Source organism: Paenibacillus sp. 1781tsa1 (genome assembly GCF_024159265.1).
Lineage (GTDB): Bacteria > Bacillota > Bacilli > Paenibacillales > Paenibacillaceae > Paenibacillus.
This window is the reverse complement of record NZ_JAMYWY010000001.1, coordinates 4,613,716-4,671,386: the sequence shown is the minus strand read 5'-3', so window position 1 is coordinate 4,671,386 and position 57,671 is coordinate 4,613,716. Positions and strand designations below refer to the sequence as shown.

Sequence of the window (57,671 nt, the reverse complement as noted above, 5' to 3'; positions counted from 1 at the left end):
GGGTGGTAAAGGACCTTTTCGCTTGCCTTCTTCTCATCCAGCTGTGGCGAAGATTAAAAAGAATTTGGAAGCGGCTGAAGCGAGGAAAACGAATGAGCAGAAGAAGGGTTCTGAGGGCAAGGGACAAGTAACTAAGACAGTAATAAGTGAACATGTAAGTGATGCTGAGAAATTGCAAAGGCCATATGCTCACCTAGTAAACGTTGATGGATTTAAGAGAGGTAGTAGACCTGGAGTATCAGGTGGTCATAATATGGACAAATTTAATGAGGCCTTACAAGAAGACGCAAATAAGTATGGGCTGAGTGTTAAAAAGGATTATTTTATAGGTGAGCCCAAGAAGCACAATGTCGAGGGGATCTACGAGGTGGAGTATCAAATTCCGTCCTTGAAACGAAGTGAATCAGATAAAAGTATTTTTGAACCGATAACGGACTCAAATGGAAATGTGCTTGGGAAGAGAGTGAATGATCCCAAAACAGTATATGATCCTAATATAATTTCTAATGAAAAAATGTATAATTGGGGAAAAGCAGCATTAGAGCCACAGATACAGACTGGAAACGTGAAAAACGGGATAGTTAAAGGAGAACTAAATGGGCTGAAATTTGTGGGGTTCGTAGATGAAAAAGGGAACATAAAGAACTTTTATCCTGCTTTTTAATTAATATCGGAGGAGAGATATGATGTACAAAATTTTGACAACAAAAGCTGAAATAGATAGATTAGTCGAATCTTATTTCTGGATTATTGATTTTCCAAGAGCATTAACATACTTCGGAGATCATGAGAGACATGGTTATGGTTCAGGTCCACTGGAGGTACAATTTTCATCCTATCATATGCCAGAAGAGGAAGAGTATATCGGTGATCAGAAAGTGTGTTTTATTGGAGAGCCGCCAGCATATGATGAAGATGTAATGGCAGTGATGGAGCATGATGAATTTTATAACTATTTGATGATTTACAGTGAGAAGTACGTGAAGGAGCACCCAGAAGCTAAACTGGAGATTTATAATTTATTAGATATGGTAAAAAAAAGATTGGGTTTACATTCTTAACTCACTGATTGTGAATCATAAATCATTTGGAGGAACAACGAAAGTTCGTTTATCTTATGCGTCCATAGTATTCATAGTCCAAGTACTGGCTGTACAGTTGGGAAGATATGCAAGCACTAAAAACGTTAACGTATGACCCCGATTGGTGTTGTAAAAAATCCGAAAGCTCTTCCCACCTGAATGTTGTGAGGAACGAGCTTTTTTGTATGCAGAAAATAATCAAAGAAGGTGACAGGACAGCAAATAAAGATGCTGAATAAATTATTGATGGTTATATTGATATGATTACATCCGCCTGTCCATTGTAATAAAAAGATTGGAGATACAAACATGATTAAATACAAGTATACCATTGAATATAAAGAAGATTTCAACGAAGTTATCGTGGACTTAGGCATTGATTCATCGTTAAAGAATGGTTATCTGATTAGTAATTCTTTGGGATCGGATATATTTGGAGACTTCGCCACGATCCAGGAAGAGATCGGAAACTTAATCGAATTACAGAAAGGGGAAATAACGTTATACGAAGGTGGAGGGAATGTGAACTTAATAAGATCTGACCAGTCTTTTACAACTTTTGAAGATATCTTTGCAGAAGAAGATGAAGAGGACAGCACATGTGAAATTGAGACGTTAGAATATGTAAAGATACTATTGTTATGGGCAAAAGAGAACTTTCAGTATAAAAGCCAGCGAGGCGTTATCTTGAAAGAAGAAGGGCAAGTAGCATTAGAGTGGTTAAACAAAAAATATAGTGAGATCAGTGAGATTTAGAGTTAGTATGAAATAATTTTATGTTCCAACTTGTAACAGCTTGTTCCTATCTCAAGATGAGTAGGAATGAGCTTTTATTTATATACGTGAAGTATTGAGCTGATATACTGAAGGAATTTGGTCTTATCGTCTCATTTAAAAGATCTCTTAACATGAGTTTGAGTTTGCAAGTATAATTGAAAATACTTAACAGTGGTGGCTCAGAAATGGAAATCTTTACGAAAAAGGATTCTTTGAATTAAAATATATAAAGACAGCATTAAATATTCTGGATTTTCTTCATTCGAGTGGAGGTTATTTTCAAGTAGATAAAAAAATAGAAGCTAATCTCATTTCATGACTATACATAATGACAATATGAAATATGTTTAAGGAGGAGAAAGATCATGGAAGCTTCACGTCAATTTGACTTAAATATTGAAAAAGTGCTTGAACATTGGACCCCTGCCTATGCTTTACGAGAACTAATTGCTAATGCTTTTGATGAGCATCTATTATCGCAAACATCTGTCCCGGAGATTTATAAAGATGAACAAGGAGCGTGGCACATTCGAGATTATGGCCGTGGTTTACGATATGAGCACTTTACACAAAATGAAAATAAGGAAAAGTTAGATAATCCAGAGATGGTAATTGGGAAATTTGGTGTAGGATTGAAAGATGCAATGGCTACTTTTGACCGTCAGAATATCCGAATCTTAATTCGTTCTCGTCATGCAGATATATCTATGGATAAAAGTAATAAGCATGGATTTGAAGATATCCTTACTCTGCATGCGGTGATTCAGCCACCATCTGATAATACTCTTGTGGGGACAGATGTGACTTTATATGGAGTCAAAGATGAGGATATGGAACAAGCCAAAGATTTTTTTCTTTATTTTTCTGGGGATGAAATATTAGAAAAGACCACATATGGATCTGTCTTAAATCCAAATAAGCAGAATAAAGCAAGAATTTATGTGAACGGATTGTGTGTAGCTGAAGAAGAGAATTTCCTGTTTAGCTATAATATTACCTCTTTAAATGCAGCTTTACGCAAAGCGCTTAATCGAGAACGGACGAACGTTGGGCGGAGTGCTTACACAGACAGAGTAAAATCTATACTACTTGCGTGTACCGATTCAGAAGTTGCTAATGAAATGGCAGCGGATCTGAAAAATTTTGAAACCGGTTATATTCATGACGAGCTGCAATGGACTGATGTGCAACTCCATGCCTGTAAAATCTTGAACGCTAGCGAAAATGTAATTTTCCTCACGCCTGATCAAATGAGGAATGGCGGTTCTTTAGTCACTCATGCACAAGATGATGGTTACCGAGTTGTGGTTGTTCCAGAGTCCATTGCCTTTAGACTTACAAAAATCCAAGATATTGAAGGAAAGCCAATTCGAGATTTAGATGGTTATCGAGAAGAATTTAACACAAGTTTTCAGTTTAATTACATAACTGTTTCTTCTTTATCGAAAGATGAACAAAAGGTTTTTGCTGTAAAAGAGTTAATCTTAAATTGGCTACCAAGTAGCCAAACAAAGAACATAAAAGAGATCTGTATTTCGGAGACGATGAGGGTAGATTATTCTGGTTTTGAAGCACTTGGATTATGGGAACCTTTAGAACAAAGGATTACTATAAAAAGGAGTCAATTACAGAACGTAGTTGATTTTTCGGGTACTTTGTTACATGAAATTACTCATGCGTTTACTGGAGCAGATGATGAATCTTTAGAATTTGAGAACGGATTAACTCAAATGCTTGGGCAACTATCGTCCTATGCTATTAAAAATGAATCACCAAGGAAATTTTTAGGTTTATTTAAGATGTAAAACGGATATCGTTTAGGGGAATGATTGAACTTTGAACTGAAGATATTTGAGTTTTTACGTAAAATACTAACTTGCGCAGATACAAATACCACCATCGGGCTCAGCTTATGCTGGGTCTAGTTTTATGTAACTTGACGGGTTTGGTCTCAATTTTCAATGTTGCTGTCAGTGTTGTATTATGAATATACGTAGATTTTTTGTTATATTTGCTGATTTTTCAGTTTTCTAATGTAATAATACCATACCGATATAATTTCTGTTTTGAGGACGTGAAAGCATTGAAAGATCAGTTACTGCACATGAGAGATAAGCTAAACAATATCAATAAACGTAATCGCTCCATTCGATTATTAAAGATTTATCAGAAATGGAGCTTCGACCTTTCTGCAATAGATATTATGGAAACAAGGCAAGATTCTGAATCAATTCTAAAGGCGATTTTAGAACAGAGAATCAAAGAGAAGATCACTTTACTGAAGCCGTCAATCGATAGTGAAAAGTCAATGAGTTTATCCAAAAAACTTACAGATCTTTATCGTCAAATTAAAGCGACAGAAGATGAGTCAGGTGTCCATGATTTATACTTAGGCTATCCATTCTTATCAGGAACTCTTGTAGATGGTACCTTCATTCAAGCTCCTCTTTTTTTGTTCCCAATCCGACTAGAGAAAGATAATACCAAGCTACAAAAGTGGGTAATTCAACTCGAGGAGGGTGGCCCACAGCTTAATAGAACTCTTTTTCTGGCCTTGAAGAAGTTAAATCAACTTAATTTTTCAGAAGAGATTTTCGAAGAGGCTGCCTCAGTTGCAGGTTCTATGGATTTTAATGAAGTTATCAATTTCTTGGCAAAGCAACAGCTAAAGGTGGAATATACAAAAACGGGACTAAGTCGCTTAAAAGAGTACATGTCTAATGACATTCCACAAGTATCAAATATGAGACTGTTGGAAAATGCAGTGATAGGAGATTTTCCGCAAGGCGGATCAGCCATCGTTCGCGATTTCGATGAATTAATTCATTTAAATGATTCCAGTTCCCTTGCATTAGTGGGAGAAATGATTGATTTTAATATTAATCAATCAAGGGATGAAGGATTATTGTCTAATCCAGTAAAACTTGATGAACGAGTTGATATTAAAGGTGATATTTTAAATGTATTGCAAAGTGATGGTTCACAAGAAGAAATTATTCGAGAAGCTCGTTTCCAAAAAGGTCTTGTTGTCCATGGACCTCCAGGAACAGGTAAATCCCAAGTTATCGTAAATCTAATTACGGATGCTCTACATAGAAAGAAAAAAATTCTGGTTGTATGTCAAAAACGAGCTGCATTAGATGTGGTTTATCAACGGATGAATACATTAGGTCTAAGTGATCATATTGCTCTGGTACACGATGAAAATGTTGATCGAAAATTACTTTATCAAAAGATAACGACAATATTAGAGCATAACGATTTGCAATTTGCTGAAGCTTTAGAACAATTAATAAACGTTACCTCCAGGCTGAATGAGCAAGAAGAATTACTTAATACAATTGCAAGAGCACTTTACGAAAAGCAACCGTTTGGTTACAGATTGTATGAACTTTATGGTCTATCCAATCCTATTATTGATTCAAACAAGATCATTTCGCTACAAAACGTTTCTGGTCAGTTGTCGAAGGAGTCTTTTCCTAAAATGACGGAGGCTTTATTCACGTATGGAGAATGGTATGAGTTGTATGGAAAAGAGCAATATCCGCTTCGTGATCGTAATAGTTTTGCTGACTTTGATATAAAAGAGAAACTGGATACGATTAAGAAATTGGAAGATTTAATTGATAAAGCAAAAAAAGCCATAGATATTATCGAAAAGTTAGGTCTGATAAAGTTCACTCCTGCTTACGCTTGGGAAGTTCAACAAAAGATAAACAAAATATATCCAGAACTTGATGGTAATCAAAAGCGTTTTTTTCCAGGGCTACGCTTATTCTGGTGGACCAAACTTACAGGCAAATCCATCATTGGTCAGATTACGAATGGAGAGGTATTTAAAGGAACAAATTCAACCGAGTGGGTAAAAATTAAAAAGATTTTAAAGTACACGTACGACTTAGGCAAAATAACCATGACACTAAATGAAGATTTGAATGCATTACGTTCACTAGTCAAGGGAGAAGATGTAGTAAGGTTACAGGAGCGAGTAGCAGACGGGGAAATTCCTTTACAAGAATTAATCTTGTTTTTAGAATATTTCCAGCAAGATTTTGATGATTTGAAATCAATGGATACGTTCTGGAAGCAGTCCAGCATTGAAATAAAAAGCATTATAACAGCCTTGCAGGAAAAAAAAGTTGATTATGAGAAGTCCCTCAATAAGTCTTGGGTCGACATTTTTAAGAATTCTGCATATGTACACTGGATTGATCAAATTGAAGCGAAGTACCCTGATGTTCAGAAGATTTCTACAAACGAATTTAGGAGAATACGCCAATCATTTGCAAAATTATTAGAAGAAAAACGGGAAGTATCAGCAAAATATTTAATTCACGAATTAAGGAATCATGTTAATCTTCTGCAACTTAATAAAGGACAATTTACAAAAGAGTTAAAGCATCAAACGAGTAAAAAGAGAATGATTTGGCCTCTTCGAAAGTTAGTAAACCAATTCAGCGATAACGTATTAGCAGATATTTTACCCGTTTGGCTGGCTTCGCCAGATGTGGTCTCTTCAATTTTTCCTCTTCAAGAGGGAATGTTTGATATTGTTATCTTTGATGAGGCTTCACAATTAACGGTTGAAAGCAGCATGCCTTCTGTATATCGTGGAAAACAAATTATTGTAGCTGGGGATGAAAAGCAACTTCAACCATCTAACTTGTTTAGATCCGGCTATGCAGATGACGAAGACGATGACGAAGCGAAGTATGATGTGGACGAGTCTTTAAGCCTACTGAATTTAGCGAAAAGACGCTTTCCAGAAAAGATTTTACAGTGGCATTATCGGTCAAAATTTGAAGAGCTAATTAATTTCTCAAACCATGCTTTTTATAATGGTTATGTCCAAATTGCACCCAATGTTACTCCGTTTAAAATCCCGCCTGCAATTGTCTGGAAAAAGGTAAACGGAAGATGGTTGAATCAGTCTAACGAAGTTGAAGCTTTGGAAGTTGTGATGCAGTTGAAAAAGATATTAATCGAACAAGATCAAAAATCGGTTGGTATCATTACATTCAACGCGAAACAACAGTCTAAAATTCTTGACGTGATTGATAAGACAGTTTTAGAAGACGAAGAGTTCAGAGTACTTTACACGGAACAAATGGCTCGTGACTTAGATGAGAGGCTCTTTGTAAAAAATATTGAGAATGTTCAGGGTGACGAGCGAGATATTATTATATTTTCTATCGGATACGCTAAAAATGAAGAAGGAAAAGTGTATAACCGTTTTGGAACACTCAATCAAAAGAATGGTGAAAATCGACTTAATGTTGCGATTACACGTGCTAAGGAAAGCATAACAGTAGTTTCCAGCATTGAGCCCGAGGATTTAAATGTAGCCAATGCGTCAGAACCAGGTCCTAGATTATTCAAAAGTTACCTGAAATATGCTAGAGCCGTTTCTGGAAATAAAAATGAAGATATCAAATCGGTGATTCAAGAGATCAATGAAACAATAAGCACGCATACAGCTCAGCAATCCTTACAATTTGATTCTCCATTTGAAGAACAAGTGTATCAGCAACTCCGTAACTTGGGATATGAACTGACTACTCAGGTAGGTATGTCAGGTTATCGAATTGATATGGCAGTTGTCCATCCGAATGATTCTTCCAGATATATTCTAGGTATAGAATGTGATGGAGCTATGTATCACAGTTCGCCAAGTGCTAGAGAACGTGATGTCTACAGACAAAGATATCTGGAATCAAGAGGATGGATCATTGAGCGAATTTGGAGTAGAAACTGGTGGAAGAATCCTGCCTATGAAATTGAGAAAATAGATCAACGAATCAAAGAATTAATTGAAAAAGGAGAAAGAAATTTCTATTAAGAGTTTAAATTTTAAAATTTCCATATGAATGAACTAAAGACAAAACTAGCGGATTTCCCGCTAAATCCCCATCTCGCCACATTCCTTGAATTACAATCTTCCTGAGGTGACTATAGCATGAAGAATAACATGTCAAACCTGATCGAGGATTTGTTTCACGGGAACCTGCGGTTGGACGAGTCGATTCATCCGGAGCAAGAAGAGTATCAGGAGATCAATCGTCAAATATCGGACATGATGCATAACTACAAAACAAATCTCACAGATACAGAATACGATGCTTTGGAGCAATTAGTAGACCTTATCGGACAGTCCACATCTATGTATGTGGAAGCAGCTTTTGAGAAAGGTTTTCGTACAGGCGGTAGACTCATCATTGAGGTTTTAGCCAAACCGTGAGTATTTACCTACTTCATAAGCCAGCGGCAGACAATACAAAGCAATTCAAAAATCCCCTTCTCCATTACCACCGATCAGGTTGGCATGGGGAGGGGACTTTGCTTTTGAATTATTCCTTTATCTCACTGACCAACAACCTACCGCGCCCCGATATTTGTACCCGCTGGCGTACCCGATCCAATCAGATCACTACCACCCGCAAGCTTGAGGAAATTATCCAAGATAGGTGTTCCGTCCGCGCTACGTGTTACCGAAGGTACGAGGGAGACAAAGTCGGCTGCGCTGGCGAGCAGGCCTTTGGCGTTCTCGCTTTTTTTGTTCTTCCACCAGACGTTGGTGCTGCTGACGTCGGTTCCGCTTGTTTTGTCACTGGCTCCGCCTTGGAAGGACAGGTTGTTGGTGAAGATGTGGGTGCCTACATCAAAGGCAAAGTTGCTTTGTCCATTGTTCCAGGAGGTGTTATTTTTCATCTGGATCGAACCTGGATTGCTGTTATAGGTGAAGCCATGCTTTTTATTATTAAACGCAATGTTGTTCTCCACAATATGATTCACTGCAATTTTCTCGCCTCCGAGCTTGAAGCCGTTGCCATCACTGTTGGAGGTAGAAGTACCGTCTGATGTTGCACCGTTAGCGTAGGCGATGCTGTTGCGGATCGTGACCGCGCCGATGGCGCCTGTGTCCGTTTTGCTATACAGATCCCAGCCATCGTCCACGTTATAGGCCGCAATGCAGCCGTCGAAGACGTTGCCCGGGCCAACGGTCAGTTTGGCGGCAAAACCGTCTGCATCCTCGCCGTCATCCGGGTCGTAGTTGTTGTGGGAGTAGGAACGAATGACTTCATTATATGCAGGCCATTCACTCTTGGCGGCGGTGGAAGCATAACGTCCCATTTGAATCCCCGTATCCCGATTGTGATGGGCTTCGATCTGCTCCAGGCGGTTGTAGCTGCCTCCGATGAAGATTCCGTTGTCACCCGCACCTTTCACCTCAAGACCTTTGACGAACCAGTAGTCTCCGAACATTTGCAGTCCACGATTAGTGGAAGCGAAGGTTTGGGCTGAGAAATCAAAGACCGGTTTCTCCGATCCATACGCCACCAGATTTTTACGTTGTGAGGAGGTGCCACTGTTACCACGTTCAATGGTAATGGTCTGCGAGAAGCTGTAGGTGCCGCCGCGCAGATAGATCGTTTTGCCCGGAGCGATCTGGGTCAATGCGTTAGCCAGAGACGTTGGACTGTTGATGGTTCCTGGATTACTGGCTGAGCCGTTAGGGGAGACATAGAGATCACCCGCAGCAAGTGCCACACTTGAGGTAGCCACGGCTTCTGATGGATTATTTTGCAAGTTGCTCTCAATTACATCCGCCGCGCTAACCGATCCACCACCAATCAATAAAAGAGGGAAAGCGGCACTCAGACAGATCTGGGCCATTTTTGATTTGAGGGAGCGCTCCTTCAGGGAATGTACAGATCGTACAGACACATGAGTAGATGTGGATGGGAATAATTTCATTAATAGACCTCCTTGGTTAATGGAAAATGGAATGCGTGAGCTGTTACGGTATGCCGGACAGATGCATCGATGAAGTAGATCATTGCGATGGAATGAATACTATCTGTACAGCATAGTTTTATGGTGAATGTTGTAAACGTCATCTTCAATAATCATTTGATCACATGGGTCAAGATACAGGCAGGTTAGGCGTAGTCGCTCCCAGTGCATGGAGTTTTACAGGTTACATGTAATCCTGACATTGGCTGGTAGCCCTGATTTAACGATGAATCATCTGAAATGAACTTCGAGATGCACGCTTTTACAACGCTCAAGGCACGAGACTCACCCTCAATCCACCCAAATGAACTTCGCATTTTCAAATAAAGAGCCGTACGCATCCAATAGGAGATCGTAAGCATAATCCGTGCCCTCTATCGAAATGATGGGGCAATCAACGTATAACAAAAAGCCCCATAGCGGCTGCCAGAGGCAACGAGACTATTGGGGCGATGTTCGAAGTGGCATTATATGATCCTTGTAAGCACTGTCCTTCATGGCAAGACTCATCGAATCAAGCGATGTGCTCCATTAAACCAACGCTGGGACTTATCGATCCGAACAATCTCATTGCATTATAAGCGATGCATAGACGAGAGTTCTACAACGCTGCCCACTTTAATATCCGTCCGTCTCACGACTGCGCTTCTTCGCTTGCTCGACACTTGGTTCATGTTTCGGCTGGACAGTTGCACTATCATCGGTAGGCACTGACGCCAGTCCTTCCGCCACACGACGACCGTAATCGGCATCCGCTTGGGTAAAATGAGAGATCATGCGCTCCCGGATATCCGGTTTGCATTGGGCCAGAGCATCGACCATGTTGCTGATTAGCTCATCCCGCTCCCAATCCTCGAATGCCCGGTAGGTATCCCCGGCTTGTCCAAAATCATTCGTGCGTTCGATCTTCTCACGCACTAGCCTGCCTTCCACCAACGGTTCATGTTCCGGGCCGCGCGGTGTAGCTTCTTTTAACCCACCAAGAGAGGAAGGCTCGTAGTTCACATGCGGATTCTGCCCCGGTGCACGATCCACCTGATATTGCATCTGCCCGCCGCTCTGATTGGTCGCAACACGGTTCTTCGGCGCATTCACAGGCAGTTGCAGGTAGTTCGCACCGACCCGGTGACGCTGGGTATCCGAATAGGAGAAGGTGCGTCCTTGCAGCAGCTTGTCATCCGAGAAATCCAGTCCGTCCACCAATACACCTGTACCAAATGCCGCTTGCTCCACTTCATTGAAATAATCCTCGGGATTACGGTTCAACGTCATTTTGCCAACGGGTAGAAAAGGAAACTGCTCCTGCGGCCAAAGCTTGGTTGGATCCAACGGGTCAAAGTCCAGCTCCGGGTGCTCGCCATCTTCCATCACCTGAACGCACAGCTCCCATTCGGGATAGTCGCCTTGTTCAATGGCATGATACAGATCCAGTGTGGCATGGTTGAAATTCTGCCCCTGAATCTCGCTCGCATCTTTTTGCAGCAGGTTACGTATGCCCTGATTCAGCGGTTCCCAGTGGTATTTGATGAGTACACCCGTGCCTTCCTGATTGACCCATTTGTATGTATTGACACCTGACCCTTGCATCTGACGGTAATTGGCCGGAATACCCCAAGGGGAGAAGAGGAACGTCACCATATGGGTTGCTTCGGGACTGAGTGAGACAAAATCGAAAAACCGCTCCATATCCTGTGCGTTGGTCAACGGGTCGGGTTTGAAGGCGTGTACCATATCCGGGAACTTGAGCGGATCACGAATGAAAAAGATTTTCAGGTTGTTACCGACGAGATCCCAGTTGCCATCTTCGGTATAAAATTTCACGGCAAAGCCACGCGGGTCCCGTAGCGTCTCGGGAGAGTGTCCACCGTGAATAACCGTTGAGAATCGAACGAATACGGGGGTTTCTTTTCCTTTTTCCTGAAACAGACGTGCCCGTGTATACTTCGATACTGGTTCATTCCCGGCCGTGCCATATGCTTCAAATACGCCATGAGCACCAGCACCCCGGGCATGCACAACCCGTTCCGGAATGCGTTCGCGGTCGAAGTGAGTGATCTTTTCGAGAAAATGATAGTTCTCCAGTGTTGTCGGTCCACGGCTGCCAACGGTTCGTACGTTCTGATTGTCCGTGATGGGATGTCCCTGTCGGTCCGTTAAAGTCTCGCTTGATTGGTCTGAGGAATGCTCGGATTGTGAAGAATGGTTATCCATGGAGTGGAACGCCACCTTTCCTTAAGTTGGATTCCTGTATATATTTTCCCTGTGGGCAGGTTCTATACATTATGGCAACCAACGAACATCTAAACGACCTTTTGAAAAAACTAACCAACCGCCCTGCGAGCTCCCTCGTAAAAAAAATCTTGTCACCCGCCTCATGGCGTGGGATAATTAACTTTTGCCCAGCGGCCTTTTTTGAACGGAAAATGAAATTTGGACCGCTTGTCTAAGAATGGAGGCTGACCTAGGATTGTCTACACAACGTTATCCTTTTGCATATGATCCGGCAGAGCCCTTTGTATCCCGTCTAGGGGAATGGGTTGCCGATGTTTTTTACGATATTTTGCCAGAGTCCGGTTTCGAGGTACGGGATGAACAGATTTTTATGGCGTACCAGCTCGAACGGGCCTATGGAGATAAAAAGACCATTATGGCGGAGGCCGGTGTCGGAACAGGCAAGACGTTAGTCTATCTGCTCTACGCGGTCTGTTATGCACGTTATACGGGCAAACCGGCCGTGATCGCCTGTGCCGATGAGTCCTTGATTGAACAACTGGTGAAGCCCGGCGGAGATATTGCGAAGCTGGCTGCACATCTGGATCTGGAAGTGGACGCACGTCTCGGCAAGTCCCCGGACCAATACGTCTGTCTGAACAAATTAAGTGCGGTGCGATTCGCCGATGAGGATGCGCCTGTTATTGAAGAAGTGCATGAGAGCCTGCCGGATTTTGTGAACACGCCGGGTACGCTTCAGGCTTTCCATCCATACGGTGACCGCAAACAGTATCCACATCTGAATGATCGTCAATGGAACAAAATCAACTGGGACCCGTTCCAGGATTGTTTTGTTTGTCCAAAAAGACAACGCTGCGGCCTGACGCTGTCGCGTGACCATTACCGTCGTTCCAAAGACATCATCATCTGTTCCCATGATTACTACATGGAGCATGTCTGGACCTATGATGCGCGCAAACGCGAGGGACAACTGCCCCTGCTACCTGACCACAGCTCGGTTGTATTTGATGAAGGACATTTGCTGGAAGAAGCAGCTCTGAACGCACTGAGTTACAAGCTGAAACACCGCATCTTCGAGGAACTCGTGACTCGCCTGCTTGAAGGAGAGATTCGTGAATCCCTCGCGGAGCGTGTGGATGAAGCCATTGAGAGCAGTGAACGCCTGTTTGCGTTACTAGATACGTATACGGTGGCGATTCCGGGATCGGAACGGAAAGAAGTTCGGGTAGAAGCTCCGCTTCTGCGTGAGATTGAACGGCTGACCAACGTATTGGATGCCATTGGCGAAGAATTGGTATTTGAAAGTGGATTGTTCTCGCTGGATGGGTACCAGATGCGTGTTGTCGAAGAGCATTTGGACATGATTCAGTCTGCACTTGCGCTATTCCGTAAGGAAGATGGCTATATCTGCTGGGCGGAAGAGAGTGAAGACGAGACGACATTATCGATCATGCCGCGTACGGTGAAGGAAATGCTGAACGAGCGTGTGTTCAACACAGGTATTCCAATCGTGTTCTCCTCTGCAACGTTATCTGTGGATAGTTCATTCCGTTATGTGGCGGACAGCCTGGGCATTGATGATTTTGTATCGTTCTCGGTGGCCTCCCCGTATGATTATGCGGACAAAATGAAGATGAAAATTACCGATGAAGCTATACCGGGTCATCCCGAAAATGAAAATCGCATGCGCGACGCGGTGTCCATGCTTCAGGAAAGTGGAGGACGTGCACTCATCCTGTTCCGTACGATGGAGGAATTGCGTGCGTTCAAGCAGGACATTGTTCATGTGCCTGAAGCAGAAGGATTGCGCTTTATGTATGAGGGCGACCGGGAGATCAGTGATCTGATTGCGGCATTCCAACAGGATGAGGAGAGTGTGCTGTGCTCCGTGAATCTGTGGGAAGGACTGGACGTTCCAGGACCGTCATTATCCAACGTGATGATCTGGTCGCTCCCGTATCCGCCACAGGACCCTGTGTTCAATGCAAAACGCAGTGCGTCGGCTGCACCTTATGAAGAGATCGATCTTCCGTATATGCTCCTGCGTGTGAAGCAAGGTCTTGGACGTCTGATCCGGACAAGCACGGATTCCGGTTCTGCGGTCATTCTCGATGAATCGCTGTATACCAAAAAGGAAGCCAAAGACCGCATTGCGGCCCTGCTTCCCGAAGGTGTGGAATGGACAACCCTGACACATTAATGACTGAATTCTAAATCATACAAAATCGTACTAAATCCTACATGTACATTGGATTATACGTTCTAACCGGGCCGAAATGGCTCCCATCAGAAAAAAGCTCTTGTTCTCTGCGGATGCACCATCCGTATGTGAGCAAGAGCTTATTTTTTTATTATGATGGTTCCTTCAATGTACTTCTCTTCCCTTTTTTTCGAGGGATTTCACCTCGCTCCCAATCGCTCCAACATTCTAACGAACCTACCACACCTTATTAGGGTGATAATGAAGTGATGTAAATTCTAACGAATCTCAGTAACGTTATCCCGGCGAAAGTAGCTTTTAAGCCTGTAAATCAACCCAATTCGGGGAAATAACGCCGCTGTGATTCGTTACACTTCAAACTTGCATAAATAGGAGCGAATAGCGTGTCTCAGGTTCATTAGAAGCAATGAGCGCTAAATGAACAATACATGTGTGAGTACTAAATGAATGCTCATAAGGGAGGGCCTCTGTCAAGCTTATAACTTATGGGCTCATGGCTTGTGGGACATGGAAGCCCCTTTTTGACGTGTAAAGATGTTAGCTGTGTTAAAAAATATCCATGCTCAGATACCGTTCCCCGGTATCCGGCGCAATGCAGAGCACCCGGTGTCCCGGCCCCAGTTCCTTCGCGATGCGAAGGGAGGCCCACACCGAAGCACCAGAGGAAGGGCCGAGCAACAGCCCTTCCCGGGCAGCAAGCTGCCGCATCGTATCCAGTGCGTCCTCATCGGACACCTGGATGATGGCATCCCACACGTCGGTATTCAGGATGTCCGGAATGAACCCCGGACTTGTACCGACGAGCTTGTGTGGTCCGGGCTCGCCACCGGACAACACCGGAGAACCTTTTGGCTCCACCGCATAAATGCGAATACCGGGTAACTGCTTGCGCAGTTCTTCCCCGGTTCCCGTAATCGTTCCGCCAGTTCCCGCCGTAGCGATGAAGGCGTCCAGCCTGCCATCCATCTGCTGCATAATCTCGGGCGCTGTGGTGATCCGGTGAATATCTGGGTTAGCCGGATTCTCGAATTGCTGAGGAATGAAACTTCCTGGAATGTCTGCCTGAAGTTCTTTCGCTTTACGGATCGCACCTGGCATCCGCTCCGCAGCAGGGGTGAGCACCACATCTGCGCCGTAAGCTTTCAGGATGTTGATGCGTTCCTTGGACATGTTGTCCGGCATGATCAGAATGGCTTTATATCCTTTGGCGGCGGCATTCATCGCGAGACCAATCCCGGTATTGCCGCTCGTCGGTTCAATAATGGTAGCACCAGGGAGCAAGTGTCCCGCAAGTTCAGCCTGAACGATCAGGTTGTAGGCGGCACGGTCTTTGACGCTGCCACTTGGGTTGAAGTATTCCAGTTTCACGTATACGTCAGCAGAGTCGCTGCCTGTGAGTCGGTTCAGTCTAACAGCAGGTGTCTGGCCGATCAGTTCGGTTACGTCTGCGGCAATACCTGTATGTGCGGGTGTTTGTTTAATCGAATGTGTATTCAAATCCATAAAGTACAGCTCCTTGATTGATAAGACGTTGAGAGATATCCAGTTGAAATCAAAACCCACGGTACAAGTCTATCTGCCATGGATGGCACAATGCTTGTTCTGTATGATAGGAATTGAATTTAGATCATGCCTTATTGGAATGGTTGGGTATCTCTGTTCCATCTTAATGAACATAACCTTCCGTGGTCAACTTGTTTTGAATTAAGCGGAGGACTCGGTGTCATAGGAGCAGCGATTAGGACGAAGCAAGTAGAAGTTGGATTCAAACGTAATGACGGATACATCGTCGCAGATCCATATGTGTTTAGATAACAACAGGGCGTATGCTCCAGTTCATTAGGGTCAGAGTTGCATCAGCTCTGCGCCAAGTCCATCTGCAGATGCCGACTGAGTTCTTTTTTGACTTCATTGCGTGCGAATGTCCATAACATATAGAACCGTTGCCAATACCCCCTGCACATATACAGAGTTTCGATACCATCAGCTTCACGATTCTCTTCCAGAACTTTGACACCGCGAATTCTCATCTGCTTGCGAAGACCCAACATCTCCTTGAGCACATTGTTCTGAATACGGGTCAGCGACAGAATGTAGACTTCAGGCATCTTAAGCATAAGTGTATCTAACGTTCGAATATCTCGCTCAAGTACATCCAGCAATAGTGTCCGTACAACCAAACCTTTAATTAGACGATGGTCTTCATCCGCAGGGGATGGGGCGGAAGTTGAGGATGTCATATGTGCACTTCCTTAACCTTTAATTGGAATTTTTTATTTACAGAACATGTGTTCCTGTATTATAATCAATATATGTAATGGAGATACACAATACAACCGAGAAATATTGGAAGCAAGCATTAACGTATTTTCCTGAGGATACAGATCGTGAATGAGGCTAAGGGTTTGAGGACAAGCCCGCTCCAAAATTAGGTATAATTTATGGGTTTTGCAGGAAACCTAAGGCCATAAACCAAATAAGCCTTATGCAGTGCAGTCTGCTACAGAAGTAATAACAAGCAATGAAATAAAGCAATCAATTGCAATAATCCTCTAAGGCTCGCTTGCCTTAATACTCTGATGCTATGACAACAAGTGAAAGTAGTTCACTCTACTAAAAATGTGCAACAAAAAAGCCCCTGCCTTGGGCGGCGGGGCCTATGGAATACTGCCGATTCAGCGGCAGGTTTGATGATGTGTTTAGAAATTAAGCAAGATATTGAGGCTTTTCATAGAACGCCTCTTTTTCAAGGATGACCTTATAAGGTCTTTCCTTGCCCTTCAGGGAGGGCCCAATGGTCGTTAGCGGTACGGCCGGCTTGTGGAAACGATCTTCTTCCTTGGGTTCCGGAACCGGTCGTGATGATTCGGGCGCAGAACTGAGGCGTACCTTTTTTTCGTTGCCCCAGCGCTTGCTTATTTTTTTCGTTTCCGGTTTCATTCCGGTTCGCCTCCTAACAAATCGTTGATGGCGTTGAACAGTTGACGATTCTGTAGGTCAATCTGCTGAAATACCGCCTCATCCGCTTCAATATGTCCAATAATGTGAACGGTGATTACATACCTCTTGGCTACAGGATAGCATAGCAGATACTCTTTCTCAAGGTAATCATCATACAGGTTGATCTTGATCTTGTTCTCTCGGTAAGAATCAATCACCAGGATGCGCTTGGGATCATCCGGTTGTTTGTCGTCATTAGCGGACAAGTCATACTTTCTCCCCGGTTCTCCAACATTACCACATAATTGCTCAATATAACCACTGTCATCTGTACGGTATATGGCTGTGCCACGTACAGCGAATGGAGGATGAGAGACAAAGGCAGTACGCAGGGCATCACTCATTCGTTCCAGCATTTTGGCATCTGCTTTGCGGGTGCGTAGCAATTCCCTAAAGAACCGCAGCAACTTAAGCAGTTGTAACCTTGCTTCTCCCTCGGTGCGTTTATGCTTCTCAATGATATTCTCCAATTCTGGATCACTCCAGCGTCCTTGTTCCTCAATACTGTCTGCAATCTTGGAACATGCCACAGACACGGCTGGTGCCCACTTTCCGTCAGAACGGATTTCATATACGAGTGGATTTAGTCCCAGCAGATCTGTGGGCATACGCAATCCTTCGACCTTGGTCGTGTCCTTGATGTCTGTAATATCCTCAGGAAGAATGAAAAAAATACGCTTTCGTCCCAGACGGCCCATAAACAGACCCATTTCAAGCATTGTATTATCCCGGACCGACGCGTAGTACTTCCCGCGAATTTTGGATATATCATCCGGATGAAAAATAAAAATCGCGAAGTCAGTCGTACGGACCTCTACTTCCAGATCGTCCATGGTATAACTACTTGGATTAAAAACCCCGGAGTACCAAGGGGTAACTTCGGCTGAAAAACGTAAGTTTTCGTGTACTGCGGCTGCAATCGGCTTCGCTTCCAGCGAGCAGCCAATAAAGACTCTTGGCTTTAACGTTTTCATCAATCCGCCTCGCTTAAACGGTAGTGGGATTCAATTGTTATATTATACCATAAACAGCAGAGTAAGTCTGGAAACGTCTGAACTGGACAAATCATAAGCCGATTACGTTTGCTATAGTGTATGTGTAAAAGGAAAATGATTCCTTTAAAAAGCACAAGAAAATAAAAAAAGGCCCCAATTTGTCACAGTTGGGTGACTGACAGTTATTTTTGGAAGCTTCGGTCATAGAATAAAGGAGCAGGTTGCACCATTAGCAAGCATTGCTACTCCTGGTGTGCCCGTATGACTGCTGGAGCAGCCCAGATGCTGCTTTATGCGCATATTTGACGGGTCCGCTGTTTAGACCCGGTCACGTTGGTGTTATATAATAGAAGAACAAGCAAGTTAGCTTTGGTGTTTAAATTGATTTAATTGCAACTGCTGTAAGTTGGAGATAGAATTTACACAAGAACGTAGAGTGCAGAACCCATCTGTAGAAGCGAAGCGCTCGCTAAAAGCTTTCTGAAAGAAAGCTGCTTCGGAAGCATAAGCTATCAACGGATTTTTCCTTTAAAAAAAGGGAATCGAAAAATCCGGGGATAACAGCGATCGAAAGAGGGTACTGGAATCGAAGTGATAAGTGTAAAGTTAAATATTCAAGCTTCTACATTGTTGTTATTTTTCAGTTTAATCAAGCACAGCTAACCACAACAGAACAGAAAGGATCAGGATACCATGAGTCCCCGAAGGACAATCTCCCCAAGGACAATCTGGAAACGTTACGATCTCTCATACACATAGCGCCCCTTGTAGAGTACACCAACCGGTTTCAAAAAAACGGCTGACTCTGCGAAAGAGGGGATTGGAATGAATATTCGAAGGACGTACACGATGATTTCTTCCAGGCTTGCCTTTTGCAGGGTACGGTCGGTCTAAAAAACCAACCTACAAACTGCGAGGGAACCTGAATGAAGAGAACATCGTTAACCTTACAACACGTTAAAACAGAGGCGATCAAATTCGCCATTATGCTGCTCGGTACATTTATTTTAGCTTTTGCTTATTATCACATTAACTTTCAGAATCATTTATCGGAGGGCGGATTTGTTGGTCTGGCCCTGCTCGGAAAATACGCAACAGGCTTATCGCCTGCCATCGGTATGTTGTTGCTCGACATTCCGGTCATGATCCTGGCCTGGTTCCTCAAAGGCTGGAAATTCATGATTCAGGCATTGCTTGGCGTCGCTGCATTTTCCCTATTCTATGACGGCTTTGAACGATACTCCACACTGGTGTTGTCGTTTAACGGAAATCTGTGGATTCCGGCAGTTCTATCCGGTGTATTGACTGGAGTAGGCGCTGGGATTGTGCTTCGATTCGGCGGAGCGACAGGCGGAGACGATATTCTCGCCGTGCTGGTTAGCCGCTGGAAGGGATGGAAGTTGGGAACCGTTTTCTTTGTCAGTGATGCTTTTGTATTGGGATTGTCGCTTTTCTTTCTTCCGGTAAAAGAAACTTTATATACGATTCTGGCCGTATGGATCGCCAGCAAAGTCATTACGTACGTCGTTAGTGTTCCGGCTCGCGGAACCGTGGCTACGACTTCAGCTGTGAAATTGCCGATGCCATCGGCTGCAGCCAAGGCGGTTAACGCTGCTGCTGTTTCACAACGGACTACGGTGGCTAGAGGGGTATCCCATTGATCATACGTTTCAGAATAATGATAACCTGTATGGATCTTGTTGAGATCTTGATTGACGGTTACGTTCATACAAAATCCCTTTTGACTGCATTTCAGCAGCAAAAGGGATTTTGTTGTTTTCGCTCAGATCATGGTTAATTATTCGCTGAACTGTTGAATAAGAGCCAACGATGAATACCGTCATTTTCCGGTGTCGTTCAATTCAGTCAAGGCTTAATCGAAGATGCAATCTGTCCATCCTGATTATGGATAATGGCACGAATATTCTGATGGCTACTGCGTTTCTTAGCTTCATCCACAGCTTCAGCTTTTGTTTCAAATGTAGACAGATAGGTAGACTTTCCTTCTTCCTTGATTGCCCAGCCAGCGTCGATAGGCACGACATGGATGTTGTCATGACTCTTGGACGAAGAGACGGGCTCGGAATGCCGACGCTGCGTGGAAGATGACTCTTTATGGTTAGAATTTTCGGAAGAAGATGTGGAGTCCGATTTCGAACTTTCTGGCACGGGATGATTCTCATCCCACTCTTCCGCCTTTGCTGTGGCAATGGCAATCGAGCGTCCTTCCTCGTACCCTTCATCAAGCAGGGCATTTGCAATTTCAATCGCCTTATGTCTGACACGTGGCTTCAGATTTTTCATGGATACCGGATAATCCTGTTTGTTCCAAGGCATATGAATCCCTCCTGTACAATAATGGATTAGTTGTATATTACCCTTTGAGGGAAGGGATAAACGATGAACACCGAGGTCGTAAATGCAATTACCGATGATCTATATAAATTGAAATAAACATTTACACGAAACGGAGAGGACAGAAAGAACCTGAAGAAGCGGAGCTAAAAGCTTTCTATGGAAAGCTACTTCGTAAGCATACACTTCGCCTAAAGCTTTCTGAAAGAAAGCTACATCGGAAGCATACGCTATCCCCGGATTTACCCCTTTCTAAAAGGAATCAAAAAAATCTGGGGATAACAGCGATCGGAAGGCTGTTCTGTCATCGGAGTGTCCAGTGTAATTATTCTTTAGTTCATCTTATACAGAAGGATCTCGTTTCTATACTTTTGCAATCCGCAGGCGTATAATGCTGTCTAGGAAAGAAATAAGTTCAATAACAGGAAGATAAAGGAGTACATACATATGTTTAGTCTTAGCCTGGCAATCCCTATGCTGTTCACCATGCTGATTCATGCCGCAGACAGCTTGTCATATGCGCTTCGACTCGGTGGATTACGCACCCGCAGAATTGCGCTGGCCATTTCATTGGCTGGTATTTTGCTGCTGGTTTCTCGAACTTCCAATATGGCTCAGGGTCCGATGGTAGGTAATCTGGTGGATACCGCAACACGTGGGGCCAATCCACACTTTGCAGCACAGTTGCATTGGTTAATGGGTGCGGCAACGATAGGAACGGCATTAGCCATCTTGTGTTTTCCAACCATGGTGAAGCTCTCATCCCGAATGGTGGTGCATTTTGAAGCAGCCGGTTCCATTCCTGCGATGGTTCGCGGTATGCTGAAGCGAAGCAAGATTAGAAATGCAATGTATTACATCACCCCGCCATCCTGGAAGATGGCCAAACGATTGGTACAGCATGGGATGCCAAGACGGTTAATGATGTTGAATGTAGCGGTAACCGCAATCTACACCACGGGTGTCCTGTCCAGCTTGTACGCAGCGTACCTTTACCCAGGGCAGGCTGTAGCTGCATCCCAATCAACCGGGCTAATTAACGGCATAGCGACTATTTTGCTTACCATCCTGATTGATCCGCGAATTTCCCTGCTCAGTGACCGATCATTACGTGGCGAGATCCGTTTGGATCGCATGAATCAGATTTATGGCTGTATGCTGGTATCCCGTTTATTCGGTACAGTGGTGGCACAGTTGTTATTAATTCCTTTTGCGTACTGGATTGGTTGGATTGTAAGTATGATGTAACGACTTCTTTCCTGAAGCGTAGCCTGGCACTCTCTTGTACATCTTCTGAAGCAATGAGAGGGTGCCGGTGCATATTGAATTGACGGAGTATTTTAGCTGTGATACTATTAGACCGAATAGTCGGTTTATTTTATGGAGGTTTTTCCAATCGAAGTTAAACGAAGAAAAGATGTTACCCAGATTAAGAAAGACATAGCGCGTAATACCAAGGAACTGTTTGCCCAGAAGGGATATAGCGCCACTTCCATGGAAGACATCTGTACGATTAACAATCGGAGTAAAGGCAGTATCTATTATCATTTCAAAAGCAAAGAAGAGTTATTCATGTATCTGATCAAGCTTAATAATGAAGATTGGATGGATGCTTGGCTGGACAAAGAATCCGAGTATAAGACTGCCATAGATAAACTGTACGGACTTGCTGATCATTATGTGGATGATTTGGCTAATCCGCTGAATCACGCCATTAACGAGTTTGTCTCGGGCCAGGTTGTTAGCCAGGAGATGCTCGATGAGATGCTTTCCCTGATCCGAATTCCGTATGCAACATATGAGTCCATTATTACTAAAGGCATGGAGGCCGGGGAGTTAAAACCGGATGACCCACAGGATGTAATGCACATTATCTACGGTCTGTTTAGCGGATTGACGACACTCTATTACGAGAAGGACCTGACGGATATTCGTCGTATTTACCACAAAGGCATGGCCAGTCTGCTGGCAGGCATCCAACAACATTAATTATGAAAAGCTGATGAAACGTCAGTTTTTCTTTTTAAATATTAATAAACCGGACAGTCGGTTTAAAAGGGAGATGGAGAATGAGCACTTTGTTCAGGAACAAAGCTTTTTTAATCGTTACAGGGTCTGATCTGCTGCAAAATCTGGCGATATGGATCCGGAATATGGCGATCCTCTATTATGTGATGGATCAAACTCAAGGAAGTCCAATAGCCGTCTCGCTGATTACTGTACTTGAATATGCTCCAATTTTTGTTTTCTCCATCATTGGCGGTGCACTTGCTGATCGCTGGAATCCCAAACGGACGATGATACTGGGGGATATTCTGAGTGCGTTGTCTATTGTCATGATTATTGGCGTTTTATCTTCCGGTTATTGGCAGATTCTATACGTAGCAACGTTTGTATCCTCTATTGTTAGCCAGTTTTCTCAGCCATCCTCTCTAAAGATTGTGAGGCGAAATGTAAAAGGAGAACATTTGCAATCTGCAATTGCGATTACACAGAGTGGTCAATCGTTGTTTTTAATTCTCGGACCAATCGTCGGAACGTTTATATACACTGCAATGGGAATTCAGGCATCCATGTACGCATTACTCATTCTATTCCTCATCTCTGCGCTTCTACTCACATTTTTGCCTAAAGACGCCACTCAGCGGGAAACAAATACTTCATTGCTTGCGGATATCAAAGAGGGCTGGCAATACGTTGCTCGATCTCCCTCATTAAAAATGCTTAGTATGGTATTCATCTGTATAGGGCTTTCTGCGGGTCTCATCAGCCCACTTGGAATATTTCTGATTACCGAACGTCTGGGACTTGAAGCAACGTCGTTACAGTTCCTGTCTGGAGCATCCGGATTAGGTTTATTGATTGGAGGAGGTATTGCGGCTGCTGTAAGTGGCAAGTTGAACCAGACCTCAACTCTAATCGTAGGTGTGCTGTTTCTGGCTCTAACCACGATGGGGGAAGTGTTATCCAGTTGGTTCTGGCTGACTCTTGTCATCGGCTTCTTGAGCTCAATCAGTTTGGCATTTATCAACGTCATCATCTCCACGTATTTGGTCACCCGGATTGATGAGCACTTGATCGGGAGAGTGAATGGCACCATCACCCCTTTATTCATAGGAAGCATGCTTTTTGGATCTTCCATGGCAGGTGTATTGATGAACAGCACATCCATTTTTATCGTCTACGCGATTTCGGTTACCGTGATGATCCTGGGTATCATTCCAGCGATGCGAATTCAATTTCATAATGATCAGACGGCTCCTGCCAGTCAATTAAATTCGGAAATCTCTTCGAGCCAAACCTAATCCATGCATTCTCGTGCAACAATAGTTCGTCTATTAAAATCAAGAATGCACAACAAAAAAGCAGCGGGATCATCCCACTGCTTTTTTTATTTGTATTATAACTTATTGGAAAAGGACGGCGTACTCACCGTATCCTTCTTTTTGCAAGTCTTCTTTGGGTACAAAACGAAGGGCCGCAGAGTTGATGCAATAACGCATTCCACCTGCTTCGGCAGGACCATCGTTGAACAGGTGACCCAGATGGGAATCCCCCTCACGACTTCTCACTTCGGTACGAATCATGAAGTGGCTGAGATCGGTTTTTTCCTTCACGTTGTGGTCACGCAATGGACGTGTGAAGCTCGGCCAGCCGCAGCCGGAATCGTATTTGTCGGTAGAACTGAACAATGGCTCGCCAGATACGATGTCCACATAGATACCATCACCGTGGTGATCCCAGAATTCGTTATGGAATGCAGGCTCGGTTGCGCTGTTCTGCGTAACTTCATATTGAAGCGGCGTCAGGCGCTCTTTCAGTCCGTCTTTATCCACGTTACCGGACCAGTTGCGTTCGATGAAATCTACACGTCCAGAACCTTTGCTGTAGCGTTTGTAATGGGCAGGGTTCTTCCGGTGATAATTTTGATGATGTTCTTCCGCTTCATAAAACGGTTTGGCTGGCAAGATCGGGGTGAAGATTGGTTTGTCAAAACGTCCGCTTTGTCCCAGCTCTGCTTTGGAAGCTTCCGCAATCTGGCGCTGTTCTTCGCTGTGATAGAAGATGGCCGTCTGGTAGGAAGATCCGCGGTCATGGAATTGCCCGCCTGTATCCGTAGGATCAATCTGCTGCCAGAACAGTTCAACCAGTTTCTTATAAGGGAAGATGGCAGGGTCAAACGTAATTTGCACAGCCTCTACATGTCCTGTTGTCTCCGAGCAGACCTCTTCATATGTTGGATTCTCGGTAGTTCCTCCTGTATAACCCGATACGATCTTGTGAATACCGGGCAGTTCTTCAAAGGGGGATACCATACACCAGAAGCATCCGCCTGCAAAAGTTGCTAACTCATTTGAATGTTGTTCCATGCTATAGTCACTCCATTTCTGATGAAGATTTAGCGCTCGTGTTCGAGCTCCAGCAATCTACCGTTTTATTAAAACTTGTTACACAAGCATTAGGCTTGCTCTTCTATTATATCCTGAATTGGCAAGCCAACCAAGCCGCAATGAAAACAAGCTGAATCTGAACGGTTTGCGAATTCTGAATTCAGGCTTTGTTGCGTGACCGAAAGCGAAATAATAGCAATACAATGGCCATGAACACCAGATATCCGGCAAGGATGGCCAGGCTCAGCCAGATTGAAGTTTCAGCTTGTGCACCTGCATAGGCAAATACAAAAATCGCTGGCATTTTGCCAATGGCCGTGGCAACCATAAAGATCCAGAATGGCGTGTACGTTATACCTGCGTAAATATTAACGGCCATCTGAGGCACGATCGGCAACAGTCTCATCGACATGACACCCATGAACGGATGTGCCTCCATCCATGTGGTAAAACGGTTCAGACCCCGAATGCGTTCGAGGTACGATCTCGCCTGATGTCTGAAAATGGTTCTTGCTCCGCCATAAACGAGCATGGCTGCAAGTGTGGTGCCAAGCCAGCATATCCAGGCTGCCGTGGTGGTACCGTAGCTGTAACCAAAGGCGATAATAACAAACTTATAAGGAATCACAGGCACAAGAGCAAACAATGTTGCCATGGCAAGTAACAGCGGGATGGATTGATGGAGATCGGTCCAGGCCAGCAGTTCATATCTGTAAATAAACGTGACTCCTGCAAGTAAAACATATAACAGAAGCCATAACCATTTTCGCAAAATCCCAAACGCTCCTTTCAGATCAGGCAGGTCTAGTCGTGTCCCAATCTGTACTGCTGTTCTTCATAAGTTTACCACGTTCGCCCATGGTCTGAACAATTCGTACGAAGTCTGCTGCAATCACTGGCAAGTTGCTGTCCGAAGGGTTACACTATAGGACGTGGAAATATAGAACCGAACTGAAGGTGGAATGATCATCATGGAAACAACCCAACGTAAACGAGTTGCAATGATCGGCCTCGGCGAGATTGCACGTAAAGTATATTTGCCGCTGTTAACAGCTCATCCGAACGTGGAGATTGTAGGCATTATGAACCGATCTCCGGAACCGGTCAAAGCCGTTCAGGAGGCGTATCGATTAGAACGGGGAACAACGGATCTGAAAGAACTGTTGTCCTGGGATCTGGATGCGGTGTTTGTACATACAGCAACGGAAGCGCACTTTGACATTGTCATGCAATGTCTGGAACAGGGATTAGCCGTGTACGTAGACAAGCCTTTATCCTATACGCTTCGGGAGTCGGAAGAGATGACTGCTTTTGCCGAGGCACAAGGTCTGTTGCTGGCCGTGGGCTTCAACCGCAGATTCGCACCGATGTATCAAAAAGCGAAACAATGGATGGAGGGTGGAAAAGGCTTCGACTCTCTTACAGTGACCAAACATCGTACAGGCATTCAGGATCGTCCTGCGGCAGAAACCATCTATGATGATCTCATCCATATGCTGGATCTGATGTTGTGGTACTCGGATCATAATGTGGAGCTGCTTCATCAATGGATTCGGAAGAATGATCTGGACCGATTACTGCATGCAACCGGAACGGCCAAGCTGGGCAGAACAGCCTACGGTCGATTCGATATGGTGCGTGAAGCTGGGGCAGATCTGGAGAAGATCGAATTGCATGGTGGTGGACGTTCTGTTGAAGTGGTGAACATGGACACGATCAGCTACCTGGAACAGGGGAGTCTGGAAACCAAAGAAACGTTCGGGAGCTGGGACACCGTGTTAGCACGCAGAGGTTTTAGCGGAGCAGTTGATAATTTCCTGGCTTGTCTGGACTCGCCTGATGATTGCCTGATCAGTGCAAGTCATGTCATGGACAGTCATGAACTGGCTGAACAATTGATTCGCAAATAGTTAGAGAATACACATACGGAGGAATACACGTCATGGATGAATATGAAAAGGAACGTAATAAGCAGATCGAGGAAGCGGTCATTGAAACCTATAAACAGGAAGAAGAGATGATGATCCTTGTATTTGCTCAGTGGTGTGTCAATAATGGTTTGGACCCGGAAGAGATGTACCGGCAAGCCTACCCGAATCAGCAGAGCAACGAGCGTTTGCAGCAGGTGCAGAAGCTGATTGTATCCAAGGAGGAAGCCGGTGAGATCCCGGATGATACGGTACTGGGTGTGTTGTCCATGTTTGGCAATGAAGATCTGGCGATGGTTGTATCCGAGGCCATAGCCGCGCGCAAATAAGTTCAACTTACGTATACTGATATGATTACATCTGTTCCCGGTGAATGACGCGGAATTCCTTCGGGGACATGCCGAACCGGGAACGGAATACCCGATGGAAATAGGTATAGTTGTTAAAGCCGGAAGACTCAGACACTTGCTCCAGGGTCATTGGGCTGAAAATAATCCGTTCCCTGGCCATGTTCAGCCGTACGTCAAGCGTGTATTGCATGATGCTTTTGCCAAACGCTTCTTTGAAGAGATGAACACCTCGTGAGACACTGATGCCAATATGTGTAGCCACATCATCCAGCTTGAATAAAGAGGAAGCGTTTTCTTCAATGTAGTTCTTGATCTCATAAGCCACATAATTGGTGTTGGTTATCGTTGGATGCTCCGCAAGCAAACGATCCACTTCGAGACATAGAATTCGCATATAATAACTTGAAATTTCCGGATAAGGATTGGAGATGCGGCGCTGCTCCAGTACGAGCTGTCGAAACAGGACCAAGAGACTTTCCGTCAATTCGACTTTGATCCGGGTTGGCCGTTTGTGACGTTTCCACCACTCATCCACCCAGGAACCATTGAAGAAGATGTGATAGTCGCCACTCTCCACCAGTCGTTCTCCCATGGGATTGGTTTCATTGTCTATTCTCAGCTCATAGGGCTCATCAGGATCAAAAAGAAGCAGATCGCCCGCATCCACCAGGGACATGTCCCCGTCAATGCGTGCACGGCAACGTCCGTCTGTTTGCAGTCTTAACAGGTAGTTCTTGACCCCTTCAGGCTGCACCATAGCGTAGGGTTTGCGATGAAATGAAAAGCCTGCTGTAAGAACTTGGCAGGATTGATCTGTCGGCATGGGCATACTCCTTGCAATTTGAAAATTATGACCAGATAGTTCATGTTTCAATCATATTATTCATTTTAATTGAAGCTGAAACGGAATACCATAGTATTAGATTTAAGGCACAGGAAACATCCAACAAAACATATGTATCTCAACCATTCAAACGCAGAGTTTCACCATGCGTAAGGAGATGAACGTCACAGTGGAGAAAATGAAAGCAGGCATCATCGGGTGTGGTAACATCAGCGCCATCTACTTGGAAAATCTCAAAAACAACCCGGTCATTGAAGTCGTGGCTGTTGCGGATTTGATTCGTGAACGCGCTCAGGAACGGGCAGATGAATTTAATATCGCAAACGTTTACAATGTAGATGAGTTGCTGCAAAATAACGAAATTGAACTTGTGTTGAACCTTACGGTTCCTGGCAGTCATGCCATGACCGATCTGGCTGCACTCGAAGCAGGCAAACATGTGTATGCCGAGAAGCCGCTGGCAATTTCTCTTGAAGATGGTCGCAAGGTTGTTGAGTTGGCTGAGGAAAAGGGATTGTATGTTGGTTCTGCACCGGATACGTTCCTTGGTTCAGGCATTCAAACGGCTCGTAAAGCCATTGAGGATGGGCTGATTGGCAAGCCGATTGCAGCGACTTCATTCTTCATGGGTGGAGGACCGGAAGCTTGGCATCCTAATCCGGAGTTCTTTTATGTTGCAGGTGGTGGACCGATGTTTGATATGGGACCGTACTACCTGACCGCTCTGGTTACGCTGCTAGGACCGATACGCAGAATTAGCGCCTCGGCAGGCATACAGATCGCAGATCGCAAGATTGGCTCCGGGCCGAAGGAAGGTACAGCGCTGCAAGTAGAAACGCCTACCCACTTGGCAGGAACCATTGATTTCGCAGAAGGTGCCATTGCGACCATGATTACCAGTTTCGATATTCGCGGAGCTTCGGATCTGCCACGTATTGAAATCTACGGTACAGAAGGTACGCTCAGTGTACCGGACCCCAACTATTTTAACGGGGAAGTGAAGGTTCGCAGATACGGTCAAGACACTTGGGAGACGGTCAAACCAGTCTTCGAAAGTGGACAAAACGAACGAGGCATCGGCGTAACCGAAATGGTCGAATCCATTCGTGCCGGACGCGAACACAAAGCCAGTGGCAAGCTTGCTTATCACGTACTGGAAGCCATGCATTCATTCCAGCGTTCTTCACTTGAAGGCAAGCACATACATCTGGAGAGCAGCTATGACTCTTTCGCAGTAACTCGCACAGTTCAAACTGAGATTGAAAGCGTGGAATCGCTCTAGCATGAGTAACAAGTGTTAACGCTTGATGCTCATACGAATGGTGGAGAATAACCAGTATTCTTACGTTCAATTTCAGGATAGAAACACTCTCGATTTTCCACACTAAGCAAACAGGCATATGATCTGAACGGTAAATGTATACAGTTCAATATTCATGAATTCAGCAATCATTCGATATCTAATCCAGGGAGGAATCGCACTTGAAACTCGGCGTATTTTTGGTACTATTCGGAGGACGTAAATTGGAGGATGCTCTTGATTATGTAGCATCCAAGGGATTAAAAGCAGTAGAGATCGGAACAGGCGGACATCCAGGCAATGCACATTGTAAGCCGGATGAATTGTTAAGCAATCCTACAGCACTTAAAAACTTCAAAAACGCAGTGGAATCGCGCGGTTTGACGATTAGTGCATTGAGCTGTCACGGTAACCCGCTTCATCCGCAAAAGGATATTGCGAAGGGATTCCATGATGATTTTGTTAAAACGGTAGAACTGGCTGAGAAGCTGGAAGTACCTGTAGTGAATACATTTTCCGGTTGTCCGGGAGACCATGAGGATGCCAAATATCCGAACTGGCCTGTTGCACCATGGCCGAATGACTTCCAGGAGGTCCTGAAGTGGCAGTGGGAGAACAAAGTTATCCCGTATTGGACAGAGTGGGGTAAATTTGCAGCAGATCGTAATGTAAAAGTTGGATTGGAACTGCACGGTGGATTCTCCGTTCATACACCAGCAACCTTGCTAAGACTTCGTGAGGCAGCAGGTGAAGTAATCGGAGCCAATCTGGACCCAAGTCACATGTGGTGGCAAGGTATTGATCCGGTTCAGGCCATTCACATCTTGGGACGTGAAGGAGCCATCCATCACTTCCATGCCAAAGATACAACGATTGATCCGGTAAACGTGAACAAACACGGTGTAACGGATATGCAGGACTATACGAATATGCTGGATCGGGCTTGGCAGTTCCGCTCGGTCGGTTATGGACATGATAACAAGACATGGGCAGACATTATTAGTGCTTTGCGCCTGGTCGGATATGATTACGTAGTAAGTATTGAACACGAAGACGGTCTGATGTCGGTTGAAGAAGGATTCTCTAAAGCCGTACAAAATCTCCAGCAAGTATTGATTGAAGAACCGCTGGGCGATATGTGGTGGGTTTAGAGCTACACTAGGGGGAAATTGAATATGATCAACGTCACCATTTGGAATGAATTTGTCCATGAGAAAATTCACGATGAAGTAAGGGAAGTCTACCCGGATGGTCTGCATCGAGCACTGGCTGACGGACTTGGCGGCGAAGGCTTTGCTATTCGTACGGCTACACTGGATCAGCCTGAACACGGATTAAGTGATGAAGTGCTGAATTCCACAGATGTGCTTATATGGTGGGGACATATGGCACATGATCGCGTAAGCGATGAGATCTCACAGAAGGTCGCGGAGCGAGTGCTGAACGGGATGGGAATGATTGTGCTCCATTCAGGTCATTTCTCCAAACCATTCAAAGCACTGATGGGAACCAGCTGTGATCTGAAGTGGCGTGTAGCTGACGAGCAGGAAATTGTATGGTGTGTTAACCCATCTCATCCGATTGCGGATGGCATCGAGGGCAAAATTGTGCTGGAAAAAGAAGAGATGTACGGCGAATTCTTCGATATTCCAGTACCGGATGAACTGGTGTTTGTGAGCAACTTCCAAGGTGGAGAAGTATTCCGGAGTGGATGTACGTTCCGGCGTGGTGAAGGTAAAATCTTTTATTTCCGACCAGGTCATGAGACGTATCCGACCTATTACAAGCCGGAAATATTAAGAGTGATCAGCAATGCTGTAAAATGGGCATATCCTGCCCGCAGCTTTAAGCCGGAATTTGGCAAGAGTGAACCTGTAAGACCATTTGGTGGCGTGCTGGTTTAATTCATAATTTGCTTTATTCCTAGAAAGAAATCAAAAGAATCTGGGGATGACATAATCTATACCAAGGAACCCTTCTGCAAGTCGATGATGACTGTGGCAGTTGGGTTCTTTTTGGGTAAGATAGTATTATGGGGAAGTTATACGATATTTCCCATGGTTACGGGGCAGGCTGTAAGGTATACTGGGATATAACAAGTTATACTTCTAAAATTTAAACTTTTTAGGGGCAGACGTTTTCTTTAATGCTTAAATATGTTATTATGAAATATACTAACAAAATGTAAGTTGAGTGATCTCTAAAGAGGTGATTAATGTGGAAGGTCAAGACTTGCGGATGTGTCCGCGTTTTGAGACGGCGTTTTCTTTTTTGGGCAAACGCTGGAATGGTTTAATTATTCAAACGTTGATGAGTGGTTCGAAGCGATTCAAGGATATCTCCAATCTGATTCCATCTATGAGTGATAAGATGTTATCCGAACGGATGAAAGATCTGGAGGGTGAAGGTATTCTGGTTCGTCACGTCTATCCTGAGACGCCGGTTCGTATTGAATATGAACTGACGGATAAAGGTAGAGCACTCCAGCCTGTCATGAATCAAATTCAAGATTGGGCTGAGAAGTGGGTTGACTAACGTATAGCAACATCATCCAATTTCGTTGCATGAAAGACATAGACTCCTGATTTCTGTGGAAATCAGGGGTTTTTGTCTTAAGTATAACGTGGATCGGCGTTTTTCTTTTGGGCTATGCACATGTTGTCATGAGTTGTAGTATAATCTATAGAAAATGGCCACAGACGGCCGGAGCGAAGGAGGCCCACTTGTCATGAGAGAAGAAAGCTTATCCCGTGAAGTACGCTACGGCAAGAAAGATATTGCAGAACTTGAGAGCGCATCCATTCAGGTCCATCTAATATACAAAAAAGCTGCAGAGTTATTTAAGCGCACAGCATATTCCCGTTCGGTTAAAGAAGATCTAGCCGAAGTGAATACGCATTCTGTGAACAACGATGGCCCGAGTTTAGCTCCGGCGGTGCTGCAAAAATGGATTCAAACGTCCAGGGGCTGGAAATGTATCGGATGTGAACTGGGACAACCTGATTCAATAATGTCCCAGATGGAAGAAACAATCGATGAAAAGCGGTTGGTTCTGGATGTAGGAGAAGGTCGTTTGGTTCAGGCAGAAATGTTGATTCAGGCGGTTGTCTGGTCTCAATATGAGAAGATTCGAATGTTTGCACCATGGCTTGGGGATGAACCCTTTTATAGCGTTCAGGAATTGGATGTCATTGCCCGTTATATTGTACCTACCTATTTCTCGGAACGGCCTTTGCATGAGCAAGGAAAGGTATTCAAGGTACATCAACAATATGGACAGATTCCGTTGTATCAGGAGTATGTAGACGCACCTTCATGTTGCGTGCAGGTGGACGGTGGATTGCTTGAAGGGCGATTGCTGACAGGTGTATATGTATCTGAGGAGCAGTTCTTCGGACTTAATCCATATCTGAAAGATGGCGATGGAGGACGGACATACATGCAGGCTAGTGTCCAGTGATAACGTAACCAATCAGAACATAAAAATGATTTAGATTGGAGAGCCTGTGTGCAGGCTCTCTTTCTTGTACAAGCCTTATTTGGAGGCGGTACCCTATAAAAAGTAACGGCTTTGACACTTTTTTTTGCTGAAGGTTGTGCCATAATAGAGGTTATGGACAACAGGGTGAATGATTTTACGCAGGGTGGTGTTACCTACATGATGAAGAAAATCCCCGGTTACATAGGTGTATGTTTGCTCCTACTGGCGATCTTGGCTGGTTGTAGTGAGACACAGCCTTCTGAGCAGCCAATTGTCAAGGAGACAGAAACAGCGAATACGATTACAGTGGCTGTAGATGGCAGTACGTTTTTGCCTGATGCAACAAAGTCCATTAAGCGAGATTTTAGTGAGGGTTTGACACTCAAAAAAGCATTACTCAATAGCGGACTGGTTGATTTTACGGCAGATGGCAAACGGATTCAATCCGTCGGTGAAGTTTCTCTGGATTCTTCGCTTAGCTGGGCTGTGAAGTTGAACGGCAAGGATATTGAACAGGAAGATTGGGACATGGAGCTTCATGCCAAAGATGAAGTGATTATTTACGTGAAAGCCGCTGACAGTGGGGGGGATGGCGTTGCATATCAGACAACGTTACTCAAGGTTAGCGGTGGAAACATTATGCCAACCCTCAATCGTCAATATGCCGGAGTCTACGTTCAAGAGTGCACCGTTCGCGATGTGTTGAAGTCCAGCGGAATTGTAAGAATGTCGGAGAATAACAAGTTCGTCGTTTCGGTCGAGAATGTCACACCCCGCATGAATGAGCGGTGGGTCATTATGGTGAATGACAAAGAACTAATGGAAAATGGCTTGGACATGAAATTGAATCCACGTGATGCGGTGAAGCTTGAATTGACCAATGCATCCTAAGCATACCAAGAAGCCCAATCTCTATTTAGGAGAACTGGGCTTTTTTCATTAAAATATATAAGCAACATCCGATTTGCATAGTCAAATATTAGATACGACAGATCTCGTTCGGGCAAAGTTCACAGTGACAGATCCCTTGCAGCATCTTCAGATCTTTGATGACAATCATGCCATTATCATATTCAATCGCATCTTTCTTGCGCAGATCGCTTAACATGCGGTTTACACTTTCACGGGTGGCTCCAATCATATTAGACAGGTCCGTGTGGGTAATTTTTTTGTGAATAATGACATGCTCACCATGAGGCTCACCATACGAATTCGACAACCGAATGAGGGTGGAGCAGAGGGCACCCGGTTTGCCATATAACATGAGATCCCGGAACTTCGTCTGTGTCAACCGATGGTGGATGCCCATCCATTTCATAAAGTCGATCGCAAAGTCACAGTGTTGGCAGATCAGCATCTCCAGGTCTTTATGCTCCAGTACACCAATCTCACTATCCTCCAGCACTTCCGCCGAGAAGCTGTGTTTCGATCCGAAGAACGGATCAGCCTGCCCAATCATATCACCGGACTGATACATGTACATGATCAATTCCTTGCCTTCATCCGTGGATTTGGTGATCTGGGCACGGCCCCGTTTCATATAATAAAGTTTGTCAGAGACGTCTCCTTCCCAGTACAGATGTGTACCTTCCGGATAGGTTCTATCTTTCATGGTAACCAGCAGATGGTTGAAATTCGCTTCCGAGAAACAGTTGGTATTGCCGCGTTTTTCCAGTACAGTAGTTAGTTCTATCATAAGTCTATCTCCCCTTTGTGTCCATCGGACGACATTCTGTAGTTTCCAGTAGTCTCCGAGGTTTGCCGCAAACCGTTGCCGTCCTGATCAGGGTCATCTCGGCCGGGAGGAAGGACGGTACAAATTGCGGTGGTTCAATTTTTAAGTTCAGTATATACCTAATCTTACCGTTTGAGGGGGAAGGAAAGGGGGCAAAAATGACGAAATTTCAAACATTGTGATAAAATTCACTTTTAATGGAGAGCATGAATTTTACAGCCCTATATTTTAAATAGGAAGTGAAAATGGTTGTATGAAGGACACTACAAAACTTAAATTAAATTTGTTATACTTTGTGAAAAAAATCACATAATTAAATTTATGGTCATGTTACGATGTGAATGTAAACGAGAGAGACAAACCAATACGAACCTTTAGGAGGATGAGGGAGATGGCTGTAAAGAACGAAGTCGCCCCAGCAAAAGAACCGACAGCAGGTCAGTATATTCAAACGTTAATCGACAAAGCGAATAAAGCACACGCCGCATTCATGAAAATGGACCAGAAGCAGATTGACCGGATTGTGCAAGCCATGGCGCTTGCGGGTCTGGATAAACACATGATGCTCGCCAAGATGGCTGTAGAAGAAACAGGCCGCGGAGTGTATGAGGATAAAATCACCAAAAATATATTTGCAACAGAATATGTGTACCACAGCATCAAGTATGACAAAACCGTAGGTGTGATTGAAGATAACGAATATGAGAGCTTCCAGAAAATTGCGGAGCCAGTCGGCATCATCATGGGGATTACACCAGTAACCAATCCAACATCAACAACGATGTTTAAGGCACTGATTTCCATCAAGACGCGTAACCCGATCATCTTTGGTTTCCACCCATCTGCACAGAATTGTAGCCGGGAAGCTGCCAAAATCCTGCTAGAAGCGGCTGTGAAACATGGTGCACCAGCAGACTGTATTCAATGGATTGATGATCCTTCCATGGATCGTACGAACGAACTGATGAATCATAATGATGTGGCTCTCATTCTGGCAACAGGCGGATCAGGCATGGTACGTGCAGCGTACAGCTGTGGTAAACCCGCACTGGGCGTAGGACCGGGTAACGTTCCTTGCTTTATCGAGAAAAGTGCGGATATCAATCAGGCAGTGACGGATTTGATCCTGTCCAAATCCTTCGACAACGGTATGATCTGTGCTTCCGAGCAAGCGGTCATCATTGAAGAACCGATCTTTGATCAAGTGAAGAAAAAAATGATTGCGAATGGCTGTTACTTTGTTAACAAAGATGAAGCAGCAAAATTGACAGCAGGTGCAATTAATGCCGAGAAATGTGCAGTGAACCCGGCGATTGTTGGTCAATCTGCGGTGAGCATTGCGAAGATGTGCGGTATTGAAGTTCCAGCAGGCACCAAAATTCTTGTAGCCGAGATTGAAGGGGTAGGTACCAAATTCCCATTGTCGGCAGAGAAATTAAGTCCAGTACTGGCTTGTTACAAAGTTAAAACGGCAGCAGAGGGAATTGAACGTGCAGCAGAAGTGGTTGCTTTTGGCGGCATGGGTCACTCCTCGGTTATCCACTCAACGAATGAAGAAGTAATCGGAAAATTCGCAGATCGTCTGCAAACTGGACGGATTATTGTGAATTCACCATCTACACACGGTGCCATCGGGGATATCTACAACACGAATATGCCATCATTGACGCTGGGATGCGGATCATATGGACGTAACTCGACTTCTTCCAACGTAACCGCAGTGAACTTAATCAATGTGAAAAGGGTGGCTCGCCGTACCGTGAATATGCAATGGTTCAAAGTGCCGAACAAAGTCTACTTCGAAAAAGGGGCAACGCAGTATCTTGCCAAAATGCCTGACATCACACGTGTAGCGATTATTACGGATGCCATGATGGTGAAACTTGGATATGTTGAAAAGGTAGAACACTATCTGCGTCAACGCCAAATGCCAGTAGCGATCGAAGTATTCTCCGATGTTGAGCCAGATCCATCCACAACAACGGTAGATCGCGGTACCGAAATGATGCGCCGCTTCCAGCCAGACTGCATTATCGCACTCGGCGGTGGATCACCGATGGATGCTGCGAAAGCGATGTGGTTGTTCTATGAATATCCGGACACGGACTTTAACGATCTGAAACAAAAATTCATGGATATCCGCAAACGGATCTACAAATATCCACGTCTCGGCGTAAAAGCGAAATTTGTAGCGATTCCAACGACATCCGGTACAGGTTCAGAAGTAACATCGTTCGCAGTTATTACAGATAAAAATCAAGGTAACACCAAATATCCGTTGGCCGACTATGAACTGACACCAGACGTAGCGATTGTCGATCCGGAATTCGTATACTCCCTGCCTAGAACAGCCGTTGCCGATACAGGTATGGACGTACTGACTCATGCGATTGAAGCTTATGTATCTGTTATGGCCAACGATTACACGGATGGACTTGCGATCAAAGCAATCCAACTGGTATTCCAATACCTGGAGCAATCTGCGCTGCAAGGCGACAAACTGGCACGTGAGAAAATGCATAATGCTTCCACCATTGCCGGTATGGCGTTTGCCAACGCATTCCTGGGCATTAACCACAGCTTGGCGCACAAATGGGGCGGTCAGTACCACACCGCACACGGACGCACCAACGCAATCCTGATGCCGCACGTCATTCGTTACAACGCGAAAAAACCGACCAAATTTGCATCGTTCCCGAAATATTCGCACTTTGTAGCGGATGAGCGGTATGCCGAAATTGCCCGGATTCTGGGATTGCCTGCACGTACAACAGAAGAAGGCGTAACCAGTCTTATCAATGCCATTCGCAAACTGAACAAAACATTGGGCATTGAAGAATCGTTCCAGGAAATCGGATTTGATGCCAAAGACTTTGAAGCACATGTCGATTATCTGGCTGACCGTGCCTTCGAAGATCAATGTACAACCGCCAATCCGAAGTTACCGCTGGTAACTGAACTGGCTGATGTGTACCGCAACGCTTTCTACGGAAAGTTTGAATAATAAATTTAGAACGAAGTGTGCCTTACGACAAGAAGATCAGGGTTCCCCGAGAGGGGAGCCCCGATTGCCGTCTTTCACACAATAACGAGAGGGCAGAAAAACAGAAGAGCGAGCATCTGTTTTTCAGGATTTATTCTAAGATTTGATTTGCTCCGAGCATAGAGGAGTAATGGTTCTTAAAGAGGTGGCATGGAATCCGTGACGTGGCTGTTTGAGTCAGATGTTCGCAGAATAACGAAGAGGGCAGAAAAACAGAAAAGCGAAGCACCTGTTTTTCAGGATTTATTCTAAGATTTGATTTGCTCCGAGTATAGAGGAGCAAAAGGTTCTTAAAGAGGTGGCACGAAATCCGTGATGTGGCCGTTTGAGCCAGATGTTTACACGACAACGGAGGAGCAGAAATAACCTGAAAAAGCGAAGCGCGTCATTGAAATGAATTTTGAAATTTATTGTTTTATCAGTTGAACTACACATGTACACGATAACGGAGAGGAGAGAAAAAACCTGAAGAAGCGGAGCGTTCGCCTTTATCACTGGATTTTCACCTTTGAAAAAGTGAATCAAAAAATCCGGGGATAACAGCGATCGGAAGGTTATTCTCTACTTGCAGTGGCCAGTGTACACCACCTAATGTTCATTCGCTTTTTCAGTAAATTTAAATAGTGAGCAGCGATCGGAAGTTGTTCTGCCCGCGCAGTGGCTAAGTGCGAAACTAAATAGGGTTCAATGGGACACAGCGCAGGTGGAGTGAGTTAGTTCACTGACTTTGTGACAAAAATCACAGATGATGAAAGCCCCAAGTCGTATACTGAAAATGTAAGAAAAACATTCATTCCGCGGTTCCGGTTCCCAAGTAGAGAGAACATGTTCCGGTTTATGTGAAACAATTCACATTAATCGCGGCTCTGGGCACACAATGCTACGAACGAAGCAAGATGTTATGTGTCCAGAAATCCAAATTAGTGGAGGGATTAAGATGTCGGTGATTGAAAAAGATGTCAAACAACAAACAGGCTGGAGAAACTTTACCAAAGGAACATGGACCAAATCCGTAGATGTGAATGATTTTCTGGCACACAACTTGACTCCGTATTACGGTGATGAAGCATTCCTAGCAGATGCAACCCAGAATACCAAAGAATTGTGGGAGATCGTATCTGATCTGACCAAAAAAGAACGGGATAACGGCGGTGTACTTGATGTTGATGTGAACACACCAGCGACTATTGTTTCTCACCAACCAGGTTATCTGGATCAATCCAAAGAGCAGATTGTCGGCGTTCAGACCGATGCTCCATTCAGACGTTCCATTCAACCAACAGGCGGAATCCGGATGATGATTGATGCATGTGAAGCATATGGCTTCGAATTGCCTCAAGGCGTCATTGATATATTTACAAACATTCGCAAAACACATAACCAGGGTGTATTCGATGCTTATACTTCCGATATGCGTGCAGCGCGTAAAGCAGGAATTATTACAGGTCTGCCAGATGCTTACGGCCGTGGCCGGATTATCGGTGACTATCGTCGTGTAGCTTTGTACGGGGTAGACTTCCTGATCCGTAACAAAAAAGGCGAATTGAACGCACTCGAAGTTGATGTCATTGATGAAGATGTCATTCGTCTGCGTGAAGAATTGTCTGAGCAGATTCGTGCATTGCAAGAATTGAAGCAATTGGGTGATATGCACGGGTTCGATATTTCCTTGCCAGCGACTACAGCGAAAGAAGCATTCCAATGGTTGTACTTCGGTTATCTCGCTGCCATCAAAGAGCAGAACGGTGCTGCGATGTCTCTGGGACGTGTATCTTCTTTCCTGGATATCTACATTGAACGTGATCTGCAAGAAGGCATTCTGTCCGAAGAACAGGCTCAGGAATTGGTTGACCATTTCGTAATGAAACTGCGGATTGTCAAATTCCTGCGTACACCGGATTACAACGAACTGTTCAGTGGAGATCCAACATGGGTGACGGAGTCCATCGGTGGTATGTCTGTAAATGGTGAAACACGTGTAACCAAAAACAGCTTCCGTTTCCTGCATACCCTGCACAACCTGGGACCTGCACCAGAGCCGAACCTGACTGTACTATGGTCCACGAAACTTCCAGAAGCTTTCAAAGATTATTGCAGCAAAGTATCCATTGAAACCAGTTCAATTCAGTATGAAAATGATGACCTGATGCGTCCAATCTATGGTGACGATTACGGTATTGCTTGCTGTGTATCGGCGATGAAGATCGGGAAACAAATGCAATTCTTCGGTGCTCGTGCCAACTTGGCAAAAGCTCTCCTCTATGCGATCAACGGTGGTCGTGACGAGAAATCCGGAGCACAGGTCGGACCGGAGTATCCTGCCATTACAAGCGAAGTGCTGGATTACAATGAGGTTATGAAACGCTTCAAACCAATGATGGAGTGGCTCGCGAAGTTGTATATGAACACCCTCAACGTCATTCACTACATGCACGATAAATACAGCTATGAGCGTATCGAAATGGCATTGCATGACCGTGACATTGTACGTACGATGGCTTGTGGTATCGCTGGTCTCTCGGTTACAGCAGATTCACTGAGTGCCATCAAATATGCCAAAGTAAAACCAATCCGTAACGAACAAGGCATCGCTGTTGATTTTGAAATTGAAGGAGACTTCCCTTGTTACGGTAACAATGAAGACAGCGTAGACAGCATTGCTGTCGAACTGGTAGAGAACTTCATGGGCATGATTCGCAAACACAAAGCATACCGTAACGCAATACCAACACAATCCGTTCTGACGATCACATCCAACGTGGTATATGGTAAGAAAACAGGGACAACACCGGATGGTCGTAAAGCAGGTGAACCATTTGCTCCTGGTGCAAACCCAATGCATGGTCGTGACAAAAAAGGTGCATTGGCATCCCTTGGCTCTGTAGCCAAATTGCCTTATGAACACAGTCTTGACGGAATTTCCAATACCTTCTCCATTGTGCCAAAAGCATTGGGTAAAGAGGAGACTACACGTAAATCCAATCTGACTGCGATGATGGATGGTTACTTCGGTCAAAACGCTCATCACCTGAACGTTAACGTATTTGATCGTCAGCAACTGATTGATGCGATGGATCACCCGGAAAACTATCCGCAACTGACTGTACGGGTATCTGGATATGCGGTTAACTTCATTAAATTGACTCGTGAACAACAGTTGGATGTCATCAACCGTACGTTCCATGGTTCGATGTAAGTGATATGTAAGTAGAAGACCGCTAGAGCAGGGCATTCCAACTCATATTAAACGCACAGCGGATGCGGATACAGAAAGGAAGAGGCAGCATGGTTAAAGGACATATTCATTCACTCGAAACTTTCGGGACGGTTGACGGCCCAGGCATCCGCTTTGTGCTTTTTATGCAAGGATGTCTACTGAAATGTCAGTATTGCCACAACCCTGATACATGGGCACTGGATGGTGGAAAAGAAATGACGCTGGAGGAGGTACTGGTTGAAATTGAGCCATATCTATCCTATTACCGCAGCTCCGGAGGCGGACTCACGATATCTGGCGGAGAACCAACGTTACAGGCCCACTTTGTAGGCGAAATCTTCAAAGAAGTGAAACGGCGCTGGGGATTGCATACGACACTGGACAGCAACGGATTTAACGAACCGGAACGGATCCACGATTTGTTGGATCACACAGACCTGGTTCTGCTGGATCTCAAGCATATTGATGACGAGAAACATATCAAGTTGACAGGCAAATCCAACGAGAGAACGTTGAAAACGGCCAAGTGGTTATCGGAGCAAGGTCGGAAAATGTGGATACGCCACGTGTATGTGCCTGGCATTCATAACGAGGAAGAGGATCTGCTTAACCTCGGACGGTTTATTGGAACGTTAAATGGCGTCGAGAAGTTCGAAATTCTTCCATACCATCAGATGGGGATCTACAAATGGGAAGCGCTCGGCAAAGTATATCCACTGGATGGCGTTCCTTCACCAAGTGAAGAAGAAGTGGAGCGGGCGTATCGCCTAATCGAACAAGGACGCCAGGAAACGGCTGGCATGGCTTGTTCCGGTAAATAATCTACCTTTATATGCAGGATGTATATAATTTGAACTAACCATTTACACGAGAACGAAGAGGACAGAAATAAGCTGAAGAAGCGGAACGTTCGCCTAAAAGCTTTCTAAAAGAAAGCTACATCGGAAGCATATGCTATCCCCAGATTTTCACCTTTGTAAAAGTGGATTAAAAAAATCGGGGGATAACAGCGATCAGAAGGTTGTTCTGTCATCGAAGTGGCAAGTGTAAATATTCTTAGGTTCAACGTATATACCAACCAAGCAGCCCTTGCGAATACACTTCGCAGGGGCTGTTTTTTGTCCAGTGAAGGATTTTATCCCTCCATTGATGAATTGTCATCCTTACGATGTAAGCTCCGGCTTTTTATAATCAGAGTGTAAAGCCAAATGCTCAATATCTTGAGGAGGGTCAACCCGATGAAAAAAAGAATGACATTGCTGCTTTCATTATTACTTATTACTTCATGGACTTTGGCGGGATGTGCAGGCTCAAGTAACGAGCCACAGCAGGGCGCAGGCAATACACCTGTGGAGGAGACAAGTAAGGAACCGGTGGAGATGCTTCTTCGCCACACGCAGGTGGGGGCTGACAAACAGAAAAGATTGGCCATTCTGCAGGATGTTGTGGACAAAGTGGAGGGTGAGATACCCAATCTGACCTTTACGCTGGATGGCGTCGAATCCGATGTGAATCGCAAGGAGAAGCTTCGTGGGGAGATGGCGGCAGGCAACCCGCCGGACATATTTGAACTATTCGGCAGCCCGGATTCCAAAGTGTATGCCAAGGAAGGTATGCTGCTTGATCTGACTCCGATCCTGCAAGAGCTGGGCATTCAGGACCAGTTTACATCCCTTGAACCGTTTACGTATGAAGGCAAAGTATATGGACTGCCGATTGGCGGTTCGGGCGAAGGTTTTTTCTATAACAAAGAGTACTTTGAACAAAAAGGATGGAAAGCCCCAACTACCATGGCTGAACTGGACAATATACTGGCCGAGATCAAGGCTGATGGCAAAGTACCGCTTGCTTCCGCATCCAAGGCGGGCTGGGTACCACTCATGTTAACCAACCATCTATGGTCCCGGTATGCCGGACCGGAGATTACCGCAAAGTTTGCAACAGGTGAAGCGAAGTGGACCGACCCGGGTGTTGTTCAAGGTTTTGCCAAACATAAGGAATGGGTTGATAAGGGTTATTTCAAAAAAGGTGAGCTGGGCTTCGAGTATGCCGAATACACCACGCAATTTACCAGCGGAGAAGCGGTATTAATGTATGACGGAACATGGAAATCATCTGTATTCAAGGAAGGCCAGAGCGGTGAATCGCTCATTGGCAAGGTTGGATTCTTTAATATGCCTCCGGTAGAGAACGGAGCAGGTGATCAGACGTCCTTGATGCGGGATGTGAACAATGGATATGGATTCTCGGCAGCCGTGGCGGATGATCCGCAGAAGCTGGAAGCCGTTAAAGCTTTTATCAAAAATTTCTACAATGAAGACATGCAGGTTCGCGGCCTTGTGGAAGATGGTGTGTTGCCTGCCATGAAGCTGGATGAGAAAGTGTTAACCGATAGCATTACCGATGATCTGATGAAAGAAATTGTGGCCGTGCTTAATGCGTCCAAGACGTCGTTCCCGGCATTTGATGCACTCGTTCAGGCTGATGTGACGACAGAGATCAGCAATCTGCAAATTCAGAAGTTGATTGGTGGGCAGACCACGCCAGAGAAGATGGCAGAAGAGCTGCAAAAGGTACAGGAAGAAGCAAACGCTTCAGTGGAATAAACCAATTCAAGTTGAAAATGCGATCGTTGAAGTGACTGAAGGAGGCTGACCATGAATACTTCACTCCGCAGCCCGTTAATCTATACGCTGTTTGTAATGCCGGCCCTAATTCTATTTGTAATGTTCTTTCTATATCCTATTGGCAGCTCCTTATATTACAGTCTGACGAGTTGGAATGGGGTATCCGCTGAGCCACGTTTTGTGGGTTTATCCAACTATGTGAAGGCACTGACTGATGAACGATTTTGGATTTCCACACGGAATAACGGCTTTTTCATCGGATTTTCAGTACTGATTCAGGTACCTCTAATCGTCCTGTTTTCGCTTCTGATCGCCAATGTGAAAAGGCTGAAAGGTCTGTATAAAACAGCTGTTTTTTTACCATCCATTATGTCGACAGCCGTTATCGGTATCTTATGGGGATTCATCTATGAGCCCAATATCGGATTATTAAACAAAATGCTTCATGTGCTGGGCATTGATCCAATCTACTGGTTATCAGATAACCGATTCGCCATGTTGTCCATTTTGGTGACTAATGCTTGGCAGTGGACAGGATTTTACATTGTCATGGTGCTGGCGGCCATACTGGCGATTCCCCGTGATTTGGATGAAGCAGCTGCAATTGATGGCGCAACGGCGGTACAACGTGCAATGCGGATAACGTTGCCGCTGATTCGCCCGATCATTTCCGTCGTTATCATGTTGTCCATTGCAGGTGCTATGAAAGCAGCTGACATCGTGATTGTTATGACCAAAGGTGGGCCCGCCGGGTCCACCGAGGTTCTGGCGACATACATGATCAAATATGCGATTACCAATTTCAAATATGGTTATGGCAATACCATTGCGGTACTGATTTTTGCTCTGACGCTTGTGCTTACTGCGGTGTATCAACTGCTGGTGGCGAGAAAGAGCGAGAAGGTGGAATATTGATGGCGAAAAACATAAAAAGTAGTATACCTCATGTGTTGTTAATGTTGTATTTAATCGCGATTTTGTTTCCCTTTTTATTTGTGATTTTCTCGTCCTTTAAGCAGGATAACAATGAGATCGCCTTGAATCCATTCGGTCTGCCGACAACATGGGAGTTTAACAATTATGTAGAGGCATGGGTGAATGCAAAGATTGGCACGTATTTCTGGAACAGCCTATACATTTCAATTCTGTCTTCGGCGTGCACAATTGTGCTCGGTGCCATGTTTGCTTTTGCCGTAACCCGGATGAGACACCGAAAATGGAGTCTGTTTCTATACAGCCTGATTCTGGCGGGTATGCTTATTCCCAACAATGCACTTATGCTGCCGATCTATCTGCTTGTTCGCAAAATGGGCATATTGGATACACATCTGGCATTGATCGTGCCCTATGTGGCCAATGCGATCCCCTTTACCATTATTATACTGGCGGCTTTTATGCGATCTCTGCCTGGTGAAATTGAGGAAGCGGCGGTTATGGACGGCTTGAGGGCCCCGGGTATCTTTGCTAAAATAGTGATACCTCTTACGGTTCCGGCTATTGTTACCGTTTTTATCGTTAATTTCCTCGGCAACTGGAACGAATTTTTACTCGCCAACTATTTCTTATCCACCGATAAATTGCGCACGCTGCCCGTGGGCATGGTCCAGTTTCGGGATCAATATCAGATGAACTATGCTCAGATGTCGGCAGGTATTGTATACAGTGTTGTACCTGTACTTGTGATCTACGCTATACTTCAGGAGAAAATTATAGAAGGAGTAACTGCAGGTGGTGTCAAAGGTTAATACCATGAACCAGTGAATAGGGAGAACGGGATATGAACTTGCGAATGAAGCTGGCCTTGGCATTTCTACTGCTGATCATTGTACCGATGTGTGCGCTGGGCATTGGCATGTTTCTGGTCACATCACATACGATTGAGAAAAAATACAATCAACAGGCCGAATATGCGCTTCAGGCTATTAGTTACAATATCGAGAATGTATTTCAGCAGATTAATAATGTTACCGACAACGGGATAGCGACATCTGTTTTCCAGATGGCATTGAACGCCAAAGATCCGACCAAGCAGGATCTGGGCACCGGTAATCAATTATCCCTGAATGCCAGCCAGCGCAATTTCCGTTCCCTTCTATATAATTATCCGTTCATCAGTTATGCCTTTTTATATGATTTACGTTCTTCCGAGAACAACCAGATTGTCTCCATTTTCACCAAAGAAAATTTTCAAGCCCTTCCTTTTCAGCAATTTAAAGTGCATCCCTTATTCAACGAAATTCAGCAACTTAATGGCGTGCCCAAATGGCTCGCACCTCTGGAGTATCCCGAATTGACCGGGGTAGAACCTGTCTTCACTCAGATCAGGCTGGTCAAGGAACTCAGTTATTTTCAAAATATTGGCGTGCTTGTTGTTCAGATCAAAAAAGGAGAGATCGACCGGATCTTCCGTCACCTGCAAATCAGTGATTCGGCACAGGATACATCATTCCTGTTAATTAACGAAGAAGGGCTGATCGTCTATGATCCTGCAGGGCGTTATAACGGTGAGAACATGCAAAACCTTGGTGCTGAATCGGGCAGTTACGGTCCCGGCTTTAGCAGCGTCAGAATGGTCTTTGACGGCAAGGAGAGCATCATTTCGCAATATCATCTGAAGAACTATAATTGGAGTCTCGTCAGTGTGACTTCATGGGAAGCCTTATCTGCGGAAACAAATGCTTTTGCAGGTTGGTCTGTCATCATTATTCTGTTCTGCCTGCTCGCAGCGATGATCTTCAATCTTTTTTTCATGAATCGCATTACGGGCAACATTGCTGTACTTGTAAGATTTATGCGCCGAGTTGATGATGGTGATTTTAATGCGAGGGTCGAAGGAAAAGGCTTTGACGAAATGCAACTGCTTGCGCAAGGGTTCAATGAGCTATTGGATCGTATTGGGGGATTATTCCGTCGTGTTCGGGCAGAGCAGGAGCAAAAGGCCCAAGCGGAACTACGTGTGCTACAAGCCCAGATCAAACCTCATTTCCTGTTCAACACATTGGAATCGATCAATGGATTGGCATTGCGCGGAGAGGGCCGCAAAGTAAGCGAGATGGTGACCAGGTTGGGCAATATGCTTCGGATCAGCATTCAGGATCAGGAGGAAATTCCGCTGAGTGAGGAAATAAGGCATTTGCAGAGTTATCTGGAGATTCAACAGTACAGGTTCAGTGATTTGTTCACCTATGAGATTGACATACCACCCCATCTATACAGTTCAATCCTGCTCAAGCTGACGCTCCAGCCTCTGGTGGAAAATAGCATTCAACATGGGTTTGAGGGAATCGCCTATTCAGGTGTACTGCGGATAAGCGCATATGCAGAACGGGATCAACTTGTGTTATGTGTTGAGGATAATGGGATCGGTATTCCCCAGGAAATGCTCGCACGATTTGAGTACATGGCAGCAGATCCGCCGGAAGACATGTTGGTGAAAGGGGCGGAATCATTATCGTCCATAACGGAACGTCGGGGATTGGGATTACGAAGTGTGGCAGATCGAATTCGTATTCAATACGGGGCCGGATATGGCATATTTATATGTTCAGCACCGGGGTATGGCACAGTTATTCGATGCATCATTCCATTATATGAGCAGGAGGAAGCCGGATGAATCTGACTGCAATGCTGGTTGACGATGAGCTGCCGATTCTGGAGAATCTGAATTACATTTTACCATGGAAAGAGATGGGCATTGAAGTAACGGGTACAGCGAGAAGTGGCCTAGAAGCACTGGATAAAGTGACAGAAAGTCATCCAGACATTATCTTATGCGATATTCGGATGCCGTCCATGGATGGATTGGAACTCATTCGGTTGCTGCGAGAGCAGGGTGAAACGTGTGAAATTATTTTGCTGACCGGGTATCAGCAGTTTGAGTATGCTCGGACCGCTATTCAATATAACGTGCATGAATACATATGTAAGCCCATCGATTATTTGAATCTGGAACATAAACTGCGTGAGCTTGCCGGGCAGATCCAGAAGAGACGTATGGAGAACGAATCGCAACGGTATCGCAGCCAAGAGATGGAAAGCTGGATCAGACACAAACATTTGATTGACCTGTTGCGGGGAGAAGCACCGTTGAAAATTGCCTATCCTGCCTCTGTTCCTGAATTCATAACAACTGCTGCACCGTATACGTTGCTGCTGGTGGATGCGGTCGGTTATTTTCGCCATTCTATCGGCTGGTCCGAGCTTCAGCATGAGCGATGGCATGAGACCGTCAGTTCCAGACTTAGGGAAGTGGCAGAGAGCATGACGGGGGACTGTCAGATTCTTTCGACTCGCAAAGGTGAGTGGTGCATCCTGCTGGAGGCATCGGGTGAGTGGAAATGTCGCTCAGAGGAACTGGCCCATCAGCTGTGTTACGAATTGAATGCGATCGTATCCTTGAATTCAAGTGTGAAGGTCAGGGTTGTTCAGGATGATGTGCCCGTGAACCGGGAAAGTCAAATTCTGGAGCGATACCGGCATTGTCAAAAAAAACTGATGTCCCATTCGGAGAGTGAAGACAGGGTGCTGAGTGCGAGTTGTCCCGAAACCACTTTATCGTATGATCACGCGGCCTCCAAAGGGGCTAACTCATGGATTACAAGAGAAGATCTGGAGCTGGTTACTCGGTGGATTCGTCAAGGGAACAAGCAGGGGTTGCGCGATGTATTGGGTCGGCTTAAACAGCGGATGGGGAATTCAGGACAATCCTTCAACAGAATAGATGAAACCAATCTTCGGTTTATGCTTGTACACATGCTTCGGGAGCTGCGCGAAGTACAGGCCATCGCTGAAGAGCACGAAGTGAATTATTGGAATGCATTGCAAGGTGCTGTATCCATGAGGGAACTCCTTGAACTTGCAGAAGTCGTTACCCATGCCTGTCAGGGCAAACAAACGCAGCCACGTCCCTCCGTATCGGAACTGATCCTATCTGCATGTGAGTATATGGATGCACGGCTGCAACAGGACTTGGGAATAGATGAAGTCTCCGATTGGCTCGGAATTAGCCCAGGATACTTCTGCCAACTATTTAAAACCCAAATGGGTGTTACTTTTGTGGAATACATGACGCAGAAACGGATGGAAAGTGCTGCTTTGTTGTTGAGTACAACCGAATGGAGCATTACAGCGATTGGGGAAGCAACAGGTTTCAAGGAGCGCCGTTACTTCTCCAAGGTGTTTCATAAACACTTCCACATGAAACCTTCGGAGTACAGGCAGAGCAAACGACTGGGTTCGTAGTGGCAAGGTAAACGGGAGGAGAGGTCGAATGAGACCCTTGAATGAGCTGACGTTGGAGCAAAAGGTAGGCCAATTGTTGATGTGTGGATTTCACGGTCAGCACGCAGATGAACAGATTACTCACTTAATCCGTAACTATCATATTGGGGGCGTCATTTATTTCCGGCGCAATGTGCATAGTGTAGATCAATTGACAAGGCTGTCCGCCGAACTGCAAGATATGGCTGCTGAAGCGGGGGCAATACCACTCATGATTTCGGTGGACCAAGAAGGTGGCATGGTTGCACGGATTGACAAAGAGGGAATGACTCAAGTGCCGGGTAATATGGCACTTGGCGCGACAGGGAATCCGGAATATACCCTGGAGTGTGCCCAAATTCTGGGGCGTGAGTTAAAAAGCATCGGTATCGATATGAACCTTGCACCCGTGGTTGACGTGAATAACAACCCGCTTAATCCGGTAATCGGTGTGCGTTCGTATGGTGAACATGCTGAAAGTGTGGCCGCTCATGGCGTAGCAGCCATCACGGGATACCAGTCACAGGGCATTGCTGCTACCGCCAAACATTTTCCGGGACATGGAGATACCGCCGTGGATTCTCATCTTGGTATGGTTACGGTACCTCATGATCGAAACAGGCTGGAACAGATGGAGCTGCTACCGTTTCGCCGGGCGATTGAGGCTGGGGTCGATGCTATTATGACAGCTCATGTGATGTTCCCTTCAATTGAGCCCGAGCCCATTCCGGCAACGTTGTCGCGTAAAGTTTTAACCGGTCTGTTACGCGAAGAGATGGGCTTTAAGGGCATTATTATTACAGACTGTTTAGAAATGCATGCAATATCCAAGCCGTATGGGGTAGCTGAAGCTGCCATTCGTGCTGTAGAGGCAGGAGCAGATCTAATTCTAGTGAGTCATACCCTGCAAGATCAGGTCGCTGCTGTGGAAGCCATTGTTCAAGCCGTTCGAACAGGGCGAATTACGGAAGATATTATTAACAAGGCACTGGAACGTATTATTACATGGAAGGCAGCGCGCTGCGGGTACCCGGACACTGGTCTTGATTCGCCCAAAGCGAGTGAAACGATCGAAGCAATCGATGTTGAACCTGTTAATTACAATGAATCCACTGAACCCAGTGATCCCAGTGAATTAAACGAATCGACGCTGTTCAAGATTGCTTCAAGCAGCATTACCATCGTTCATAATGATGGACTACTGCCGTTGGACCCAGAGAAGGACGTGCATGTCATCTGGCCTGAGGTTGTGCAGCGGACAGAGGTGGATGAACCATGGTCCCATACAGAATCGCTTGGTATAGCGTTATCGCAACTGCGAGGCAGAGTTCGTGAACACAACATTACAACTCAGCCCACCTATGATGAAGCGGATCGGATATTGGGTGAAGTGTTGGAAAGTGAACAAGTTATCGTGTGTACGTACACATCTGCAGGTCATCTTCCGAAAGGGCAACAGTATTTGGTTGAAAAGCTGAGTGAGAATCATTCGCTGATTGTCATTGCTCTGCGCAATCCATATGATCTGCTGGAGATTTCGAGGCCGGGAAGTTATGTGTGTACCTATGAGAATACACCTGCAGTCGTCCGGGCACTGTCCCATGTGTTAACCGGTGGACTGCAACCAACAGGCCGTCTGCCTGTCCGTTTGAGCTAGACCTATTTAATCTATACATCTCTCTGCGATATGGTGCTGATTGACCATATCGCAGAGAGATTTTTTTGTTGGAAGTTGTCAATGGGGAATTTTGGGATCTGATGACAAAAAGATAATGGATAGATAACTATTTTCATAGTATTTTCCTTCTATTAAAAGTTTACAATTCTCCTCTTAACTTTTTAGCAACTTTTCCCGGTTGCAAGCGTCTAATAATATGACTTTTTGAGGGGGATATTTATAAAATGGGAGCAGAAGGAGCCAAAGACAAAGAATGAATTTGAAGAAGAAATTGTCCATACTTACCGCTTTTGCTGTTTTTCAGGCGTTTGCAGTGATTCCTGCCAATGCGCAATCAGCAGTTAAGAGCGATACTACACCAGTGAATACAGCCAAAGTTAAATCCGTGGAGGTTGTGAAGAAAGAACAAACCATCGCGGAATCCGAAGTGAAATCCGAAACAAACACGCCAACATCAAATAATGAAACAACTGAAGAAGTGAATCCAGAAACCAATGTTCCTACAGGAACAGATGTTACTCCAGTTGATCCGGTAGAGGAACCGACGGACGAAGAAGGTACAGCTGAGGAAACCCCAACACCTGCACCAGCAGAAGTAGAGCAACCGTCTACAGGGAGTTCATCTGTTGCTGGAGGCGGGGGTGGAGACCTCACTCTTTATATGAACAGTAATAAAATGATGCAAGATGGCAAAACATATCTTGCCGGACAGCCAATGGCTGTTAAAAATGGTGTATCCTATGTAGCCATCCGTGCTCTCGTTGATCGGGTTGGCTATGATGTCAAATATGATAACACAACCAAAGAAACGATCATTATTAGTGGTGAAGATGAGCTGCGTTTCAAAACAAACAGCAAAATCTATACCGTTAATGGTGTGTCCAGAACGATGAAGGGCGCGGCTTATCAACAAAAAAATACGTTCATGGTGCCGTTGACTTCAATAACACAGGCTCTGAACATTACGTATAAAGTAAATCAATCTGCCAAAACGGTTGTATTGAATCTGAGTACCAAACCGGTAGCGAGCTTCACGGTACAAAAAGAGGTCTTTGCCGGAGACCAGGTAACCTACACAACCAGATCCAGCTCTCCCAAGGGACTCAGCATTGTAGATGAGCGTTGGACAGGTCGTCAGGATTCATTCGACCAACCAGGTGTATACACAGTAACCTATGCGGTCCAAGATTCAAGTGGTCAATGGAGTGATCCATATTCGGTTACGATTAAGGTTGAAAGACCGAATCTGCCACCTGTCGCGATGTTTACGACAGATAAAGAAGAATACAAAATGGGTGAGAAAATCACTTATATTGATCAAAGCACAGATGATGAGAATGCCATTGTAAAAACAGAATGGGATAACAATGCACTTGCATTCTTTGTTCCAGGACCAAAGACCGTAACGATTACAGTTACCGATAAACATGGTGCTAGCGATAGCTACACCAAGATGATCAATGTTACGGGAGAAACGCTATACAGTTTGACTGACTTCAATCAATTGTTTACACCAGTCGGTGAGAAGTTCACCTTCGACGGTGGTGGAGTACCGGCATTGGAGAAAGTTCCTTTCACTTATTATGATGAACCAAGTCTGTTGATCCGCAGTAACAGCCCGGAAACCGTGAATACGGAAGGCATTGTGTACAAGGAATCTTCCTTCGGGCAGACACGTTTCATGATTCACCATGTGAACAACACGGGCAAAAACGTGAAAATGTATGTTGTAGCGACAAACAACAATGCATACACGGCGTCCATTGACCAGCAAAACATGGGCTTTGCAGGACCGTCTCCTTTTGCAACGGTAGCTGGAAAGTTGTCCATTGACCGTTGGTTCCAGTCCATGCAGAATGGTACCGGACAAAAGAAAGTGTACATCCAACCAGGAGAGAGCAAGCTGATTCTCAATGATCTGAGCGTTCTCCCGATGAAACAGGGACAAGTCATCTCCTTGTATTCGGATGTATTCAGTGACTATGAACTGGATTACAACATTATCATGATCGAAGAAAACAAGGACCCGATGGAAGTGTTGTCGAGCCTGCCGGTTCTGGATCGTGATGGTGTTCACAACCGCGGAACGTACCCGAATGCAACACGGATCATTACGTATGATCAGGAAATAGGATCGAAGCCTGCGCGTCTTCCACTTGGAGACAACGCAAGTGATCCGAACCTTGTGGGAACGGACCCTATGGCTTACACAGAAGCTTCCAACGCAGGTAACTTCGGTGTATTGTACAAAATTACATTGAATAATGTTGCTCCGCGCACGTTGATTTCATTCAACCCTCGTGGAGGTAGATACTCAGGTGTGGCACTCGTGAATGGACAAGTTGTTCAGATTTCCACAGGTAAATCTGTAACTGCACCTAATGAGCAAAGCGTAATGTATCGCACAGGTTCATACGGCGAGAGTGTAACCATTCTCTTCTCAGCGGCACCAGGAAGTAACTTGCCTGTTAACCTGCTGTTCACGCCGCTTCCGGCTGAAAAGTAATATCATGAACATGCACGGACGGTTTGGAGTGAAAGCTTATATCATATATACCCGTTCACCCCAAAAGTCGCCCGAACGATTGATCATCTGAACCGTCAGGAAGGGACTCCATCAATATGTAATGTCATTAGCTCAAAGCTAAACGTAATGGCAATGCATGTGTATGGAGTCCTTTTTATGTGTTGTTGGAATGACCTAACCCGGTGTCTTCGTTGACTCTAATCGTAATTTGATGCATTATTAGATGTATACAGAAGAGGCAAAATGCTTGTAAGACAGGAGGTGCTTTAGATCATGCTGTCGACAGAACAGATTATTTCGACTATGTCCTCACAGGGGCTCCGCATTACTGACCAGCGGAAAACACTGGCCCGGTTATTTGCCGAGTCCCCCGGGTATCTTACACCCAAGGACGTCTATGAATATATGGGTAAAACTTACAGCGGGCTGAGTTTTGACACAGTATATCGGAATTTGCGGGTGATGCAGGAACTGGGTGTACTGGAACAGGTCATCTTCGAAGATGGCGTTAAATTCAAAGCACACTGTAGTGAAGATCATCATCACCATCATATGATCTGTCTGAAGTGTCAGAAGACATATCCTATTATTTTCTGCCCGATGCAGCTTGCGGATGCGCCTGAACAATTTCAGGTTGTAGATCACAAGTTCGAAGTGTTTGGGTATTGCAAGGACTGTGCAGAGCATGCTCCGGCCAAAGCGGCTTCGGGACATACACACGCTCACGGGAAGCATTGACGATGAAGTTATCACGCAGAATCGCTCAGGCACCCATTCGTGTGTACCGCAACTATATCTCTCCATTAACGCCGCCAACATGCAGGTTCTATCCAAGCTGTTCGGCTTACGCCATGGAGGCGATTGAAGTGCACGGAGCCCTCAAAGGCTCGTTGTTAACAGCGAAACGTATTGCCAAATGTCACCCGTTTCATCCAGGTGGTGTAGATCTGGTGCCACCAAAGGCGGAGAAGTCTACTCTCGTATCCGAGTAACGTTATAGCCTGAAGTATTCGGATGGCTTGGAAGCAGACCGGGATTGAACTTGAGGATGCTGTCCACTTGACAAAGGGGTCCGCATTTCAGTATATTTTTCCTATATGTGCAAGTTCAAAAAGTCTGGTTTTCAGTACCGAGAAGATGGGATGAAGTTAGAAATGGAGTAGCGGAGCGTAGGAAACCTACGTGAGCAACGGACATTTCGGCTGAATTTCAACTTCGATGCTGATGATGCCGGTAGGCATGATTCGTAATCAAAAGTAGACTTTTTGAGCAACTTCTATATGATTTCCAGTGAAGGGATAAGTACAGACACACCCCCAGTGCAGAGAGCCGGATGAGCTGAGAACCGGTCTGGGAGGAGGATGGAACATGGTCCCGGAGGAACCTCTTTCGAGCGTGCAGACAGTGATTTCAGAGCTGCTGTCGTAAGGCTGAGGCGTGATCCAGCGTTAATGGGCGGTCGAAGGACCGACAGAGCCTATGTTTTGCGAAAAACATGGGGAATTTGGGTGGTAACACGTGAGAGCAACTCTCGTCCCATAGGGGCGGGAGTTTTTTGTGTTCTTTTTTAATTGTTTTGGATGAAAGGATCACATGAAGCAGGAACATTCGAAGGAGGAGAAGTCATTCATGGCTGACCAAAAAACATTTTATCTGACAACCCCGATTTATTATCCGAGTGACAAATTGCATATTGGGCATGCGTATACAACGGTGGCGGGAGATGCGATGGTTCGTTACAAGCGTCTACGCGGTTATGATGCTCATTATCTGACAGGAACCGATGAACATGGCCAGAAGATTGAGCGCAAGGCACAAGAGAAAGGACAGACACCACAAGCTTTTATCGACGATATCGTTGTGGGGATCAAGGAACTGTGGAACAAGCTGGACATTTCCAATGACGACTTTATTCGTACAACCGAAGAGCGTCACAAAACCGTCGTTCAGGATATCTTTGACCGTTTGCTGAAACAGGGAGATATCTACAAAGGTGAGTATGAAGGCTGGTACAGCATTCCGGATGAGACGTATTACACGGAGACTCAACTGGTGGATGTAGAGAAGAATGAGAAGGGCGAGATTATTTCAGCCAAGAGCCCGGATAGCGGACACCCCGTTGAATTGGTCAAAGAAGAATCCTACTTCTTCCGCATGAGCAAATATGCAGATCGTTTGTTGAAATATTATGAAGAGAACCCGGGCTTTATTCAGCCGGAATCTCGTAAGAACGAGATGATCAACAACTTCATCAAGCCGGGTCTTGAAGATTTGGCTGTATCCCGTACTACATTTGAATGGGGCGTCAAAGTTAAAGGCGATCCAAAACACGTCGTCTACGTATGGATTGATGCATTGTCCAACTATATTACAGCTCTGGGCTATGGTTCATCCGATGCATCTCTGTATAACAAGTTCTGGCCTGCGGATGTACATCTGGTAGGTAAAGAAATTGTTCGTTTCCATACGATCTACTGGCCAATTATGTTGATGGCATTGGATCTGCCTTTGCCGAAGAAAGTGTTCGCACATGGTTGGTTGTTGATGAAGGATGGCAAGATGTCCAAATCTAAAGGCAATGTGGTTGATCCAGTTACCCTGATTGACCGTTACGGTCTCGATGCACTGCGTTATTACCTGCTGCGTGAAGTACCGTTTGGTTCGGATGGTACGTTTACACCGGAGAGCTTCGTAGAGCGTGTCAACTCCGACCTCGCGAACGATCTGGGTAATCTGTTGAACCGTACCGTTGCCATGGTAGACAAATATTTTGAAGGCAAAGCTCCTGCGTTTGCTTCGAATGTAACGGAATTTGATGCTTCTCTGGAAGAAGCAGGCCATGCTACGGTGGAAAAAGTGGAACAGGCGATGGAAAACCTGCAGTTTTCCGTAGCACTGACAGCGATCAGCCAGTTTGTCAGCCGCACCAATAAATATATTGATGAGACGCAGCCATGGGCGCTGGCTCGTGATGAGGCAAAACGCGATGAATTGGCATCCGTTATGGCTCACCTGATTGAAAGTTTGCGAATTGCTTCGATTCTGTTGCAACCGTTCCTGACTCGTGCTCCTCATAAAATCTGGGCACAGCTTGGCATTCAGGAAGGTGAACTTACGGCTTGGGATACAGCCAAGCAATGGGGTCTGGTTCCAGCTGGAAACGCATTGCAAAAAGGTGATCCAATCTTCCCGCGTTTGGATTCCGAACAGGAAATTGCTTATATCTCCGAAGCAATGACTGGTGGCCAAAAAGCAGCAGAGCCTGAAGCAAGTCAAGCAGATGCTGGAGCTTCAGCAGCTGTTGAACCGGTAACAGCACCAGAAGGTACGGAAGAGATCGGGATTGATGATTTTGCCAAAGTTGAACTGCGTGTGGCTCAAGTCATCTCCTGCGAACCGGTCAAAAAAGCGGATAAGTTGCTGAAATTGCAGCTGGATCTGGGTTATGAGCAGCGCCAGGTCGTCTCTGGAATTGCAAAGTTCTATTCGCCAGAAGAGATGGTTGGACGCAAAGTCATCTGTGTGACTAACCTCAAACCGGTGAAACTTCGTGGTGAACTGTCTCAAGGTATGATCCTTGCAGCGTCCCATGGCGACCAGCTTACACTTGCTACAGTACCTGACAACATGCCTAATGGCGCACAAGTAAAATAAAAAGAATCAATTTCATAATACCTTTAGCTGCTTCAATCAAGGGTAGTTACAAAAATCCTTTTTTATGAGTTATGAAATTGATTCAAATACTGTCGTAACTATGACTCAAGGTGGCCCGATGTATTTCGGGTCCCTTTTTTTTGTCGATATAATTTCGTACCTGACTGGAAGAGAACAAGCATATACTGTTATAACTCCGTACTTCAGGAAAGAATGAATAGGACGGGATAGCTTGACAAGTAGGGTCAGGTTACCTATAATTCTTTCAGTAATGTTTACGATTAAGAGATGCGGAGTGAATCATAATGACATTTTATAAAATGCAACATCAAGTTCCGGATAACCGGACAAGGAAGACGAGCAAAAGAGGCAACATGAAGTTACTGTGGACGGGTTTTCTTATTCTCAGTTTACTGGTATTGTCTGCGTGTGGGCAGGATAACTCCAATAGTGCGACGATTGTGGAAGGTAAGGTAAACGTTGTGACGACATTTTATCCTGTATATGCTTTTACGGCTGCAATTGGTGGTGAAGATGCCAATGTCATTAACCTGCTGCCAACAGGAGTAGAACCACATGACTGGACTCCAAAAAGTCAGGATATTGTTAATACGTCCAAGGCACAGCTGTTTTTCTATAATGGAGCTGGACTGGAAGGATGGGTGCCGAATTTCCTGAAGTCGCTGAATAGCGATACAAAGGTGAAGTCTGTTGCCGTCAGCGAAGGTGTGAAGCTGTTGACCGCTGAGGGTGACGATGGGCACGGTCACGGCGAAGAGCATGAAGACGAACATGCAGATGAGGCTACCAGTGAAGAAGATGTCGCTGATCATCATATTGATCCACATACGTGGGTTAGTCCGAAATCTGCTATGATCATGGCTGAAAACATCAAAAACAGTCTGGTCGAGGCAGATCCTGATCACACAGCAGGTTACGAACAACGTTATGAAGAGCTTCGTACCAAGCTTGAGACGCTGGATCAGCATTTTACAGATGAATTGGCTAAAGTGCCAAACAAGGAAATTGTTGTCTCGCACCAAGCGTTCGGCTACCTTGCGCGTGATTATGGACTATCCCAGCATGCCATTATGGGACTTTCCCCGGATGCTGAACCGACAGGGCAGGATATTGTGAAACTTGCGAAACTGGTTAAAGATGAAGGCATTAAGTACATTTTC

General features: G+C 45.1%; 44 protein-coding genes (2 of these 44 only partly in view). 33 read left to right on the top strand and 11 right to left on the bottom strand.

The genetic code is table 11. From position 1 onward, the window contains the following. From NKT06_RS21075 to NKT06_RS21050, 6 genes are all read left to right on the top strand, one after another. Positions 1-664, top strand: partial view of a WXG100 family type VII secretion target gene (locus NKT06_RS21075; RefSeq protein WP_253438941.1) — the end only. The gene continues 668 nt to the left of window position 1, outside the view; the window shows 664 of its 1,332 coding nt (coding positions 669-1,332); its start codon lies beyond the left edge, outside the window; the stop codon is at positions 662-664. A gap of 19 nt (positions 665-683) precedes the next feature. Continuing rightward, complete coding sequence (gene cdiI, locus NKT06_RS21070) at positions 684-1,061, top strand: ribonuclease toxin immunity protein CdiI (RefSeq protein ID WP_253438938.1); 378 nt, start codon at positions 684-686, stop codon at positions 1,059-1,061. Between the two features lie 330 nt (positions 1,062-1,391). Then, the gene (locus NKT06_RS21065) at positions 1,392-1,838 is read left to right on the top strand and encodes a hypothetical protein (RefSeq protein ID WP_253438935.1); all 447 of its coding nucleotides are present in this window, start codon (positions 1,392-1,394) and stop codon (positions 1,836-1,838) included. A 386-nt stretch (positions 1,839-2,224) separates the two neighbouring features. Further along, positions 2,225-3,664: an ATP-binding protein gene (locus NKT06_RS21060; protein ID WP_253438933.1), complete on the top strand. Its 1,440-nt coding sequence runs from the start codon at positions 2,225-2,227 to the stop codon at positions 3,662-3,664. A 278-nt stretch (positions 3,665-3,942) separates the two neighbouring features. Then, complete coding sequence (locus NKT06_RS21055) at positions 3,943-7,698, top strand: AAA domain-containing protein (protein ID WP_253438930.1); 3,756 nt, start codon at positions 3,943-3,945, stop codon at positions 7,696-7,698. Positions 7,699-7,815: 117 nt separating this feature from the next. After that, the gene (locus NKT06_RS21050) at positions 7,816-8,097 is read left to right on the top strand and encodes a DUF6809 family protein (RefSeq protein WP_253438927.1); all 282 of its coding nucleotides are present in this window, start codon (positions 7,816-7,818) and stop codon (positions 8,095-8,097) included. Positions 8,098-8,234: 137 nt separating this feature from the next. Here NKT06_RS21050 and NKT06_RS21045 read toward each other — a convergent pair whose 3' ends face one another. Together NKT06_RS21045 and NKT06_RS21040 are read right to left on the bottom strand one after the other, a co-directional pair. Continuing rightward, positions 8,235-9,614, bottom strand: coding sequence for a right-handed parallel beta-helix repeat-containing protein (locus NKT06_RS21045; protein ID WP_253438924.1), 1,380 nt, complete (start codon positions 9,612-9,614; stop codon positions 8,235-8,237). A 657-nt stretch (positions 9,615-10,271) separates the two neighbouring features. Beyond that, positions 10,272-11,864 carry a catalase gene (locus NKT06_RS21040; RefSeq protein WP_253438921.1) on the bottom strand — a complete coding sequence of 531 codons (1,593 nt, stop codon included), beginning with the start codon at positions 11,862-11,864 and terminating at the stop codon, positions 10,272-10,274. A 238-nt stretch (positions 11,865-12,102) separates the two neighbouring features. On the opposite strand from NKT06_RS21040, the gene NKT06_RS21035 reads away from it, so the two are divergent. Further along, on the top strand, positions 12,103-14,085 hold the full coding sequence (locus NKT06_RS21035) for an ATP-dependent DNA helicase (RefSeq protein WP_483311582.1): 1,983 nt from the start codon (positions 12,103-12,105) through the stop codon (positions 14,083-14,085). Positions 14,086-14,652: 567 nt separating this feature from the next. On the opposite strand, the gene cysK is transcribed toward NKT06_RS21035, so the two are convergent. The 4 genes from cysK to NKT06_RS21015 form a co-directional block, all read right to left on the bottom strand. Further along, on the bottom strand, positions 14,653-15,609 hold the full coding sequence (gene cysK / locus NKT06_RS21030; RefSeq protein ID WP_253438915.1) for a cysteine synthase A: 957 nt from the start codon (positions 15,607-15,609) through the stop codon (positions 14,653-14,655). 353 nt (positions 15,610-15,962) lie between these two features. Further along, a complete protein-coding gene (locus NKT06_RS21025; RefSeq protein ID WP_253438912.1) occupies positions 15,963-16,346 on the bottom strand; it encodes a YhjD family protein in 384 nt (127 codons plus the stop codon). 466 nt (positions 16,347-16,812) lie between these two features. Next, positions 16,813-17,046 (bottom strand): hypothetical protein, encoded by a 234-nt coding sequence (locus NKT06_RS21020; protein WP_091018200.1) that lies wholly within the window; start codon positions 17,044-17,046, stop codon positions 16,813-16,815. After that, the gene (locus tag NKT06_RS21015; RefSeq protein ID WP_051447360.1) at positions 17,043-18,080 is read right to left on the bottom strand and encodes a nucleotide-binding protein; all 1,038 of its coding nucleotides are present in this window, start codon (positions 18,078-18,080) and stop codon (positions 17,043-17,045) included. Before NKT06_RS21015 ends, NKT06_RS21020 begins: the two co-directional genes overlap by 4 nt. Positions 18,081-19,027: 947 nt before the next feature. On the opposite strand from NKT06_RS21015, the gene NKT06_RS21010 reads away from it, so the two are divergent. Then, on the top strand, positions 19,028-19,762 hold the full coding sequence (locus tag NKT06_RS21010; RefSeq protein WP_253438909.1) for a YitT family protein: 735 nt from the start codon (positions 19,028-19,030) through the stop codon (positions 19,760-19,762). 205 nt (positions 19,763-19,967) lie between these two features. Here NKT06_RS21010 and NKT06_RS21005 read toward each other — a convergent pair whose 3' ends face one another. Further along, positions 19,968-20,438, bottom strand: coding sequence for a DUF2188 domain-containing protein (locus NKT06_RS21005; RefSeq protein ID WP_253438906.1), 471 nt, complete (start codon positions 20,436-20,438; stop codon positions 19,968-19,970). Between the two features lie 465 nt (positions 20,439-20,903). On the opposite strand from NKT06_RS21005, the gene NKT06_RS21000 reads away from it, so the two are divergent. The 3 genes from NKT06_RS21000 to NKT06_RS20990 all read left to right on the top strand — a co-directional run bounded on the left by NKT06_RS21000 (position 20,904) and on the right by NKT06_RS20990 (position 23,761). Beyond that, on the top strand, positions 20,904-21,704 hold the full coding sequence (locus NKT06_RS21000; RefSeq protein WP_253438903.1) for a lipid II flippase Amj family protein: 801 nt from the start codon (positions 20,904-20,906) through the stop codon (positions 21,702-21,704). 132 nt (positions 21,705-21,836) lie between these two features. Further along, the gene (locus tag NKT06_RS20995) at positions 21,837-22,445 is read left to right on the top strand and encodes a TetR/AcrR family transcriptional regulator (protein ID WP_253438899.1); all 609 of its coding nucleotides are present in this window, start codon (positions 21,837-21,839) and stop codon (positions 22,443-22,445) included. A gap of 80 nt (positions 22,446-22,525) precedes the next feature. Continuing rightward, on the top strand, positions 22,526-23,761 hold the full coding sequence (locus tag NKT06_RS20990; RefSeq protein ID WP_253438896.1) for an MFS transporter: 1,236 nt from the start codon (positions 22,526-22,528) through the stop codon (positions 23,759-23,761). A 102-nt stretch (positions 23,762-23,863) separates the two neighbouring features. On the opposite strand, the gene msrA is transcribed toward NKT06_RS20990, so the two are convergent. Together msrA and NKT06_RS20980 are read right to left on the bottom strand one after the other, a co-directional pair. Then, positions 23,864-24,826, bottom strand: a complete 963-nt coding sequence (gene msrA / locus NKT06_RS20985) for a peptide-methionine (S)-S-oxide reductase MsrA (protein ID WP_253438893.1) — start codon at positions 24,824-24,826, stop codon at positions 23,864-23,866. 181 nt (positions 24,827-25,007) lie between these two features. Further along, complete coding sequence (locus NKT06_RS20980; RefSeq protein WP_253438890.1) at positions 25,008-25,619, bottom strand: TVP38/TMEM64 family protein; 612 nt, start codon at positions 25,617-25,619, stop codon at positions 25,008-25,010. Between the two features lie 199 nt (positions 25,620-25,818). Between NKT06_RS20980 and NKT06_RS20975 the strand changes: the two genes are divergently transcribed. Both NKT06_RS20975 and NKT06_RS20970 read left to right on the top strand, forming a co-directional pair. After that, positions 25,819-26,757, top strand: a complete 939-nt coding sequence (locus NKT06_RS20975; RefSeq protein ID WP_253438887.1) for a Gfo/Idh/MocA family protein — start codon at positions 25,819-25,821, stop codon at positions 26,755-26,757. 32 nt (positions 26,758-26,789) lie between these two features. Then, a complete protein-coding gene (locus NKT06_RS20970; RefSeq protein ID WP_091028755.1) occupies positions 26,790-27,104 on the top strand; it encodes a hypothetical protein in 315 nt (104 codons plus the stop codon). Between the two features lie 25 nt (positions 27,105-27,129). On the opposite strand, the gene NKT06_RS20965 is transcribed toward NKT06_RS20970, so the two are convergent. Continuing rightward, positions 27,130-27,948 carry an AraC family transcriptional regulator gene (locus tag NKT06_RS20965; protein ID WP_017687546.1) on the bottom strand — a complete coding sequence of 273 codons (819 nt, stop codon included), beginning with the start codon at positions 27,946-27,948 and terminating at the stop codon, positions 27,130-27,132. 190 nt (positions 27,949-28,138) lie between these two features. Between NKT06_RS20965 and NKT06_RS20960 the strand changes: the two genes are divergently transcribed. The 6 genes from NKT06_RS20960 to NKT06_RS20935 all read left to right on the top strand — a co-directional run bounded on the left by NKT06_RS20960 (position 28,139) and on the right by NKT06_RS20935 (position 33,641). Next, a complete protein-coding gene (locus tag NKT06_RS20960; RefSeq protein WP_253438884.1) occupies positions 28,139-29,251 on the top strand; it encodes a Gfo/Idh/MocA family protein in 1,113 nt (370 codons plus the stop codon). Between the two features lie 200 nt (positions 29,252-29,451). Continuing rightward, the gene (locus tag NKT06_RS20955; protein ID WP_253438881.1) at positions 29,452-30,420 is read left to right on the top strand and encodes a sugar phosphate isomerase/epimerase family protein; all 969 of its coding nucleotides are present in this window, start codon (positions 29,452-29,454) and stop codon (positions 30,418-30,420) included. Between the two features lie 24 nt (positions 30,421-30,444). Next, positions 30,445-31,173, top strand: a complete 729-nt coding sequence (locus NKT06_RS20950) for a ThuA domain-containing protein (protein ID WP_253438878.1) — start codon at positions 30,445-30,447, stop codon at positions 31,171-31,173. Positions 31,174-31,507: 334 nt separating this feature from the next. Continuing rightward, positions 31,508-31,804, top strand: coding sequence for a winged helix-turn-helix transcriptional regulator (locus tag NKT06_RS20945; RefSeq protein ID WP_253442681.1), 297 nt, complete (start codon positions 31,508-31,510; stop codon positions 31,802-31,804). Between the two features lie 193 nt (positions 31,805-31,997). Then, a complete protein-coding gene (locus tag NKT06_RS20940; protein WP_253438875.1) occupies positions 31,998-32,729 on the top strand; it encodes a hypothetical protein in 732 nt (243 codons plus the stop codon). A 198-nt stretch (positions 32,730-32,927) separates the two neighbouring features. Beyond that, the gene (locus NKT06_RS20935) at positions 32,928-33,641 is read left to right on the top strand and encodes a hypothetical protein (protein ID WP_017687552.1); all 714 of its coding nucleotides are present in this window, start codon (positions 32,928-32,930) and stop codon (positions 33,639-33,641) included. A gap of 88 nt (positions 33,642-33,729) precedes the next feature. On the opposite strand, the gene NKT06_RS20930 is transcribed toward NKT06_RS20935, so the two are convergent. Next, positions 33,730-34,446 (bottom strand): Crp/Fnr family transcriptional regulator, encoded by a 717-nt coding sequence (locus NKT06_RS20930; RefSeq protein WP_253438872.1) that lies wholly within the window; start codon positions 34,444-34,446, stop codon positions 33,730-33,732. Between the two features lie 430 nt (positions 34,447-34,876). On the opposite strand from NKT06_RS20930, the gene adhE reads away from it, so the two are divergent. The 14 genes from adhE to NKT06_RS20860 form a co-directional block, all read left to right on the top strand. After that, positions 34,877-37,489 (top strand): bifunctional acetaldehyde-CoA/alcohol dehydrogenase, encoded by a 2,613-nt coding sequence (gene adhE / locus NKT06_RS20925; protein ID WP_253438868.1) that lies wholly within the window; start codon positions 34,877-34,879, stop codon positions 37,487-37,489. 976 nt (positions 37,490-38,465) lie between these two features. Beyond that, positions 38,466-40,724 (top strand): formate C-acetyltransferase, encoded by a 2,259-nt coding sequence (pflB, locus tag NKT06_RS20920; protein ID WP_253438865.1) that lies wholly within the window; start codon positions 38,466-38,468, stop codon positions 40,722-40,724. 89 nt (positions 40,725-40,813) lie between these two features. Then, entirely contained in the window at positions 40,814-41,566 is a 753-nt protein-coding gene (gene pflA, locus NKT06_RS20915; protein WP_253438861.1) for a pyruvate formate-lyase-activating protein, read from the top strand. A gap of 417 nt (positions 41,567-41,983) precedes the next feature. After that, positions 41,984-43,351: an ABC transporter substrate-binding protein gene (locus NKT06_RS20910; RefSeq protein WP_253438859.1), complete on the top strand. Its 1,368-nt coding sequence runs from the start codon at positions 41,984-41,986 to the stop codon at positions 43,349-43,351. Between the two features lie 51 nt (positions 43,352-43,402). Further along, positions 43,403-44,287 (top strand): carbohydrate ABC transporter permease, encoded by an 885-nt coding sequence (locus NKT06_RS20905; RefSeq protein WP_253438857.1) that lies wholly within the window; start codon positions 43,403-43,405, stop codon positions 44,285-44,287. After that, the gene (locus NKT06_RS20900; RefSeq protein ID WP_253438855.1) at positions 44,287-45,117 is read left to right on the top strand and encodes a carbohydrate ABC transporter permease; all 831 of its coding nucleotides are present in this window, start codon (positions 44,287-44,289) and stop codon (positions 45,115-45,117) included. The genes NKT06_RS20905 and NKT06_RS20900 overlap by 1 nt, the downstream gene beginning before the upstream one ends. 32 nt (positions 45,118-45,149) lie before the next feature. Further along, entirely contained in the window at positions 45,150-46,985 is a 1,836-nt protein-coding gene (locus tag NKT06_RS20895; RefSeq protein WP_253438853.1) for a cache domain-containing sensor histidine kinase, read from the top strand. Beyond that, positions 46,982-48,613 (top strand): response regulator transcription factor, encoded by a 1,632-nt coding sequence (locus NKT06_RS20890; protein WP_253438851.1) that lies wholly within the window; start codon positions 46,982-46,984, stop codon positions 48,611-48,613. Before NKT06_RS20895 ends, NKT06_RS20890 begins: the two co-directional genes overlap by 4 nt. Before the next feature lie 28 nt (positions 48,614-48,641). Continuing rightward, a complete protein-coding gene (nagZ, locus tag NKT06_RS20885) occupies positions 48,642-50,288 on the top strand; it encodes a beta-N-acetylhexosaminidase (RefSeq protein ID WP_253438849.1) in 1,647 nt (548 codons plus the stop codon). 274 nt (positions 50,289-50,562) lie between these two features. Further along, entirely contained in the window at positions 50,563-52,815 is a 2,253-nt protein-coding gene (locus tag NKT06_RS20880) for a stalk domain-containing protein (RefSeq protein WP_253438847.1), read from the top strand. Between the two features lie 294 nt (positions 52,816-53,109). Further along, a complete protein-coding gene (locus tag NKT06_RS20875; protein ID WP_017687564.1) occupies positions 53,110-53,574 on the top strand; it encodes a Fur family transcriptional regulator in 465 nt (154 codons plus the stop codon). Between the two features lie 2 nt (positions 53,575-53,576). Continuing rightward, the gene (yidD, locus tag NKT06_RS20870; RefSeq protein ID WP_091018158.1) at positions 53,577-53,828 is read left to right on the top strand and encodes a membrane protein insertion efficiency factor YidD; all 252 of its coding nucleotides are present in this window, start codon (positions 53,577-53,579) and stop codon (positions 53,826-53,828) included. Between the two features lie 601 nt (positions 53,829-54,429). Further along, positions 54,430-56,490 carry a methionine--tRNA ligase gene (metG, locus tag NKT06_RS20865; protein ID WP_301290064.1) on the top strand — a complete coding sequence of 687 codons (2,061 nt, stop codon included), beginning with the start codon at positions 54,430-54,432 and terminating at the stop codon, positions 56,488-56,490. A gap of 305 nt (positions 56,491-56,795) precedes the next feature. Continuing rightward, positions 56,796-57,671, top strand: the 5' portion of a protein-coding gene (locus NKT06_RS20860) for a metal ABC transporter substrate-binding protein (RefSeq protein ID WP_483311581.1). The gene runs 174 nt beyond the window's last position; only the first 876 of its 1,050 coding nucleotides appear in the window; the start codon lies at positions 56,796-56,798; the stop codon falls past the right edge of the window.

What these genes read in the sequence shown, in the direction of transcription:
- cdiI (WP_253438938.1), top strand. Translation starts at nt 684, where the DNA reads ATGATGTACAAAATTTTGACAACAAAAGCTGAAATAGATAGATTAGTC.
- NKT06_RS21065 (WP_253438935.1), top strand. Translation starts at nt 1,392, where the DNA reads ATGATTAAATACAAGTATACCATTGAATATAAAGAAGATTTCAACGAA.
- NKT06_RS21060 (WP_253438933.1), top strand. Translation starts at nt 2,225, where the DNA reads ATGGAAGCTTCACGTCAATTTGACTTAAATATTGAAAAAGTGCTTGAA.
- NKT06_RS21050 (WP_253438927.1), top strand. Translation starts at nt 7,816, where the DNA reads ATGAAGAATAACATGTCAAACCTGATCGAGGATTTGTTTCACGGGAAC.
- NKT06_RS21045 (WP_253438924.1), bottom strand. Translation starts at nt 9,614, where the DNA reads ATGAAATTATTCCCATCCACATCTACTCATGTGTCTGTACGATCTGTA.
- NKT06_RS21040 (WP_253438921.1), bottom strand. Translation starts at nt 11,864, where the DNA reads ATGGATAACCATTCTTCACAATCCGAGCATTCCTCAGACCAATCAAGC.
- NKT06_RS21035 (WP_483311582.1), top strand. Translation starts at nt 12,103, where the DNA reads ATGGAGGCTGACCTAGGATTGTCTACACAACGTTATCCTTTTGCATAT.
- cysK (WP_253438915.1), bottom strand. Translation starts at nt 15,609, where the DNA reads ATGGATTTGAATACACATTCGATTAAACAAACACCCGCACATACAGGT.
- NKT06_RS21025 (WP_253438912.1), bottom strand. Translation starts at nt 16,346, where the DNA reads ATGACATCCTCAACTTCCGCCCCATCCCCTGCGGATGAAGACCATCGT.
- NKT06_RS21020 (WP_091018200.1), bottom strand. Translation starts at nt 17,046, where the DNA reads ATGAAACCGGAAACGAAAAAAATAAGCAAGCGCTGGGGCAACGAAAAA.
- NKT06_RS21015 (WP_051447360.1), bottom strand. Translation starts at nt 18,080, where the DNA reads ATGAAAACGTTAAAGCCAAGAGTCTTTATTGGCTGCTCGCTGGAAGCG.
- NKT06_RS21010 (WP_253438909.1), top strand. Translation starts at nt 19,028, where the DNA reads ATGAAGAGAACATCGTTAACCTTACAACACGTTAAAACAGAGGCGATC.
- NKT06_RS21005 (WP_253438906.1), bottom strand. Translation starts at nt 20,438, where the DNA reads ATGCCTTGGAACAAACAGGATTATCCGGTATCCATGAAAAATCTGAAG.
- NKT06_RS21000 (WP_253438903.1), top strand. Translation starts at nt 20,904, where the DNA reads ATGTTTAGTCTTAGCCTGGCAATCCCTATGCTGTTCACCATGCTGATT.
- NKT06_RS20995 (WP_253438899.1), top strand. Translation starts at nt 21,837, where the DNA reads ATGGAGGTTTTTCCAATCGAAGTTAAACGAAGAAAAGATGTTACCCAG.
- NKT06_RS20990 (WP_253438896.1), top strand. Translation starts at nt 22,526, where the DNA reads ATGAGCACTTTGTTCAGGAACAAAGCTTTTTTAATCGTTACAGGGTCT.
- msrA (WP_253438893.1), bottom strand. Translation starts at nt 24,826, where the DNA reads ATGGAACAACATTCAAATGAGTTAGCAACTTTTGCAGGCGGATGCTTC.
- NKT06_RS20975 (WP_253438887.1), top strand. Translation starts at nt 25,819, where the DNA reads ATGGAAACAACCCAACGTAAACGAGTTGCAATGATCGGCCTCGGCGAG.
- NKT06_RS20970 (WP_091028755.1), top strand. Translation starts at nt 26,790, where the DNA reads ATGGATGAATATGAAAAGGAACGTAATAAGCAGATCGAGGAAGCGGTC.
- NKT06_RS20965 (WP_017687546.1), bottom strand. Translation starts at nt 27,948, where the DNA reads ATGCCGACAGATCAATCCTGCCAAGTTCTTACAGCAGGCTTTTCATTT.
- NKT06_RS20950 (WP_253438878.1), top strand. Translation starts at nt 30,445, where the DNA reads ATGATCAACGTCACCATTTGGAATGAATTTGTCCATGAGAAAATTCAC.
- NKT06_RS20945 (WP_253442681.1), top strand. Translation starts at nt 31,508, where the DNA reads ATGTGTCCGCGTTTTGAGACGGCGTTTTCTTTTTTGGGCAAACGCTGG.
- NKT06_RS20940 (WP_253438875.1), top strand. Translation starts at nt 31,998, where the DNA reads ATGAGAGAAGAAAGCTTATCCCGTGAAGTACGCTACGGCAAGAAAGAT.
- NKT06_RS20935 (WP_017687552.1), top strand. Translation starts at nt 32,928, where the DNA reads ATGATGAAGAAAATCCCCGGTTACATAGGTGTATGTTTGCTCCTACTG.
- NKT06_RS20930 (WP_253438872.1), bottom strand. Translation starts at nt 34,446, where the DNA reads ATGATAGAACTAACTACTGTACTGGAAAAACGCGGCAATACCAACTGT.
- adhE (WP_253438868.1), top strand. Translation starts at nt 34,877, where the DNA reads ATGGCTGTAAAGAACGAAGTCGCCCCAGCAAAAGAACCGACAGCAGGT.
- pflB (WP_253438865.1), top strand. Translation starts at nt 38,466, where the DNA reads ATGTCGGTGATTGAAAAAGATGTCAAACAACAAACAGGCTGGAGAAAC.
- pflA (WP_253438861.1), top strand. Translation starts at nt 40,814, where the DNA reads ATGGTTAAAGGACATATTCATTCACTCGAAACTTTCGGGACGGTTGAC.
- NKT06_RS20910 (WP_253438859.1), top strand. Translation starts at nt 41,984, where the DNA reads ATGAAAAAAAGAATGACATTGCTGCTTTCATTATTACTTATTACTTCA.
- NKT06_RS20905 (WP_253438857.1), top strand. Translation starts at nt 43,403, where the DNA reads ATGAATACTTCACTCCGCAGCCCGTTAATCTATACGCTGTTTGTAATG.
- NKT06_RS20900 (WP_253438855.1), top strand. Translation starts at nt 44,287, where the DNA reads ATGGCGAAAAACATAAAAAGTAGTATACCTCATGTGTTGTTAATGTTG.
- NKT06_RS20895 (WP_253438853.1), top strand. Translation starts at nt 45,150, where the DNA reads ATGAACTTGCGAATGAAGCTGGCCTTGGCATTTCTACTGCTGATCATT.
- NKT06_RS20890 (WP_253438851.1), top strand. Translation starts at nt 46,982, where the DNA reads ATGAATCTGACTGCAATGCTGGTTGACGATGAGCTGCCGATTCTGGAG.
- nagZ (WP_253438849.1), top strand. Translation starts at nt 48,642, where the DNA reads ATGAGACCCTTGAATGAGCTGACGTTGGAGCAAAAGGTAGGCCAATTG.
- NKT06_RS20880 (WP_253438847.1), top strand. Translation starts at nt 50,563, where the DNA reads ATGAATTTGAAGAAGAAATTGTCCATACTTACCGCTTTTGCTGTTTTT.
- NKT06_RS20875 (WP_017687564.1), top strand. Translation starts at nt 53,110, where the DNA reads ATGCTGTCGACAGAACAGATTATTTCGACTATGTCCTCACAGGGGCTC.
- yidD (WP_091018158.1), top strand. Translation starts at nt 53,577, where the DNA reads ATGAAGTTATCACGCAGAATCGCTCAGGCACCCATTCGTGTGTACCGC.
- metG (WP_301290064.1), top strand. Translation starts at nt 54,430, where the DNA reads ATGAAGCAGGAACATTCGAAGGAGGAGAAGTCATTCATGGCTGACCAA.